A 55,470-nucleotide genomic window follows, 5' to 3' on the forward strand; every position below is an offset into this window, starting at 1 on the left:
CACCCAAAGAGACATGATCGCTCAACCGCTCCGGACCCACCGGGGTCACCCATCCACTACGCGCCATGCCGAAAGATTAACACACCCCTGCTAAGTGAACGGCATTGGGGCTAAACCCCTGGCGGGTGCCCGGCGCGGCCGCAGGGCAACTCTGCAAGGATGGAGCCATGGCAGCACACTACGACGTCCTGATTGTGGGCGGCGGCATCGCCGGCCTGTCCCTGGCGTCCGCGCTCGCGGGCAGCTGCAGTGTGGCGCTGGTGGAAGCGGAGCAGGAGCTGGCGTACCACACGTCCTCCCGCTCCGCCCGCCAGCTTATTCCGAGTTACGGCCCTGAGGTGGTGCAGGAACTCACGGTCCGGACCCTTGAGCTGATGGCGGCCCGGGACGCGCAACTGCCGGAACCTGTCCTGACGCCGCGGAGTTTTATGCTCATCGGCACAGAGGAGTCCGTCCGCGCCGAGGCCAGCGGCCACATGAATGCCATCACGCATGAACGGGCAATGGAGCTGTGCCCTGCGCTGGTTTCCGGGTCCTTCTCCGCCGCAGGCCTGGATACCGGATCCTTCGGCTGCAATGCCCCGCTGCTGCTGGAAGACCACCGCCTGCGGGCTGAGGCCGCAGGCGCCGACATCATCACCGGCGCCCGCGTACATTCCGCCCAGCGGCTGGGCTCGGGCTGGGAGATCGGGGCCGGGCAGGAAGCCTTCGAAGCCGGTGTGCTGGTCAACGCGGCTGGCGCTTGGGCTGATGAAATCGCCGTGATCAGCGGCGTGGAGAAGCTCGGGCTGCAGCCGTACCGGCGCACTGCGGCGATTGTCGACGTCGAACGTCCCTTGCCCGGGCACAGCCCCATGGTGGCGGCAGCGGACCACACGTTCTATTTCCGCCGGGAGGGCACCGAGGTGCTGATCTCGCCGTCGGAAACGGTACCCAGCGGACCCGAGGACGCCAGGCCGCGGCCCGGCGATATCGAGCGGCTGATCGTGGAGCTCAACCAGCTGACCACGTTGGGAATCCGCGGAGTCCGGACCGCGTGGACGGGTCTCCGGACCGAGGCAGCCGACGGCGTCCCGGTGGCCGGGTTCGACGCCGAAGCACCAGGGTTCTACTGGCTCGCCGGTCAGGGCGGGTACGGTTTCCAGACGTCATCGGCCATGGCGGAGCTCGCCGCCGCGCAGATCCTGGCCGGGCAGGGCGCCGGACACCTCGCAGGACAGGGCGCGGGGCACCGTCCCAGTGCGGCCCACCATCCGGCATCCCGGACAGCGGAGGCGCTGGCCGCCACGCGCTGGTCCATCCGGCGCTGAACAATGGAACCCATGAGCACCCTGATCACCAACATCGCCGAGCTGATGACCCAGGACCTGGACCACCGGGTCCTTAAGAATGCCGCCGTGGTGGTCGAGGGCGAACGGATCGCCTGGCTCGGTGCCGCAGCGGATGCGCCGGCGGCCGACGACGCCGTGGACGCCGGCGGCCGGGCCGTGTTGCCGGGCTGGGTGGATTCCCACACGCACCTGGTCTTCGCCGGTGACCGCACTGCGGAGTTCGAGGCACGGATGGCAGGGGAGTCCTACTCTGCCGGGGGTATCGCCGTAACCATGGACGCCACCCGGCGCGCGTCCGATTTCGACCTCACCCGGCTGGCGATGGCGCGCGTGTCCGAGGCCGTGTCGCAGGGCACCACCTACCTCGAAACCAAGACCGGGTACGGGCTGGACATTGAGCACGAGGCCCGGAGCGCCCGGATCGCCTCCACCGTCGCGGACGAAGTCACCTACCTCGGCGCCCACCTTGTCCCCGCGGGCACCGACGCGGACGCCTACACCGATCTCGTCTGCGGGCCCATGCTTGAAGCCGTCCGGCCGTACGTCCGGTGGGCGGACGTGTTCTGCGAGGAAGGCGCCTTCACCGCGGAGCAGTCCCGCCGTGTGCTGAAGGCGTGCCGCGCCGCCGGATTGGGGATCCGCGTCCACGGCAACCAGCTCGGCGAAGGCCCCGGCGTGCAGCTCGCGGTGGAACTCGGGGCAGCCAGCGTGGACCACGTGAACTATCTGTCGGCCCGTGACGTGGCGGCGCTGGCGGAAAGCTGGTCCGGCTGGAACCCGGGAACCGGCACGGGGGTCCGCGGCACTGTCGCAACCTGCCTGCCCGCGTGCGATCTCTCCACCCGGCAGCCGCTGGCCCCGGGGCGTGAACTGTTGGACGCCGGTGTGCAGGTGGCGCTGGCCTCCAACTGCAACCCGGGTACGTCCTACACCAGCTCCATGGCGTTCAACATGGCTACTGCCGTGCTGCAGATGCGCTTGAGCGTCCACGAAGCGGTGCGTGCCGCAACCTATGGAGGCGCGCTGGCGCTGCACCGGGAGGCAGGGCACGACGCCGACGGCGAACGGGCGGTGGGTTCGCTCGCCGTCGGGCACCGGGCAGACCTGCACATGCTCAACGCCCCCTCGGCCACGCATCTCGCTTACCGCCCGGGCATGCCGCTGACGTACGCTGTGTGGCGGGCCGGTGTGCGGGCGCGGTAGCCAGGCTCCCATTTCATGACGCAAAATGATCATTACGGACTGTTATGATCAGATAACGTCATAATCTGGTGACTGTTTGACGCTGAAAGGCCCCCCATGACCCGCACCGACCGCTTGACGGCCATCCTGGACATCCTCGCCAAAACGGGCCAGGTGGAGGTGGAAGAAATCGTGGGCACGCTGGGCGTATCGCCGGCCACGGCACGGCGTGACCTGGACAGCCTGGCCAAGCGACGGCTGCTGACCCGCACCCGGGGCGGAGCCACCACCGGCGCCCTATCGTACGACCTCCCCGGCCGATACAACCGTGACGACCACGCCGAAGCCAAGGAACAGATCGCCCAGGCGGCTTCGGCACTCATTTCACCCGGAGCGGTGATCGGGCTCTGCGGCGGCACCACCAGCACCGCCCTCGCGCAGATCCTGGCAACGCGGGAGGACCTGAACGCTCCCGCAAACCAGCCCACCCTGACGGTGGTCACCAACGCCATCAATATCGCTGCGCAGTTGGCTGTCCGCCCCAACATCAAGGTCATGGTGACCGGCGGCATACTGAACCCCCGCTCCTACGAACTGGTGGGCCCGTACACCGACATCATCATGCAGAAGGTGGTTATGGACATCGCCTTCATTGGTGTGAACGGCATCGACCCCGAAATGGGCCCAACCAACACGGGGGAGGGCGAAGCGTCCGTGAATGCCCTGCTGGCCAGCCGGGCCCGGGTTTCCTATGTCCTGGCTGACTCCTCCAAAGTTGGGGTCAGAGCGTTCGCCACCATGGACGGCTACGCGTTTAACCGCCTGATCACAGACTCCGGTATCTCCGCCGAGGACAAGGCGGCGTTCGAAGCCAACGGCACCGAAGTGATCGTTGCCCCGCACTGAGCGGCCAGCAACAACCCCTAGAAAATCATCGGCGGCGAATCCAGGACAGTCTCGTCCACCCGGCGGTCCACCCACTGGCTGAACGGAATATCGAGTTCGTACTTGCCCAGATCGGTGCGCAGAAGGGTCCGCACCGCGGCATTGTCCGGGTTATTGAGTGATTCGAAATACTCCACCGACCAGTGGAACCAGCGCATACAGAACAGGCGCATAGTGAGCCCGTGGGTCACCAGCAACGTGTTGGGGGCGTAGTCCGGTTTGGACCAGTGGCGGTACAGAGTCTCCATAAACGAGGAGATCCGGTCGTAGACGTCGGAGCCGGATTCGCCTTCCCTGAACCGGTAGAAGAAATGGCCGTAAGCGTTGCGGAGTTCCTTCTGGTCCTCGATGTCGCCGGTGATCTGGAAATTGGCCCAGTCCTGCTCACGGAGACGCGGTTCTTCGATCACCCGTTCCGTGAGGTTGCCAAGGTTGAGGGCCTCAAGGGTTTGGTGCGCCCGAAGGTACGGGGAAACGTAGACGCAGACCTGGCGGCCGTCCAGCTCGCGGCGGATCCGTTCGCCGGCCGCCGTGGCCTGCGCCAGGCCCTGGGGAGTCAGCGGAATCCGGTAGTCCGGGACCCTGTTGTAGATGGACGTATCGACGTTGGCCGCGGACTGGCCGTGCCGGATCATAAAGATTTTCCCTGGCGCGCTCATAAGCCCCAAGCATAGGTGCCCCCGCAACGGACGCTCTCTCACTTTTGGTGAGTTTTTGGCGGACGCTCTCTCACTTTTGGTGAGCCCCGGCGAGCTGGCCACCCTAATCAGCGAAGAACCAGAAACTACAGGCAAGATGGAACCATGTTGGTTCCCTCCCGCCGTAGGCTGCGGATCGAAGTCTGGATTGTGCTGGGCCTTTCCTTGGGGCAGTCCGCCGTCTACTCGGTGGTGCAGCTGCTGGACAAGATGACCCGGGCCCCACTGGCCGAAGGCACGTCCACGCTGAACCGGTCACAGAGCCCGCGCGAATACTTCGACCTGACGTACCAGCTGCTGGACATCGTTTTTGCCCTTGTGCCCGTGCTGCTGGTCATCTACTTCCTCACGGACCAGCGGCAGTCCGGCGCTGGCGTGAGCAGCCACGGCAGTTCGGCATTCCGGAAGCTGGGCTTCAACTTCGCCAGGCCGGGCCGCGATCTGCTGCAGGGCTTTGGCCTCGCGGCGCTGATCGGAATTCCTTCACTGGGTCTTTATGCCGCGGGACGTGCCCTGGGGATCACCACCGCCATCATCCCCAGCGCACTCGACTCGTACTGGTGGACCGTTCCCGTCCTGATCCTGTCCGCGCTGCGGCACGCCGTGGTGGAGGAGGTCATCGTGGTGGGCTATCTCCTGGACCGCTTCGGCAAGTTCGGCTGGAGCATGCCCCTGGCCATCTTCACGAGCTCGATGCTCCGCGGCAGCTACCACCTGTACCAAGGCTTCGGGCCGTTCATCGGCAACGCAGTGATGGGTGTGGTGTTCGCCTGGCTTTACACCAGGACCAAACGGGTTATGCCGCTGGTCATCGCGCATGCGCTGCTGGACTTCGTGGCCTTCGTTGGCTTCAGCCTCTTTGGCCGGGCTGTGGGCCTGGGGTAGGTCAGCCGTGGTTCCCGTGCGTCACAGGCGCAGTGAAGCAGGCCCGGCCTTAAAGGGATTCGGCCGCCATCGGTGGGTGGCATCATTGGCACCCGCTGATGGCGGCCGAAGCTATTGAACGTGCAATCAGATGGTGACTGCGCCCGTAGCGGTTTCGAAGGTCACGGACAGGATGCCAGGGGTTCCATGCGGAGCCACCCAGTCAACGGCCACATCCTCCAGCGGCTTCTCGACGGGTTCACCCAGCCATTCCGTCACGCGTGCGGCGGAACCGGCTATGGTCAGGCAGCTCATCTTGACGTTGCTCTCATAGGCGTTGGACGGGTGCAGGGCGGGGTCGCCCTCCCACTTGAGCATGTACGGGACCTGCGGGTCCGCGATCAGGCCCAGGATGCCGATCTGCTTCCAGACCAGCTCACGGCCGTCCGGGAACTTGCGGTTGCCGTTCACGGCAGCACGGCCCAGGCGGTCTTCGAACGGAGCGAGGTCGTCCACTTCGACGCACCAGCCCATCCAGCCGCCGCCGGCCTCGGACCGCGCCCGGACAGCCTGCCCGAAGGGAGCCTTGTCCGATGCCGGGTGGTTCAGGACCTCCACAACTTCCAGGTATTTGTGGCCGGCGAGGGGAATAATCATGTTCCGGGTTCCAAACCGGGGGTGCACTCCACCCTTCACGGCTTCAACGCCGAGGGCGGACGAAATACGTTCGGTGGTGGCAACGAGGCCATCTTGTTCACAGGCGTAAGAGACGTGATCCATGCGCATGCCATCATCTTGGCACTTTGTGATCCGGCTCTCAGCTAAGGGTAGCCTTACCGGATTCCTGTTGCGTCACGAGTGGACATTCCGCCCTGAATGTAGGAGAAGAAGCCGCCGACTGACCACGTTCGTCACAATCCTGTTCCCGTCCGGGAAGTCTTCCTACACTGAACGCAACCGAGCAGTGCCACACCACGTCAAGGAGCATTGAATGTCGAACGGATGGTCTTTCGAAACCCGCCAGATCCACGCTGGCCAGGAACCGGACAGCGCCACCGGCGCCCGGGCGCTCCCCATTTACCAGACGACGTCGTTCGTCTTCCCGAGCGCTGAAAGCGCCGCCAACCGGTTTGCCCTCGCAGAGCTCGCGCCGATCTACACCCGCATCGGCAACCCCACGCAGGACGCTGTTGAACAGCGGATTGCCAGCCTGGAGGGCGGACTCGCTGCGCTGCTGCTGAGTTCGGGACAGGCCGCTGAAACCTTTGCCATCCTGAACATTGCCGAGGCCGGTGACCACGTCGTAGCCAGCCCCAGCCTGTACGGCGGGACGTATAACCTCCTGGCGCACACCCTCAAGAAGTTCGGCATCTCCGTCACGTTTGTGGCTGACCCGGACAACCTGGACCATTGGCGCGATGCTGTCCAGCCCAATACCAAGCTCTTCTTCGCCGAAGTGGTCTCCAACCCCCGCCAGGACGTGCTGGACATCGAGGGTGTGTCCCGGACCGCCCACGACGCCGGCGTGCCCCTCGTTGTGGATAACACCCTCTCCACGCCGTACCTCATCCGCCCGCTCGAATGGGGCGCGGACATTGTGGTCCACTCCGCCACCAAGTATCTCGGCGGGCACGGATCTGCCATTGCCGGGGTGATTGTGGACTCGGGTAACTTCGACTTCGGCGCGGACCCGGAACGGTTCCCGGGCTTCAACACCCCGGACCCCACCTACAACGGGCTGGTCTACGCCCGTGACCTTGGGGCCGGCGGAGCCCTCGGCGCCAACCTGTCCTACATCCTCAAGGCCCGCGTCCAGCTGCTGCGCGACCTCGGCTCGGCAGTGTCACCCTTCAACGCCTTCCTCATCGCCCAGGGCCTGGAGACGCTGAGCCTGCGGGTGGAACGGCACGTGGCCAATGCCGTCAACGTCGCGGAGTGGCTTGAGGCAAGGGACGACGTCGAATCCGTCGCCTATGCCGGGCTGCCCTCCAGCCCGTGGTACGAGCGCGGCCGCAAATACGGCCCCAAAGGCACCGGTGCGGTGGTCGCGTTCAACCTGGCCGGCGGCGCAGAGGCCGGGAAGCGCTTCGTGGATGCCCTGGAGCTGCACTCCCATGTGGCCAACATCGGGGACGTCCGTTCACTGGTGATCCACCCGGCATCAACCACGCACAGCCAGCTCTCGCCCGAGCAGCAGGCCATCGCCGGGGTCACTCCGGGACTGGTCCGCCTGTCCGTGGGCATCGAACACATCGATGACATCCTCGCCGACCTTGAAGCCGGCTTCCGGGCGGCCAAGGGCGCGGCGGAGCCTAACAAAGACGCGGCAGGCCAGGGGAAGTAAGGCCCCCGCAAAGTCACAACCAGTCACACGCTTAGCAATGGACCGGGGCTGTTCGTACACTCGAAGCAGGTCATGAGTGCCAGCGACAGCCCCGGCTTGCTGGCCGGCAACCCTCTTTCGCGGCGGGGTGCCCCGGGTGAGGACCTGGCCTGCCGGTCAATTGACGGTGGGCAAGCGCGTAGAAAAGGTCCTTGCCATGACGATTACGATTTCCCGAACTGCAGCCCCCGGTAACGGTGTGGTCCGTTACGCCAGCATTGGTGGCCTCGAGCTCGAGGCCGGCGGGTACCTCCCGGATGTCACCCTCGGCTATGAAACGTGGGGCACCCTCAACGCGGACGGCTCCAACGCCGTCCTGATTGAGCATGCCCTGACCGGCAGCACGCACGTGACACGGGGCGATAGTGACGAGCCCGGCTGGTGGGAACAGCTGGCCGGACCCGGGGCGCCGGTGGACACGGACCGGTTCTTTGTGGTCTCCATCAACATTGTGGGCGGCTGCTACGGCTCCACCGGGCCGTCCTCGGTTGCCCCGGACGGCACGCCGTGGGGGTCCCGTTTTCCTCTGGTGACACTGCGGGATACAACAGCGGCTGAGGCCAGGCTGGCTGACCAGCTGGGCATCCCGAGCTGGTATGCCGTGCTGGGCGGCTCCATGGGCGGCGCACGGGCCCTGGAATGGGCGGTCACCTACCCGGAACGTGTACAGCGTTGCGCCGTCATCTCGATCGGTGCCGCCAGCACGGCCGAACAGATCGCGTTCGCCCAGGCGCAGACGCTCGCCATCCGCCAGGACACCAATTTCAACGACGGCGACTACTACGGCGGTCCGCTGCCGGAGGACGGCCTGGCCCTGGCCCGGCGCATTGCGCACATCACCTACCGCTCCGCAGAGGAATTCGATGGCCGCTTCGGCCGGTCGGCCCAGCACCCGGAATCGCCGTTCCAGGCGGCGGCGCTGGGGGAGCGGGGCCGCTACCAGGTGGAAAGCTACCTGGACCACCAGGGCCAAAAACTGGTGCGGCGCTTTGATGCCAACAGCTACATCGCCATCACCGACGCCCTGATGAGCCACGATGTCTGCCGCGGGCGGGGCTCGCTGAATGAGGCCTTGGGCCGTGCCACCGCCAGGTTCTTCGTGGCCGCCGTGGATAGTGACCGGCTGTACTTCCCGTCGCAGTCCCGTGAGCTGGCTGACGCGCTCCCGGGCGACGTGGACGTCCACGTTATTGCGGCTCCGATCGGCCACGACGGTTTCCTGACCGAGATCGGCCAGCTCGGCGCCCAGCTCCGGCGGCATCTCGCCGACTGAGCCGGACAGGGCCGGGACAGAGCCGGAACCCAGCCCGGATAGAGCCGGACAGGGCACATGTGCATAAATGCAGATAGGTTCTGCGCTTTTCGTCGTTGAGCATGACCCGTCGCCAGTCCATACTCGTGGGACCCGGCGCGTCGTGGTGAACGTCATGCATGGCCGCCAACGTCTGGTCCCCAGTGGTGTCGATGGAGACGCCGAAGGAGTTCACGCATGAGCACGGATAACTCCGCCGCAAGGCGAGCAGTGGAAACCGATGTCAAGACCTCAGGCCTGAAAAAAGTCGTCACGGCTTCCATGGCCGGCACCGTGGTTGAGTGGTACGAGTTTTTTCTCTACGCCTCCGCAGCCACCCTGGTCTTTGGCAAAATGTTCTTCCCCAATTCCGGAACGGAACTGGATGGCATCATTGCAGCGTTTGTCACGTATGCGGTGGGATTCGTCGCCAGACCCATCGGCGGGATTGTCTTCGGACACTTCGGTGACAAGTTCGGCCGGAAGCAGCTCCTGCAGCTGAGCATCATCCTGGTGGGCGTCTCCACTTTCCTGATGGGCTGCCTGCCCAGCTTCGCGCAGATCGGCTACTGGGCGCCGGCGTTGCTCGTGCTCCTGCGCTTCGTGCAGGGCTTCGCTGTCGGCGGTGAATGGGGAGGCGCGGTTCTTCTCGTGGCCGAACACAGCCCGAACAAGTCGCGCGGATTCTGGTCAAGCTGGCCACAGTCTGCCGTCCCGATGGGCAACCTCCTTGCCACGGGCGTGTTGTTCACCTTGTCCTCCACCCTCTCTTCCGCTGACTTCCTCGGCTGGGGCTGGCGGGTGGCGTTCTGGCTCTCTGCCGTGATCGTGGTGATCGGCTACTACATCCGCACCAAGGTCCAGGACGCACCGATATTCCTGGAGGCGCGTAAGGAAGTCACTGTCGAGAAGAAGGGCTACGGCGTCGGGGAAGTCTTCCGCCGCTACCCCCGGGGCGTCTTTACGGCCATGGGCCTGCGGTTCGCGGAGAACATCCTCTATTACCTCGTGGTCACGTTCTCCATCACCTACCTCAAAGTTGTGGTCGAGACGGACACCTCCCGGATCCTGCTGCTCCTGCTGGTGGCGCACTTCATCCACTTATGCGCTGTCCCGCTCGTCGGCAAGATGTCCGATGCTTTTGGCCGCCGGCCTGTGTACATCGCCGGTGCGGTCCTCGGTGGAACCTGGGGCTTCTTCGCTTTCCCGATGATGGACACCGCCAACGACCTCGTCATCCTGGCCGCGATCACCATCGGCCTGCTTTTTCACGCACTGATGTACGCGGGACAGCCGTCAATCATGGCGGAGATGTTCCCCACCCGGATGCGGTATTCGGGCGTTTCGCTCGGCTACCAGGTGACGTCGATTGTGGCAGGTTCGCTGGCACCGATCATCGCCAGCTCGCTCCTGGCCAGCTTCGGATCCTCCACTCCGGTGGCTCTCTACCTGCTGGCTGCCTGCATCGTGACAGCGGTCTCCGTGTTCTTCCTTAAGGAAACCCGCGGCATCTCATTGCACGACGTCGACGCCGCTGACGCCCAGGGCACCGCCGATCTCCTGGCGGCCGCCAGGAAGTAGGCCCGCCAGGACGCGGCAACACCAGCGCATAGCTGCTGCCCGGACCCGCGCATGCAGGTCCGGGCAGCAGCACGCCAGCCCCTTTACCCCGAAGGTCAGGAACTTCCATGCGAGCAGCAGTTCTTTACTCCACCGTCCCGCCCGGCACCAGCTACACCGACGCAAAGCCCCTGGTGGTGCAGGAGCTGGACCGTCCCGAACCCCGTGCCGGTGAACTGGGCGTCACCATCAAGTACTCCAGCCTCTGCCACTCCGACCTGTCCGTCGTGGACGGCTCCCGCGTCCGGCCCCTCCCCATGGCACTGGGGCATGAGGCAGTAGGCCGCGTCGACGCCGTGGGCGAGGGCGTTAAGGACATCAAAGCGGGGGACCACGTGGTGCTTGTTTTTGTGCCGAGCTGTGGGAAGTGCCGGGCCTGCTCCGCCGGCCGGCCCGCGCTCTGCCACCGCGCCGCCGAAGTCAACAGCTCCGGCGACCTGCTGCACGGCGATGCCTTGCTCCGCACCCCGGAGGGCGGGCGGATCAACCACCATCTGGGCGTCTCGGCCTTCGCCGACTATGCCGTGGTGGCGCGCGAGTCCGTGGTGGCTATTGACGACGACGTCCCGGACACTGTGGCGGCCATGTTCGGGTGCGCGGTGCTCACTGGAATGGGCGCCGTGCTTAACACGGCTGCGGTGACGGCCGGGCAGTCCGTGGCAGTCTTCGGGCTGGGAGCCGTGGGGCTGTCCGCGGTGATGGCTGCGGCCGTCGCCGGCGCGTCGGCCGTGATCGCCATTGACCCGAATACGGGCAAGCACCAACTGGCCCGCGGCTGTGGCGCCACAGCCGCAGGCACCCCCGAGGAGGCCGCCTCACTGATTGCCCGGGCCACGGGGGACGGTGTGGACGTTGCCATCGAAGCCGTGGGCTCAGCCCGGGTGATTGCCTCGTGCCTGGAGCTCGTGACACGAGGGGGTGCGGTGGTATCCGTGGGCCTGCCGCACCCATCCGCGAAGCTGACCGTCCCGGCCCTGCAGTTCGCCGGGGCGGGCAAGCGCCTGCTGGGTTCCTATATGGGCGACGCCGTGCCGGAACGCGATATTCCGCTTTTCCTCAATTACTGGAGGCAGGGAAAGCTGCCGGTGGAGCTGCTGCACACGGACACCAAACCGTTGACCGAAATCAATGAGGGCCTTGATGCCCTCGCCAACGGTCAGGTGGTCCGGCGGCTGTTCCAGGCGTAGCGGCCGGCGCCCGCCGGGGAATGGTGCCCTGTCAGCCTGCCAGCAGTTCCTGGCGTTCGTCCACTTCTTCCTTCAGCGCGGCGATGACTGCCTGGACCTGGCCCGACCGCAGTGATTCCGGGCGTGCCACGGCCCAGATGGGGAGCTGGCGTTGGAAGGCGTCGGGGAGCACAGGGACAAACTCGGGCTTTCCTGCCACCATAAAATTCGGCAGTAGGCCGATTCCCGCACCTCTGCGCACCGCCTCCACCTGGGCAAAGATGCTGGTGGCCTGGAAACTGGACTTCGGCATCGGCAGCTGCGAGGACCGGTGTCCCAGCTCTGCCACCTGGAGCGCCGACTCCACGTAAGACACAAAGCCGTGCTGCCCCACGCCGTCGAGCGTTTCGGGCAGCCCGCGCTCGGCGGCGTAGCCAGGGCTGGCGTAGAGCCGCAGGAAGTAATTAGTCAGGAAGATCGTCTGTGCATTGGTGACATCGGTCCGGCCCACCACCACCTCGAGGTCCACGCCGGACCGGTTCTGGCTAACCTTTCGTGTGGCGCTGAGCATTTCCACGTTCAGCAGCGGGTGCCGGTGCTGAAGCCGGACGAGGGCCGGCGTCACAAACTCGGCACCGAAGCCGTCTGATGTGCTGATCCGCACCAGCCCCGAGAGGCCGCCCCGGTCATCGCTGATGAGACCGGACAGCGAGCCCAGGGTTTCCTCGATGGCCTCGGCGGCGGCTACCGCGGAGGCCCCGAGCTCGGTCAGTTCCCAGCCGTGGGGGCTGCGTTCCAGTGTCCGGCCGCCCAGTTGTCTGTCCAGGGCGAGGATGCGCCGGGAAATGGTTGTGTGGGTTGTGCCTAATGTCTCGGCGACGGCGTTGAACCGGCCCAGGCGGGCCACCGTCAGCAAAATCAGCAGATCGTCAGGGCTCGGAAGCCGTCTCACGTGCGGTCCTTCTCTTTATGTGCATCAGTGCACATGGTGTCTGTACTTTTTCTCCTTGATTGCACTGTAGCAGGGTGTGATGGTGGACACAGAGCGTCCGGCCCCATCGGCTCGGACACCAAGCAAAGGAGCTTGCAATCATGGCAGTAATCGGTTGGATCGGTCTGGGAAACATGGGTGGCTCCATGTCGGCAAACCTTGCAAAGAGCGGGCACGACGTCCGTGGCTTTGACCTCAATCCGGCAGCGGTGGCAGCCGCTGAAGCCGGGGGAGTGAAGCCGGCCCAGAGCATAGCCGACGCCGTTAACGGTGCGGACGTGGTGTTCACCATGCTGCCCAAGGGTGAGCATGCCAAGGCCGTGTACCTCGGCGAGGACGGAGTCCTCGCACACGCTGACAGTCGCACCCTCCTGGTGGATTCCTCCACCATTGACATCGCCGCCGCGCAGGAACTGCACGACGCCGCAGCTGCCGCCGGCTTCCGCTTCGTGGACGCTCCCGTTTCAGGCGGCATGAGCGGCGCCCAAGCCGGAACTCTCACGTTTATGGTGGGCGGCGAAGAAGGCGCGGTGGCCGACGCCACCGGCTACATCGGCCCGATGGCCTCCAATATCATTCCCACGGGTGCGGCCACCACCGGCCAGGCAGCCAAGATCTGCAACAACCTGATGTTGTTCATCAACCTGGCCGCCACGGCAGAAGGGGCCGTCCTGGCGGACCGGCTGGGGCTGGACAAGCAGGTTTTCTGGGACATCGCCTCGGTCTCCTCGGGCGACAGCTGGGCCCTGCGCACCTGGTATCCCGTTCCCGGGGTTGTTTCCACCGCCGCTGCAGACAATGACTTCGCGCCCACCTTCACCACGGAGCTGGCCAACAAGGACATCGGCTTGGCCATCAGCGCCGCCGAGGACACCGGAACGCCGCTCGAAATCGGCAGGCACGTCCAGCAGTTGTTCCAGCGGCTCGTCGACGCCGGGCAGTCCGGCAAGGACTGCTCCATGATCATCAAACTCGTGGACGGGTCGCTGGACTCCACCGTTTAGTCAGCCGGCACGAATCCGCCAGACCTCGCCGAACTGCCCCAAGAATTGCACCGTGAATTGCCCCAGGAAAGAGATCACCATGCAAACCATTCCGCACTTCATCAACGGCGTCCGCATCAGCGATGCTGAGCGCTTCGGTCCCGTCTTCAACCCGGCAACGGGAGAGCAGGAAAAACAGGTTGCCTTCGCCTCCGCCGCCCGGGTGGAGGAAGCCATTGCCGCAGCCAAGGCTGCGCTTCCCGGCTGGCGGGCGACCAGCTTGGCCAAGCGCACCAACATTTTCTTCCGGGTGCGTGAGATCCTGATGCAGCGCAAACCCGAGCTAGCGGCCATTCTCACGAGCGAGCATGGCAAGGTACTCTCCGACGCAGAGGGAGAGATCTCGCGCGGCCTGGAGAACATCGAATTCGCCACCGGGCTGTCTCACATGCTCAAGGGCGAACGGTCCGAGCAGGTCTCCAACGGTGTGGACGTGCACTCCGTCCGGCAGCCCGTCGGCGTGGTGGCGTGTATTACGCCCTTCAACTTTCCGGCGATGGTGCCGCTTTGGATGATCGGCAGCGCGCTCGCCTGCGGCAATACGGTGCTGCTCAAGCCCAGTGAAAAAGACCCATCGTCGGCTGTGTTCATCGCAGAGGTCTTCGCCGAAGCAGGGTTGCCGGCGGGCGTCCTGAACGTGGTCCACGGCGATAAGGAGGCGGTGGACGTCCTGCTGGAACATCCGGACGTCAGGGCTGTCAGCTTCGTCGGTTCAACGCCCATCGCGCAGTCCATCTACAAACGCGCCGCCGATAACGGCAAGCGCGTCCAGGCCCTCGGCGGAGCGAAGAACCACATGGTGGTCCTGCCCGACGCCGATTTGGACATGGCAGCCGATGCGGCGATTTCCGCGGCCTACGGTTCGGCCGGTGAACGCTGCATGGCTGTAAGCGTGCTGGTGGCCGTGGGGAACATCGCCGATGACCTGGTTGCGGCAATCACCAGCCGGATGGCTACGCTCAAGATCGGCCCCGGCACAGACCCGTCCTCGCAGATGGGGCCGCTGATCACGGCAGAACACCGCGACAGAGTTGCCTCCTACGTGGCCGGCGCCGAAAACGAAGGCGCCACCGTCGTCGTCGACGGACGCACCCAGGACTTTGATTCGAACGGCTTCTTCATCGGCGTCAGCCTCGTGGATCACGTCAAACCGGGCATGAAGGTCTACGACGACGAAATCTTCGGCCCGGTCCTGTCCGTGGTCCGGGTAGCCAGCTACAGCGACGCCGTACAGCTGGTCAATGAGAACGAGTTTGGCAATGGTGTTGCCATCTTCACACGCGACGGCGGCGCCGCCCGGCAATTCGAGTTCGACGTCGAGGCCGGCATGGTGGGTGTCAACGTGCCGATCCCGGTGCCGGTGGGGACCTTCTCTTTCGGCGGCTGGAAGAATTCCCTGTTCGGCGACACGCACATGTACGGACCGGACAGCATCCGCTTCTACACGCGGGGCAAGGTGGTGACGACGCGATGGCCGGATCCTGCCACGTCCGTCATCGACCTCGGCTTCCCGCAGGTGGACTAGGAAGTAGCTGGACGAGGCAACTGCCCGGAAGCTAGCCGTTCATGATGTCGGAGCGGCGCTTCATGTATTCCTCCATGGCCAGCTCGCCGTTGCTGTACTGCTGGTCAAGTTCGGCAAGCTTCCGGGCACGGTAGCCCTGCGGGCCCGACGGCGGCAGGGGAATGGCGGGGGCGGCAGGCTGCTGCGGTGCTTCCGAGCGTGGCTCCGGCACCGGCTGCCCGTACGGCGGGAACTGCTGGTCTGCAGATGGAATCGGCTGCATGGGCGGCAACGGCTGGCTCGGCGGCAGGGGCTGCGGGCTCATGACCTGGCGGAAGCCGCCACTCATGTAATCCTGCTGCGTGTAGCCGTCACGGGGCTGTTTGTTCTGCGGTCCGGGGTACTGCCCGCCGCCTGGAAACTGCTCGGGGTAGCGTCCGGAAAAGCTCTGCTCCTGGTTCCGTTTGTTGACGGACTTCCGGTACATCCGCATCGCCATCGGTATCACGAACGACAGAATGATGATCCAGAAAAACATGCTGTTCACGGTGTAGCGCCTCTCATATGTGTCCTTCCAGCTTAACCCCGGAGCCCACACGCGCGGCCGGGATCCCCAGGAAGGCCCCATACCGGTCCACGGCGTCTTGCACGGCGTCGTCTACCGCTCTGTCCGCGGCACTGTCCGGTCGGGAGCCCGTGGCCGGGTCCGCGGCAGAGAACAGACGGATATCCAGCTCACAGCGGCCGGCGGACATGGTGTGCCGCCAGGAGCCGGCCATCCGCCCGTCCAGCAGCACCACATGCATGGGCGCCCCGGCAACCGGGAACGCCGGCGTACTGCCACCCAGATAGTGCCGGGTGGCTGAATAGCCCATCACGTATTCGTCGTAGCCCTGGATCAGGTCGATCCGAGGTCCGGCCGCAGGCGTGGCATGGCCGCCCTCGGTGCCGGCGTCGAAATAATGTACGACGCCGTCAATCACCGAAGTAGCCAGCGTCCCCGGGGCTGCCGCCAGGGACTGTTGGAGGCCGAGCCGCACGTCGGCCATGGTGAGCCCGGACCAGTCGGCACAATCCTTGATCCTGGCCGGACCGCGGCTGGTGAAATAGCGCCGGGCCAGCTCGCTGAGGGCTTCGTCCCGGGTCAGCGGCGCGGCCCGGCCGGCGGGCACGCGCTCGTCGAAGAGGGCATAGGTCTGCCTGAGCGCACCGCCAGGACTGCGGACCGGCGACCCGCTGGCCAGAATCCTGCTGATCTCGGCGTGCATGATCAGGTAGGCGAGCCCGAAGCCAGTCGCAGCGAACCCGGCGTCCTGAAGCCGCGCGGCCAGCTGTTCCCGGGTCAGGTGCCGGCCGCCCTGGACGGCTTCGGCCAGGACCTGCCCGCTCCGGGCTGCGGCGGCGGCATCAATCCCGCTCCGCCGGTACATGCCCGCGTTGCCCTGGTGAAGCCGCGGTGCGGACAAGGCCGTCAGCCAGCGAAGATCGTCCCGGTGCACAAAATGCCAGGTGGGCCGCAAGATATGGGTGCGGAGGATGCGACCGTCGGACACCGCCTGCTCCACGTCCAGTGCTGTGGCCACCTCAGCAGCGGCTGCAACACGATGAGATGCCGCCCCGGAGGCAGCTCCGGAAAAGCCGGTCCGTTGCGCCAGGCTCCAGCGGGCATAGGGAAACTCCTGCGCCTGGACAGCCAGCAGGTGCCGGACGATGTCCGCCGGGGAGGCCAGGCCGGGCCCGCGCAGCCGTTGGGCGTGAAGCCGGCGCCGGACCACTTCATCCGGATCCATGGCCGCCTGTGTCACTGTGCGCCCGCGCCACACCGTACCGGGCCACCGCTAGCGCCGGGCGTCGGTGGTGCCCAGCGGCCCCTCGCCGGAACCCAACGGAACGCCCGGGCCGAACACAGGGCCCGGCGTCGGACGTTTTGCGGTGATTCCGTCGCCGGAGGAACGGTTGCGCAGCCGCCGCACCACCCAGGGGACAAAGTACTCGCGCGCCCACACCAGGTCTTCGGAGCGGGCTGTACGCCAGGTGCGGACCGGCACGGGCTTGGGCCGGAGCGGCTCGAGCGTGTGGTTCACGTTAAGCGATTCCAGCACCATGGCGGCGATGGTGTGGTGTCCCAACGGCGAAAAATGCAGGCGGTCCTCGCCCCACATCTGCGGATCGTTCAGCTGCTTGAGCGACCACATGTCGGCGATGATGGCATCATGGCGGGCCGCCACGGTGCGCAGGTTCTCGTTGTAGATCGCCACCTTGCTGCGGATCCGTCCCAGGACCGAGGAACCGGTATCCGGACCGTTGAACAGCACCACCGTGGCGCCGCCCATGGCCAGGATCTGGACCACTGAATCAAGTTTTTCGGCGAGGGCATCGGGGTCGCCGCCGGGCCTGATGAGATCGTTGCCGCCGGCGGAAAGGGTGACCAGGTCCGGTTTAAGCGACAGGCACGGGGCAAGCTGCTGGTCCACGATCTGCTGCAGGAGCCGGCCGCGGACGGCCAGGTTGGCGTAGGCGAAGTCCGCCTGGCTCCGGCCCAGTTCCTCGGCCACACGGTCTGCCCAGCCGCGGAAGCCGCCGGGGCTGGTTGGGTCCGGGTCGCCGATGCCCTCCGTGAACGAATCTCCCATCGCTACGTAGCGGCTCCAGGGGTGGGCTGCCGTGGCCGTGGGCGGACTCTGCATGGCTTTTGCGTCATTCACGGTCCTATCCTGCCTCCTCCCTCACAAGCTACGCCACCGTATGTAGTTACCGCAGGGTAACTGTAAGAATGGAAACCATGACTGACGCCCAAGTATTTCCCGCCCCTGTTGTTCTGTGGTCCCGGCCGGAGGACCAGCGCTCCGGAAAGCCGCTGCTGGTGCTGCTGCACGGCTACGGCGCCAACGAACAGGACCTCCTGAGCCTGGCGGACATGCTTCCCGAAAATTTTGTTGTTGCCTCACTCCGGGCGCCGCTGGCCACGGGCCCCGGGTTTATGTGGTTCCCCCTGACGGCCTCCATCGTATACACGCTCGACGCCGTCAAGGCTGCAGCCGGTTACGTGCAGGACTGGATTGACACCGTCAAAGCCGACCACCCGTCGGTGACCCTGCTCGGCTTTTCCATGGGAATGGCCATGGCCACCACGCTGCTCCGGCAGCGCCCCGCTGACTATGCCGCCGTCGTCGGGCTTTCCGGTTTTGTGGTCAACGCGGACGGGGACCCCACCTTCAAGGACGGCGACCTGGACGGTACAGTGCCGCTCTTCTGGGGCCGGGACCAGCAGGACCCCGTGATCACCGCCGACAAGATCGACTACACCATGGGCTGGATGCGTGGGCACGTCAAGCTCACCAAGGTGCTCTACACGGGCATGTGGCACGGCATCAACCAGCAGGAAATCGGGCACGTCTCCGAGTTCCTGACCCATGAGGTGCTGAACAAATAAACGTACGACGGCGGCCGGCGGCACAGTGCCGCCGGCCGCTTACGCTGTCCTCGCCGACTCAGGCTGAATCAGGCCTGCTAAATCAGGCCCCCGGGGCCACGACCTTCACGGTCTGCCCGTTCACGGTGACGGTGTCGCCGTTGTGCAACTGGCGTCCGCGGCGGTCGTCGATCGCGCCGTTGACCTTGACGAGTCCGTTCTTGATCAGCTCAGCGGCTTCCACGCCGTCCTCCACCAGGCTGGCGAGCTTCAGGAGCTGGCCAAGACGGATCATGCTGTCGCGGATGGGGATCTCTTGAATGTCCTGGTTGCTCATACAAGTAATAATGCCTGACGTAAGGTGAATCCAATGACCCACACCCCACGGCTGCCGCGGTTCGCGGGGCTCCCGCTGGCCGTCGGCGCGGGACTGGCCATTCCCGTCCAGGGCCGGATCAACGGCGCCCTCGGCGTCCGGCTCAACGACGGCATCGCCGCGGCCGTAGTGGGTTTCAGTACCGGTCTGGTGGTGATGGTCCTGATCTCCCTGATCCTGCCCAGCGGCCGCGCCGGTCTTGCCAGGATCCTGCCGGCGGTCCGGACCCGGGCTTTCCCGCCCGTGTACGTGCTGGCCGGCGGAATCGGTGCCCTTTTTGTCTTCGCGCAGTCCTTCACCGTGGGCATCCTGGGCGTGGCACTGTTTACCGTCGCCGCCGTGACGGGGCAGACACTGAGCGGGCTGCTGGTGGACCGGCTGGGCATCGGACCTGCCGGCAAGCGGGCCGTGACTCCCATGCGGGTCATCGGGTGCGTGCTGACGGTTGCCGCCGTCGCATGGGCGGTTTCGCCGCGGCTGGCCGGCTCGCCGGGCTCCCCGGGCGCTCCTGCGGACGGAGCAGGTGGGCTGGAGACCTTGGTTCTTCCGTTGATCCTCCCTGTCCTGGCCGGGTTCCTGATGAGTTTCCAACAGGCCATGAACGGGACGGCCACGGTCCACTACGGTTCGCCCATCGCCGCCACGCTGGTAAACTTCGTGGCCGGCTCGGTGTTCCTGTGGGCTGCTTTGGCCATCAAGGTGGCTGTTTTTGGGCCGGGCAATCCGCTGCCGGCCGAGTGGTGGTACTATCTGGGCGGGCCCATGGGGTGCGTGTTCATCGGCCTGGGTGCGCTGCTGGTCCGCAGCCTGGGAGTGCTGGTGACCGGGCTCGGCATGATCGCCGGACAGCTCCTGGGCTCCCTGGGGCTGGACCTTCTGGTGCCGGCCCCGGGAAGCATCGTGGCCCCGGCCACCATCCTGGGCACACTGCTGACGCTGGCCGCCATCATCCTGGCCACCCTGCCGTGGCCGCGGGGCGCCTTCCGGAGGCAGGCAGCTTCCGGAGGCAGTGGCCGGTAGGCTAGGACACGCAGTTCTCTGCATCTTGTTCCTTCGCCCGCCCCGCCCGCACCCAGCGGTGATGCACCCACGTGCAGCGGGGCCAGATACCCGCGGACCGCACCCAGCGGCCCTGTAGAAATTGGAGTCCACCATGGCAGCAAAATCCGTACTCGACCAGGTCATTTCCCTTTCCAAACGAAGGGGTTTTGTGTTCCAGGCCGGTGAAATCTACGGAGGCTCCCGTTCTGCCTGGGACTACGGACCCCTCGGTGCTGAGCTGAAGGAAAACATCAAGCGCCAGTGGTGGCAGTCCATGGTCCGTGGCCGCGAGGACGTGGTGGGCCTGGATTCCTCGGTCATCCTGCCCCGCCAGGTGTGGGAAGCTTCCGGCCACGTTGACGTCTTCTCGGACCCGCTCGTAGAGTGTCTTTCCTGCCACAAGCGCTACCGTGCGGACCACCTCGAGGAAGAGTACGAGGAAAAGAAGGGCCGCCCCGCCGAGAACGGCCTGAAGGACATTGCCTGCGTCAACTGCGGCACCCGCGGCGAATGGACTGAACCCCAGGAATTCTCCGGCCTGCTCAAGACCTTCCTCGGCCCGGTGGCCAGCGAGGAAGGCATGCACTACCTGCGCCCGGAAACTGCCCAGGGCATTTTTGTGAACTTCAGCAACGTACTGACCACGTCCCGCAAGAAGCCGCCGTTCGGCATCGGCCAGATCGGCAAGTCCTTCCGCAACGAGATCACACCCGGCAACTTCATCTTCCGCACCCGTGAATTCGAGCAGATGGAAATGGAGTTCTTCGTTGAGCCCGGCACGGACGAAGAGTGGCACCAGTACTGGATGAAAGAGCGCATGTCCTGGTACACCGGCCTGGGCATCCGGGAAGAGAACCTGCGCTTCTTCGAGCACCCGCTGGAAAAGCTGAGCCACTACTCCAAGGGCACCACGGACATCGAATACCGCTTCGGCTTCCAGGGCTCGGAATGGGGCGAGCTCGAAGGCATCGCCAACCGAACGGACTTCGACCTCTCCACGCACTCCAAGGCTTCCGGCCAGGACCTGAGCTACTTCAACCAGGCCACCAACGAGCGCTACACACCGTACGTGATCGAGCCGGCCGCGGGCCTGACCCGATCCTTCATGGCGTTCCTGGTGGACGCGTACACCGAAGACGAGGCACCCAACGCCAAGGGCGGCGTCGACGTCCGTACCGTCCTCCGCCTGGACCCGCGCCTGGCTCCCGTCAAGGCCGCGGTGCTGCCGCTGAGCCGCAACGAGGACCTCTCGCCGAAGGCCAAGGACCTGGGCGCGCAGCTGCGCAAGAACTGGAACATCGACTTCGACGACGCCGGCGCGATCGGCCGCCGCTACCGCCGCCAGGACGAGATCGGCACCCCGTTCTGCATCACCGTGGACTTCGACACCCTCGAGGACCAGGCCGTGACCATCCGCGAACGCGACACCATGAGCCAGGAACGCGTCTCGCTGGACAAGGTGGAAGGCTACCTGGCCGCCCGCCTGATCGGCGCCTGAGAATGGCCATCGAATACCGCGAATGGCTTGAGGGCGATGACCTGACGCTGCTGGAAATCTGGGGCGGCCCGGAGACCGAACAGGCCCGGCAGTTCCGCGGTGCCCTGGCCGTCTCCTCGGCCGGCACGGACGGCACCCCGTGGCGTCGCTGCATCGTGGCCGAGGACGTCATTGACGGCATTGGCATTCCGGTGGCGGCGGGCGTGGTCTATGAAGCCTCGCTGCACCCGGAACGGCTGTGGACCTACATCGAGGTGGCGCGCGATCACCGCCGTGCCGGCATCGGTGCCACGCTCCTGACCATGCTGCGCCGCGAAGCCGAGCAGGCGCCGTCGGGCGTTACCAGGCTGCGCGCGAAGGTGCAGCCGGGCACTGCCGGGGCCGCGTTCGCAGAGGCGTTCGGGCTCGCGCCCATCCAGCGTTCCCGGCTGGTGGTGGTGGAGCCGGGCGCCTTGAAGCTGCCGGTGTTCCCCGCGAAGAACGACGGCGGCGGGCCGGCCAACGACGAAAACGCCGGTTCCGACGTTGTGATGGACCTCGCCACCGGCTCCGTCGAGCTGACCGACGTCGTGGGGCGGTACTACACGTCCATCCACGGCTGGGATTCGCCGGGCGTGCTGTCGGTGGGGCAGGTGCATAAACTGTTCCTGGATGACCTCACCGGCGCCCACGGTGCGATTGTGCTGCGCGCCGAGCCGGGATCCGCCTTTGGCGCCGGGGTTTCCCCCAGCAGGAAGGGCCGGATCCGCGCGTTTGCAGTCAGCTATGCGGAGGCGGCACAGGACCCGACGGCGGACGCGTCGGCCCTGGGCGCGAAGGCCACGGATGTGTTTGTGGGCCACGAACCTGCGCTGGAAGCGGACGACGCCGCAGCCGCGGTCCGTGACCTGCTCTCGCTCCTGGCGTACCAGCATCCGGTCATGCTGGAACTGGACGATTCGATGGCAGCGCTGCGCGCCGCCGTCGAGCCCTTGCTGGAATCCGGCAAGGCGCGCCAGGCCGGCGCCGAAACGCTGGTCGTCTCGGACTGACCCACCACCCCCAACTAGGTAGCGCTAACAGTCGTTTTGGACCCCCAATACGACACTTAGCGCTACCCAGTTTGGGAGGTCAGCGGCGTTTGGGCGGCCACGGGATGAAGCCGCTGGTCGCCTCGACATATTCCCGGTAGCCGGGCCGGCCGGACATCGCCTTTTCCGTCAGGGGCTTCCCGGTCTTCCCGGCCAGCGTCCACACCATCAGTGCCGGCGACAGGATGGTCAGGACCCCCGGCCAGGAGTCTGCGGCGATGAGGAACAGCCCCGTCCAGATGGCCGCATCGCCGAAATAGTTGGGATGCCGGGTGTACCGCCACAAACCGGTATCCAGCACCGTGCCGCGGCGGGACGGATCCTTTTTGAACTGGGCCAGCTGCCAGTCGCCCACGGTCTCGAACACAAATCCCGTCACCCACAGCAGGATGCCGAGCACGGCCACCCATCCCACAGGCCCGGTGGCGAACATCCCCACCTGCAGCGTCAGGGACACAAAGAACATCACCACGCCCTGCGGCAGGTAGACACGGCGGAGCGCATAGGTGTTCCTGGATCCGGGTGCGGGGTCCAGCAGGGCCTTGTAGCGAGGGTCTTCGTGGCCGTCGCGCGCCCGCCAGCCAATATGGACTCCGAGCCGCAACCCCCAGACGGCCGTCAGGAGAAGCAACAGGAACCGGCGGGTGTCATCGCCCGATCCGGCTGACAGGAACCAGGACACCACGGCCACCGCGACGAAGCCGGGGCCCCACGCGACGTCCATCACCGAGTGCCGGCCCTGCCGGACGGCCACAGCAAACGTCAGCGCCAGGACCGCCAGGACTGCCAGTGCTGTCCAGGGCAGCGACGCCGCGAACTCCGGCCAGGGAAACGGGCTCATAGGGCCACCTCGGCGGAGGACCCGGGCACCAGCTCAGCCAGCGTGCGCGCCGCCTGGTGTGTGAATCCGGTGCGCTCGGCGAAAGCCTTCATCACGAAACCGGTGGCCAACACGTGCCATAGCCGGCCTCGGCGGAACATAAAATGCCCGGCTCCGCGCAGCGAAACATACTGCATGGAGGCTGCTGCCCCAGTGGCGCGGCGCGCGAACGTCAAGGACTGGGACGGGCTGGTCATATGGTCTCCAGTGCCGTGGACAATCAGGACCTTGCGTCCGGTGAGCGGTGTGGCGGGCGTCTCCGGGCTGAGCCACGGAGCCAGCGCCACCACGGCGTCCACCTGCGGATCGTCCGCGGCACACACGGCGGTGAGGCCGCCCATGGAGTGCCCCACCAGATACACGGGAACTCCAGGGTGCTGCGCATTGATTTGCTGGAGGGCCCAGCGCGCATCCTGAAGCGCGGACCTGTCCGGCCCGTTCCAGCCACGCACGCTGTTCCGCAGCGACCACACCGCCAGTCCGTGGTCTTTCCCGGCACGGTGCAGGTGACGGGCGAAGGTGACCATGCGCAGCGGGCTCAAGTGGCGCGCCGCCACCGGCTCATAGCTGTGTGCCTTGCCCCCGTGCAGGACCAGTGCCACGCCCCGGGTTGTTCCAGTGGCCGCCAGCACACGGAGTGCCGCCTCCCGCCTCGCTGCAGGCTCGTTGGTGTGGAATTCAGTCCTGCGGTCCGTCACGCGTGGTCCCTCCCGGTTCCTGCCATTTACCAACCCTAAGGCGCCGGACGTAGAGTTCAAGGTATGAGGTTCAACTGCTGATGGGCTCCGGTCACACCCACGTTTCAACAGATCATTCGGAGCCGACGGCCCAGGCGATTGCTGCCCGTCGGAAGGCAAACCGCATCCTGGCTTCCGTTCTGGTGCCGCTGACGCTTCTGACCCTCGCGGGCATGGCCATGCTGTGGCCGTCCGGGTCCCAGGAGGGGATCTCCCTCGCCAGCCCTTATTCGGCGGCGCCCGGCGTTACGTTTGATACCGGCAAGATCCAGAGCGTCGTCGAAGAAAGCTGCATGGAGGGCTCCACGGCCGCAGGCCCGTCCTCAGACGGCACCGGCCAGCCCGCCCCCGCCGGCTCCGAATGCATGTTCGCTTTTACCGAACCGGACCAGGGCGGCAGCCCCGTCAAGGTGATGATCAACCCGGAAGTGGCACAATCCCACGGCGTGAAGCCGGGGGACCAGATCAGGTACCTGAATCTTTCCAACGCCCCAGGCGCCGCGGCGTCGCAGGGGTCTCCGGCCTACATCTTTGTTGACTTCGTCCGGACCCTGCCCATCGTGATCCTGGCTCTCCTCTACGCCCTCGTGGTCATCGCGGTGGCGCGCTGGCGGGGACTCCGGGCACTCCTGGGGCTGGTGGGCGCGTACTTCGTCCTTGCCGGCTTTATGCTGCCCGGGCTGGTGGAGGGCAAGCCTCCGCTGCTGCTGGCGCTGGTGGGGTCAACGGTGATCATGATCGGGGTCCTGTATTTCGCGCACGGCTTCTCCGCGCGGACGTCCACGGCGCTGCTGGGCACCATGTTTGGCCTGGCCATCACGGCGCTGCTGGCGGCGTGGGCCACCGACGCCGCCAACCTCGCCGGAGTGGGCAGCCACGACGCCACCACCCTGATCAATACCTCGGCCAACATCTCCATTTCCGGGGTGATCCTGTGCGGCCTGATCATCTCCGGGCTTGGTGTCCTGAACGACGTCACCATCACGCAGTCATCCGCCGTCTGGGAACTCTACGAGCTGGCCCCCGGCGCCAGCGCCCGCAAGCTCTTCACCTCCGCCATGCGGATCGGCCGGGACCATATCGCCTCCACGGTCTACACCATCGCGTTCGCCTACGCCGGCGCCGCCCTGCCCATCCTGATCATTGTGATGCTGTATGACCGGCCGCTGGGGGACACCCTGACCAGCGCCGAGCTTTCCGAGGAAGTCATCCGGACACTCGTCGGCTCGATTGGCCTGGTCCTCGCCATCCCGGTGACCACCCTGATCGCGGTGCTGGTGGTCAAGGCAACCGGCGTCCGGACGGCGGGTCAGCCCGCCGTCGGCGTCGTGGACGAAGACCGCCGCCCCGACGGCACCTCCGACGGCACCTCGGGCGCGGCCGCCATCAACGCGGACGACGTCGGCGACACCGGTGCGCTCGCAGCGGCCGCCTTCGAGCGGCGGTCGCGGCAGTCCACGTTAGATTCCGCCGATCCTGCCACCACCCGGAGGGGGCGACGGGCAGACCGCGCCTGAACGGCAACTGGCCGCCAGGCGCTTCCAGACAGTTCAAAAGGGCGTGGCCCGTCGATTTGCCCGCCTTTGCGACAATGGACAGGTGACTGTTACTGCAACGCCTCCCGCCCCCAAGCTGGAACTCCCGCCCCTGAAGCTGGGCCCCATTACGGTGGACACCCCCGTGATCCTGGCTCCGATGGCGGGCATCACCAACTCCGCCTTCCGCAGGCTCTGCCGTGAATACGGCGGCGGCCTGTACGTCGCGGAGATGGTCACCTCGCGCGCCCTCGTTGAACGCACGCCCGAATCGCTGCGCATCATCTCGCACGACGACGACGAAAAAGTCCGCTCCGTCCAGCTGTACGGTGTGGACCCCGTTACGGTGGGCCAGGCAGTGCGCATGCTGGTCGAAGAGGACCGCGCGGACCATATTGACCTGAACTTCGGCTGCCCCGTTCCCAAGGTGACCCGGCGCGGCGGCGGGTCCGCCCTGCCCTGGAAGACCGATCTCTTCACCTCGATCGTCCAGACCGCGGTCAAGGAAGCGTCCAAGGGCAATGTCCCACTCACCATCAAGATGCGCAAGGGCATCGACGATGACCACCTGACGTACCTCGACGCCGGCCGGATCGCCCGCGATGCCGGGGTGGCCGCCGTCGCGCTTCACGGTCGCACCGCGGCGCAGTTCTACTCCGGCCAGGCCGACTGGGCGGCGATCGCCCGCCTGCGCGAAGCCCTGCCGGACATCCCCGTCCTGGGCAACGGCGACATCTGGTCCGCGGAGGACGCCGTCCGGATGGTCCGGGAAACCGGTGTGGACGGTGTGGTGGTGGGCCGCGGCTGCCAGGGACGCCCGTGGCTGTTCGGTGACCTCATGGCGGCCTTTGAGGGAAGCGACAAACGCTACACTCCGGACGTGCGCAAAGTGGCCGAGAGCGTCTACCGGCATGCCGAGCTGATGGTCGAAACTTTCGGCGATGAAGGCAAGGCCCTGCGCGAGATCCGCAAGCACATCGCCTGGTACTTCAAGGGCTACGTGGTGGGCGGCGAACTGCGGACCAGGCTGGCCCTGGTGACCAGCCTCGAAATCCTCCGCGAGACCCTGGACCAGCTGGACCTGGACTCGCCGTACCCCGGCGTTGACGCCGAGGGCCCGCGCGGCAGGGCAGGATCGCCCAAGAAGCCGGCGTTGCCCAAGGACTGGCTGGAATCCCGTGCCCTGAACGCCGCGCAGTCCCAGGACATCTCTGCCGCAGAGCTGGATGTTTCCGGTGGCTGAGACACGCACTACGGCACAGGCCCTGCCCGGCTACGAGGCCCACGATTCCGCCCGCTGGGTGGAGGAACCGCCGAAAAACAACTACCGCTCCGATTTTGAGCGGGACCGCGCCCGGGTACTGCACTCCTCGGCCCTGCGCCGCCTCGGGGCGAAAACGCAGGTGGTGGCACCGGATACGGATGACTTCGTCCGCACCCGCCTGACCCACAGCCTCGAAGTTGCCCAGGTGGGCCGGGAGCTGGGCCGCGCCCTGGGCTGTGACCCGGATGTGGTGGACACCGCCTGCCTGAGCCATGACCTGGGGCACCCGCCGTTCGGACACAACGGCGAGTCCGCCCTGAACGAGGTGGCCCATGCCATCGGCGGCTTCGAAGGCAATGCCCAGACCCTCCGGCTCCTGACCCGGCTGGAGCCCAAGGTCCTGGCCACCGACGGGCGCCCGGCCGGCCTGAACCTCACAAGGGCCAGCCTGGACGCGGCGGCGAAATACCCCTGGTCCGCGCTGAACGCGCCGGTGATCCACGGCCAGCGCACCAGCAAGTTCGGCGCCTACGAGGACGATCTGCCCATCTTCAACTGGATCAGGGAGGGTGCGCCGGAACGCCGCTCGTGCCTGGAGGCGCAGGTTATGGACCTGGCCGACGACATTTCCTATTCCGTGCATGACGTCGAGGACGCGATCGTGGCCGGGCACTTCCAGCTGCGCTGGATGGACAACCCGGACCACCGTGCCCGTGTGGTGGGCTACGCCAAGCAGTGGTACCTTCCGCACAACGACCCCGCCGCGATCGACGCTGCCCTGGCCCGGTTGGAAGCCACCGACGTATGGGTCCGCGAAGCCGATGGCAGCCGCAAATCCATGGCCGCGCTGAAGAACATGACCAGCCAGCTGATCGGCCGGTTCTGCCAGAGCGCCCTGGAGACCACCCGCGCCGTTTACGGGCCGGAAAACCTCACCCGGTACAGCGCCGAGCTGATGGTCCCGGACGAGACGGTTATGGAGATCGCGGTGATGAAGGGCCTGGCCACCACGTTTGTGATGACCACCGAACACCGCCAGCCCATCTACGAGCGCCAGCGCGAAGTGCTGCACGCGCTGGTCACCGCTGTGAATGCCACGGGGGACCGGCACTTGGAGCCGATGTTCGCGGCCGACTGGCGGGACGCGCCCGACGACGGCGCACGGCTCAGGGTGGTCATCGACCAGGTGGCGTCGCTGACAGACGGATCGGCGCTGGCAATGTACGAACGGCTTGTGGGGAGCCTGCCGTCGCTGTGGTGACAAACGCCATACGCCGCGGATGGCGCCCGCGCCCCGGGGCTAGGATGGCTCTGTGGCTGGCCTGATCAAACGTGAAGACATAGACGAAGTACGCCAGCGCACGGACATCAAGGAAGTGGTTGACGGCTACGTCACGCTCAAGGGTGCCGGGCTGGGAACCTACAAGGGCCTGTGCCCGTTCCACGACGAGCGGTCGCCGTCGTTCACCGTGCGCCCCCAGGTGGGCCGGTACCACTGCTTCGGGTGCGGTGAAGACGGGGACGTCATCGCCTTTGTGCAGAAACAGGACCACACCTCATTCCACGAGGCAGTGGAAAAGCTGGCTGCGCGCATCGGGTACGAACTGCGCTACGAAGACGGCGGTACCGGCCCCAACCGTGAGGAAGTGGGCAAGCGCCAGCGCCTCCTGGATGCCCACAAAATCGCCGATGAGTTCTTCCGCGCCCAGCTGTTGACGCCCGGCGCCGCCGAAGGCCGCAACTTCCTGTTCGGCCGCGGCTTTGACCGCGCCGCCTCGGAGCAGTTCGGCGTGGGCTACGCACCGCAGGGCTGGGACGCGCTGCTGAAGCACCTCCGCGGCCGTGGCTTCACGGACCAGGAGCTCAAGCTGACCGGGATGTTCTCCGAGGGCAACCGGGGCATCTATGACCGGTTCCGCGGCAGGCTCATCTGGCCCATCCGCGACATCGCCGGCGACACCATCGGATTCGGCGCCCGCAAGCTGTATGAGGACGATCAGGGCCCCAAATACCTCAATACCCCCGAAACCACGCTCTACAAGAAGTCCCAGGTGCTTTACGGGATTGACCTCGCCAAGCGCAGTATCGCCAAAGACCGCCAGATTGTGGTGGTGGAGGGATACACGGACGTGATGGCCTGCCACCTGGCGGGAATCCCGACGGCGGTGGCCACCTGCGGCACGGCGTTCGGCACCGAGCACATCAAGATCGCCCGGCGGCTACTGTCCGACGACGGCACCGGGGGAGAGGTCATCTTCACCTTTGACGGCGACGCCGCCGGGCAGAAGGCTGCCCTGCGTGCCTTCGAGGAAGACCAGCGCTTTACCGCCCAGACCTATGTGGCGGTGGAGCCCACCGGCGCCGACCCCTGCGACCTGCGCCAAAACCGCGGGGACGCCGCCGTGCGGGACCTGATCGCCACGCGCCGGCCGTTGTTCGAGTTTGCCATCAAGGCCACGCTCAGGCGACACAACCTGGACACCGTGGAAGGCCGCGTGGCCGCGCTGCGGGAATCGGCTCCGGTGGTGGCGCAGATCCGCGATGCAGGCATCAGGCCCGCCTATGCCCGCGAACTCGCCGGCTGGCTCGGCATGTCAGTCGAGGACGTCAGCCGGGCTGTGGGCGTCGCCATGAAGCGAACCGCTGCGGGCGGGCCGTCGGTTCCCGGGACGCCTGCCGGTGCCCCGGGTCAGAGGGGGTCCGCCCCGGCGGGACCTGCCCAGGCGGGCGGACCCGGCGTGGCTGCCGGACCGACGTCGGGCGCTGTCCCTTCCTACCAGCGGCCCGACCCCCGGGACCCCGTGGCCTCAATGGAGCGGCAGGCGCTGGAGGTGGCGCTGCAGGAGTCCGCCCTCCTGGGCGGCGGCATCTGGGAGCGCTTCGCGGCCGCACGGTTCGTTACCCCGGCGTTCCAGGCCGTCCACGACGCCATGCGTGCCTCGGGTCCCGGACTGATCGGCGAACCCCTGCGCTGGGTGGAGCAGGTGATGCACGAAGTCCCGGAACCCCTGCGACCGATGGTGTCCGAACTTGCCGTGGTACCGCTGCCCGCGAGCACCGCTGAAGCGGTCCAGAAGTACTGCAAGGACATTCTGTCGCGGCTGTTCGAGCTCCAGATCACGCGGGTGAAGGCGGACAAAATGGGCCAGCTGCAGCGGCTGGATCCGTCAGCGGATCCTGAGGCGTTCCAGCGGCTCAACCGGGAACTGATGATGCTCGAAATGGAACGCCGGGCCCTGCGCTCCGACGCCTGAAACGCGCCGATTTCACTCCCTGCGGGGACTTTGCTAGGCTGGTACCCGCTTCATTCCTCCTTAGCTCAATTGGCAGAGCATTCGACTGTTAATCGAAGGGTTGCTGGTTCAAGTCCAGCAGGAGGAGCGCACAATCCCCGTTCCGGGTCTCCGGAACGGGGATTTTATATACCCGGGGAGGGTATTTCGGGGTGCACCGCCGCCGATTTCCCATTCCCGGGAAACCTTTGCTATGGTCATACCTGCTTCATTCCTCCTTAGCTCAATTGGCAGAGCATTCGACTGTTAATCGAAGGGTTGCTGGTTCAAGTCCAGCAGGAGGAGCAAACAAACAAAAGATCCCCGTCCTCTCTTGAGGGCGGGGATCTTTTGCTTTCAGACAAAGTCCATTTCCACCTGCAGGAAGCGTTCAGCTTCGGCAATGGCCGCGTGGAAGGCGTCCTGCTCGGTGGGGTACTTGCGGGGCTCCCGCGGATGCCACTCATGGGGCGCTGAGTGCACCCGGGCGAAGCCGGAGGCCGGCGGCGCGTAGAAGATGCCGAAGCGCTGCACAGGCCACTCAGGCGAGGTCTCCGGGGCCACCAGGAGGGCGGCGTTGAAGGCGGCGTTGTACCACTGCGCGATGGGCCGCCGTCGGTCGTCCGTGAAGAGTCCGGCGGCGTAGAGGGCCGCGGACTGCTGGCCGGTTTGCGCGCACAGACGGTCCCACCACATGGGCAAGATGCCTGAGTCGCAGCGTTGCCATGTGGCCGGAGGCGGGGAGGAGAACTGCCAGCTGGGCACGGATTCATTTTATCGTGGGAAAGCTTCCCGGCGGCAGGGGGCCCCTCCGTGGGCGGCCGGAATTTTTACCGCCAGGTCCCTGCAGCTACGGGCGGTTCCAGGGGCCGGGATTCACCCGGTACAGCAGGGCGGCGCCTGCCAGCGCGCCGAGGATGATGCCGATGGCGCCACTGCCGAACACGCGCCCAAGGAAGTAACCGGCGACGCCGCCCAGCACCGCCCCGAGGAACAGTCCCCGGGGGTTGCGGTGCGGCCGGCGTTTCACGCGCTTCATCAATGGATCGACGGGTTCAGTGGATCGACGGCACGGTGCGCGGCCTGACGATCAGCCAGAGGCCCGCGATCGCCAACAGGATGCACGCGGCCTGCACGGCGCCCATGGGGGTGGAGCTGGTGATGCCCAGCCAGCCCACCACCGGGGAAACCAGGCCGGCCATCAGGAAGGTCGCCGCGCCCAGGAGCGAGGCAGCGGTCCCGGCCTGGGCGCCGTGGCTGGACAGCGCCAGCACCTGCACGCAGGGGAACGTGAAGCCTGCGCCCATGATGTAGAACCAGAGCGGAACCATCACGCCCCAGAGCCCCAGGCCCGCCCGGTCAAAGACCACGATCAGCAGGGCCATAAGGAACATCCAGGCCGTGGAACAGGCCAGGATCCACTGCGGCGGGACAGTCCGGATGAGCCTGGAGCTGATCTGGACGCCGGCCACAATGCCCAAGGAATTGATGCCGAACAGCAGGCCGTATTCCTGTGGCGAGAACCCGAAAATGTCCTGGAAGAGGAACGGCGACGCGGACAGATACGTGAAGAGGCCGGCAAAGTTCATGCCGCCCACAATCAGCAGGCCCACGAAGATCCGGTCCGTAAAAAGTACCTTGTAGCGCTGGCCGGCGGTCATGCCTGTCAGGCCGCGCTTCTCCGGTGGCAATGTTTCGCGGACCACAAAGAGAGCAGCGATGATGACCAGGGTGCCGTAGCCGGCCAGGAACACGAAGATTCCGGGCCAGGGCATTACCAGGAGCAGCTGTGATCCGATCACCGGGGCCAGGATCGGCGCCAGCCCGTTCACCAGTGCCATGCGCGAGAACATCCGGACCATGGCATAGCCGGAGAACAGGTCCCGCACCATTGCCATGGCCACCACGCCGCCGCCTGCAGCACCCACGCCCATGAGGACGCGGAAGAGGCCCAGCGTGGAGATGTCGGTGGACAGGGCGGCTCCCACGGAGGAGGCGATGTGCAGCGCGGTGGCCAGGATCAGCGGGAGCCGCCGGCCGAACTTGTCGCTGAACGGGCCCACCACCAGCTGGCCGAGGGCAAAGCCCACGGTGGTGCCGGCCAGGGTCAGCTGGACCTGGGCCTCGGTGACCCCCAGGCTCGCTTCCAGTGCCGGGAACGCAGGCAGGTACAGGTCGATTGTGAAGGGACCCAACGCGGTGAGGGCACCGAGGAGGAGGATGTACATCAGTTTCCGGCGGCGGGTCAGCGAATCGCCCGGATTCGAGTGAATGGTCACGGAGATCAATCCTAGGCCCGGAAGTTCCATCTTTCCGAGGTTGCAGGCGCGCCGTGCGGCCGACCCGGAAGTTTGCCCTGAACCTGAATGATAGTTTTGGGGGCGGGACCGTGCTGCCGCGGGCTCCCACAGCACACGGTAGCCGAATCGACCAGGCAGCAGACTACGCAACAAGTTAGGCGGGAACCGATGAGCGGACGTCACACCGGGCGCACCAGCCAGGGATTGCGGATCACCGCGCTGCCCCGGACGCTGAAACTACTCTTTCGTCTGGCCCCCCGCCAGCTCAGCGACGAAATCGCCTTCGCTAAGATCGAGCTCAAGCGCAAGGGCATCCAGGTGGGCGTCGCCGCCGCCTTCTTGGCCATCGCGCTTATTTTTGTGGCGTTCCTTGTGGTTGGCCTGATCGTGGCCGCCATTATGGGCCTGGCCACCATCATGCCGGCGTGGCTGGCCGCGCTGCTCGTTTGCGCCGTGTTTCTGGTCATCGCCCTCATCGGTGCCCTGATCGGCCTCCGCAAATTCAAGCAGGCCATGCCCCTGGTCCCGGCCGAGACTATCCGCGGGATCAAGCACGATCTCGGCATCGCCAAGGAAGGCTCGCGCTTCAACGCTGCGCTGCTGGATCCGGCCAGCCCGGAGGCCAAGGCCGCCAAGGCTGCCAAGGACGAAGCTGCCGCGAAGGCCAAGGCCGAAAAGGAAGCCAAAGCCGCGGCGCACAAGCAGGAGTTCCCGCACGCGTCCGAGCCCGAGCTTCACCGCCGCCTGGAACAGCGCCGTCGCCACCTGGCACAGGTCCGCGACGAACTCGATACCGAACTCGACATCAAGCCACAGGCCATGTTCCTGCTGGGCGCTGCCCAGGTAAAACTGGGGCAGGGCAAGGCCGCAGTTGAACACGGCGCGGCCGCGGCCAGCGAAAAGTTCGCTGCCTTCTCCGGGTCCCCGGACGGCACCGGCCTCCGCTGGAAGCCGCTTGCCGCCCTTGCAGCCTCAGCAACAATCTTTGTGGTACTCCTGCGCAGGCTGCTGCGGAACCCCTAACAACACACACGTCACACTGGGCTAAGGAAGGGGGGACGGATTGAGGTTCATCGGCGCTGGCGCGCGACCCGGCCGCCCCCAGATTGACCACGACCGCGTCTTCACCATCCCCAACGCCCTGACGGTGCTGCGCTTTATGGGCGTGCCGCTTTTTGTCTGGCTGGTCCTGGCCCAGAAGGAGTATGGGATCGCCGTTGTGGTTCTGGTGGTCATGGCGGGAACCGACTGGATTGATGGCTACGTGGCCCGCCGCTTCGACCAGGCGTCCAAGCTGGGCCGGGTCATGGACCCACTGGCTGACCGGCTGGCCCTGATCGCGGTGGCGGTCACCCTGGTGATTGCCGGCGTCGTCCATTGGCTGTACCTGGCCGCACTCCTGGTGCCGGACGCGGTGCTCCTGGTGCTGACCCTCTCCTACTTCCGGGGCCATCCGGACCTGCCGGTGAGCCGCGTGGGCAAAATCCGCACCGGACTACTGCTTCTGGGCACACCACTGCTGGTCCTCTCGCGATTGGACACCCCGTTTGCCGGGCCGCTGTACGTTGCGGCCTGGATCGTGCTGGGACTCGGGCTAGCGGGCCACTGGATTGCCGCGTACAACTATTTCTGGGCAATTCTGCGGAAGGGCCGCAAGCAGTCCCATCCCGACGGCGGCACCGCCTGATGGTGGGGGTGGCGGTTCTGCTGGCGGTACTGGGGGCGTTCTGCCTTGCCCTGGGAGCGCAGAAGCAGGGGAGCGCCGTCAAAGCCGACACCGGCGGGCTGGCGCTGAGTTCAAACGGCTTCCTCCGACTGCTCCGTAATCCGCGGTGGATGCTGGGACTACTCCTGCTGTGCGTCGGCATGGGAATGAACGCGGTGGCGCTGGTCTCCGCGCCGCTGACGGTGGTGCAGCCGATCGGCGCAATTGCGCTGGTTATTACCACCGTGGTGAACGCCCGCGACCAGGACATCACCATCAACCGGGCCACCATGGTGTCCATTGCCGCCTGTGTGACCGGCTCCGCGCTTTTTGTCCTCCTCGCCGTCAACGTGACGCAGGAGAACCACCACGTGAGCCAGGAGGACGAACTCACCATTGTGCTGCTGCTGGCACTGGCCGTCGGCGTGTTCGGTACCCTGGCGGTCATGTTCCGGCACCGGATGAGCGCGTTTGTCTACATCCTCGGCGCCGGCGTGCTGTTCGGCTTCGTCGCGGTACTGACACGTATCATCGGCAAGCACCTGCTGGATCCGAACGGGCTGGCACTGCTTAATGTCCAGTGGTATTCGGTGGTGGCCATCGCGGCGGCCGGCGGCCTGGGTTCCTGGTTTGTGCAGAGCGCCTACTCGGGTGGCCCGCCGGACCTGGTCATCGCCGGGCTGACGGTCATCGACCCGATTGTGGGGATCGCCATCGGAATCGTGATCCTGGGCGAGCTGCGCCCGGACGTCCACGCCGTGATGGCGATTGCCATGGCTACGGCTGCTTCACTTGCTATCGTGGGGGTGATCGCCCTTTCCAGGCACCATCCCGAGGTCACCAAGCGCAGGAAAGATGCGCGGAAGGCGACGGGCAGGGCGGCCCACTAGTCTGTTTCCCCGACCAACCCACTTTTAGTACCAGCCGATTTTCACTAAGAGGCCCCGCGCTACCGTGCCGGCGGCCGACCGGTGCAGCCAGCGACAGCTGCCCGCACCGTGACCTTCAGGAGCTCTCCACGTGACAATGCCCTCTGACCAGCCTCTCCTGACCGTCCTGATTGCCGCGGATACGTATCCGCCCCACATCAACGGGGCTGCCCAGTTCAGCTATCGGCTCGCGAAGGGCATGACAGGCCGCGGCCATAACGTGCATGTGCTGGCCTGCCGAGCGGACAATGGCGCGAGCTTCACGGAGTTCCGCTCGGAGGCCACCGTGCACCGCCTCCGGTCGCATGGAGTGTTCACGCACGAATACTTCCGCATCTGCTTCCCCTGGGAAATCAAGAAGGAGATCAGCCTCCTTTTCGATCGCGTGAACCCTGATGTGGTTCACATCCAGAGCCACTACATGATCGGCGAGCACGTCCTCTACGAAGCGGCGAAGCGGGGCATCAGGATCGTGGCCACCAACCACTTCATGCCGGAAAACCTGAACCCGTTCCTGCCGTTCCCGCAGTGGTTCAAGGACATCATCGGCAAGATCTCCTGGAAGGACATGGGCAAGGTCATGGGCCAGGCTGACGTCGTCACCACGCCCACACCCCTGGCGGCCAAGGCCATGCACCAGCACGCCTTCCTGCACAAGGTACTGCCCCTCTCCAACGGTATTGACTCTGCAGCCTATGAGCTGCAGCCCGGCGAAGTGATCGAACCGCATGCGAACCCAACGGTGGTGTTTGTGGGGCGCCTGGCCGACGAAAAGCACGTGGACGTGCTCATCAATGCTGTGTCCAAGACACCCGCGGAGCTCAACGTCCACCTGGAAATTGTGGGCGGCGGCGAAGTCCGCTCCGCCCTTGAAGCGCAGGCGGAACGGCTCGGACTGGGGGAGCGGGTGAAATTCCTGGGACTGGCCAGCGATGAAGACCTCCGGGAGGCGTACATCAAGGCGGATCTGTTCTGCATGCCGGGGACCGCTGAGCTTCAGTCCCTGGTGACCCTTGAAGCCATGTCTGCCTCCACGCCCGTCCTGCTCGCGGATGCCATGGCCCTGCCGCACCTGGTGCGCGACGGCGAGAACGGCTACCTGTTCACGCCCAACGACAGCGACGACCTCGCAGCCAAGATCACACGGATTCTCCAGTTGCCAGCCGGGGAACGGGCAGCAATGGGCCAGGCCAGCCGGCGGATGGTGGAGCCGCACAGCATCGAGGGCACGCTGCAGACCTTCGAGGACCTCTACCGGGGTGCAAGCTACGACGACAAAGCGGTCTGACTGCGGTCTCACCGTGGCCCGCTCCCGCCTGTTCGGGGCGTGGCGTCCTGGCTGCCTGGTCTTGATGCCCGCCACTGTTTGCTAGAGTGTTTTTGCCCTGCCGAAGCCGAAGTCCTCCGCGGACCAGGCCGGCAGGGGCAGGGGGCTATAGCTCAGCTGGTTAGAGCGCGGGACTCATAATCCTAAGGTCCTCGGTTCAAGTCCGAGTAGCCCTACCCAAGCACCAGCCCACCGGGAACCGCGGCCGACGAAAGAATCGTCGGCTGCGGTTTCTTTTGTTTTCCCGCAATCTGCGGTAAGTTACTGACCAGTAACTTACCGCTTCCGCTGAGTCCGGCCCGCCCTGCCCTGGCTGGCCCGTCCGCGCTGCTGATCTTTGCGAGGGAACCAATGTCCAAAGCCTCTGTTGACATCAACAACCTTCCGTACGCCGACGGCGACTTCTTCGCCTTCGAGCAGCTTCTCACCGGTAAGGAACAGGACCGGCTGGCGGAGATCCGGGGTTTCCTGGCCCGCGAAGTCCGGCCGATTGCCGTGGACTGCTGGAACCGCGGCGAGTTCCCCATGGAACTCATTCCCAAGCTGGCCGAAATCGACCTGGTGAGCCCCGTACGGCGCCAGGGCTACTCGAACCTGTTTGCCGGCCTGGTCCATGCCGAGGCCACGCGCGCCGATACCTCCATCGCCACCTTCATGGGGGTACACGACGGACTCTTCACCGGCTCCATCGAAGCCCTTGCCTCGCAGGAACAGCAGGAGGCGTGGCTCCCGGACATCTATTCGCTGAAGAAGATCGGCGCGTTCGGGCTCACCGAACCCCTGGGCGGTTCCGACGTCGCAGGCGGCACGCGCACCACTGCACAGCGCGACGGCGACACCTGGATCCTCAACGGCGCCAAGCGCTGGATCGGCAACGCGACATTCTCGGATTGGGTGGTCATCTACGCCCGGGACCTCGCCGATAACCAGGTCAAGGGCTTCCTCGTGGATACGGCGCTGCCCGGATTCAGCGCCACCAAGATTGAAAACAAGATCTCCCTCCGGACCGTCCAGAACGCAGACATCGTCCTGGAGAACGTGGTGGTTCCGGACTTCTTCAAGCTGGCAGGTGCCAACAGCTTCCGCGACACCAACAAGGTCCTGAAGGTCACGCGGCTGTCCGTTGGCTGGCAGGCAGTCGGCCAGCAGCTGGCGGCGTTTGACGTGGCCCGCCGCTACGCCGTGGAACGCCACCAGTTCGGCCGTCCGCTCGCGTCGTTCCAGCTCGTCCAAAGCCAGCTGGTGCAGATCCTCGGGAACGCCGTCAGCTCCATGGGCATGATGGTCCGGCTTTCCCAGCTGGAGGACGCCGGCCAGGCCAAGGACGAACAGTCCGCCCTGGCCAAGGCGTTTACCACTGCCCGGATGCGCGAGAGTGTGGCGATCGGCCGCAGCCTCCTGGGCGGCAACGGCATCGTGACGGACTTCGAGATGGCCAAGATCTTTGCAGACGCTGAAGCCATTTACTCCTATGAGGGAACCCATGAGATCAACACCCTCGTGACCGGCCGCGCCATCACCGGGATCTCCGCCATCGTCTAGAAGCGTCAGCTGTCAGCTGTCATCCGTCGTCCCGCGTCAGCCGTCGTCCAGCCTCAGGGGCAACAGGATGGACGGCCGGAGGTCCGTGACGAATTCGAGCGGATTGACGTATACGTCCCCCCGCCTGACGCCCCAATGGACGCAGGCAAGGGCACCGCAGTGCCCGGGTTGCAGCGTTCCGATGGTTTCGCCCTTCGCCACCAGGGTTCCGGCCGTAAGAGGGCTTTCGACCGGCTCAAAACTGCTACGGAGACCGCCCCCGTGATCGATCGTGATCACGGGGCGGTCCACCACCACTCCCACAAAACTGACCGTCCCGGACTCCGGCGAGGTGACCGGGACGCCGTCGTGCGTTGCCTCAAGGTCCACACCCCGGCGCCCGCTCATCCACGGCTTGTCCGGTGGGTCAAAGGCCCGCAGCACCGCCGGCCTGGGGGAGAGCGGCCACTCCCAGGAGGCGCGCGGCGCTGTGTCCACCGGAGCCGCCGCGGCCGGGAGCAGAAGCACTGCCGCGAGGACAAGTATTGCTTTCATGAACCCCAGCATTCCGTGCCGGATCCCTCAGGGGGAGTGCCCACTTTGGCCATGTGGAAAACGCCCGCCGAAGGCCCCGGGGTTGTCCCGCGGATATTGGCTCCTGTTGTACACTTGATGGAGCAGTTTGCTGTGCCCTCTACGCTTGCGTCAGCACGCCTCATTCAGGAGTGCGGGGGAGCAGCAGCTGACTACGCGTATCCAGCCCTCCAAATCTGAAGCTCCGGCTTTGCATGAGGAGGATTGTGTCTCTTGCGGTCAGGGCCTCGCGGTCCTGATGAGAGTCGCAATGGATGCCAGGAGCACGGCCCGCCTTGGGCCACGCTAAATAACCGTCAACTATTGGCAGGGTAAGAGAGCCTGAAAAGGCTCTCTCATGAATGACCTGCCGGAAGGAGCGCCGGCATGCCCGTCGTAACTATGCGCCAGCTGCTTGACAGCGGCGTCCACTTTGGACACCAGACCCGCCGTTGGAACCCGAAGATGAAGCGGTTCATCTTCACGGAGCGCAACGGCATCTACATCATTGACCTTCAGCAGTCGCTGTCCTACATCGACCGCGCCTACGAGTTCGTAAAGGCCACCGTTGCACACGGCGGCACCGTACTCTTTGTCGGCACCAAGAAGCAGGCCCAGGAATCCATTGCTGAGCAGGCTACCCGCGTTGGACAGCCCTACGTGAACCAGCGCTGGCTCGGCGGTATGCTGACCAACTTCCAGACCGTTTCCAAGCGCATCCAGCGCATGAAGGAACTGGAAGAGATTGACTTCGACGACGTCGCCGGTTCCGCGTACACCAAGAAGGAACTGCTGCTCCTTCGCCGTGAACTCACCAAGCTGGAAACCAACCTCGGCGGTATCCGCAACCTGACCAAGGCACCTTCCGTGCTCTGGATCGTGGACACCAAGAAGGAACACCTGGCCGTTGACGAGGCCAAGAAGCTGAACATCCCGGTTGTGGCCATCCTGGACACCAACTGCGATCCTGACGAAGTCGACTTCCCGATCCCGGGCAACGACGACGCCATCCGCTCCGTGAACCTGCTGACCCGCGTTGTCGCCGACGCCGTCGCCGAGGGCCTCATCGCCCGCCACAACCGCGCCACGGGCACCACGGAAGCTCCGGAAGAGCCGCTGGCTGAGTGGGAGCGCGAACTCCTCGAAGGCAGCAAGACTGAAGAAGCGCCTGCCGCTGAGGCTGCTCCGGCTGCTGAAGAAGCTGCTCCCGCTGCTGAAGAAGCTGCCGCTCCGGCAGCCGAAGAAGCAGCCCCGGTTGCCGAGGAAGCTCCGGTCGCCGCCGAGGCTCCCGCCGCCGACGCTGACAAGTAAAACAAGTAAATCCGGATTCTCCGGCGCTGCCCGCAGTGCCGGAGCACCTGACAGGATGGCGGCTCACACGGTGAGCCGCTGTCCTGTCGGTCCGTACACCACATACATTTTCTAGACAGAGGGGTTCCCATGGCGAACTACACTGCCGCCGATATCAAGGCTCTGCGCGAGCGCACCGGCGCCGGCATGATGGATGTCAAGAAGGCTCTTGACGAAGCCAACGGTGACGCCGAAAAGGCCATCGAGATCATCCGCATCAAGGGCCTCAAGGGCGCTACCAAGCGCGAAGGCCGCTCCACCGCTGAAGGCCTGGTGGCCGCCAAGGTCAGCAACGGCGTCGGCGTCATGATCGAGGTCAACTGCGAGACCGACTTCGTCGCCAAGGCTGACAAGTTCATCCAGCTGGCTGACAAGGTCCTGGCCGTGGCTGTCGAGTCCGGCGCTGCCGACCTCGACACTCTCCTGGCCATCGAGGTTGACGGCAAGCCGCTGTCCGAGGTTGTCGTCGAAGAGGGCGCAATCCTCGGCGAGAAGGTTGTTGTCCGCAAGCTCTCCCGCATTGTGGGCGGCACCGTTGACGCTTACCTGCACAAGACGTCCAAGGATCTCCCGGCCCAGGTCGGCGTCCTGTTCGCTGTTGACGGTGACGGCGAAGCCGCTGCCACCGCCGCACACGACGTTGCAGTGCACATCGCAGCGATGTCCCCGAACTACCTGACCCGCGAAGACGTTCCGTCCGACCTGGTCGAGTCCGAGCGTCGCATCGCCGAAGAGACCGCCAAGGCTGAAGGCAAGCCTGAGGCTGCAATGAGCAAGATTGTGGAAGGCCGCGTCACGGGCTTCTACAAGGGTGAGGTTCTGGTTGACCAGGCTTTCGCCAAGGACGCCAAGAAGTCTGTGGCGCAGGTCCTCGAAGAGGCCGGCGTCAAGGGCACGTCCTTCTCGCGTTTCCGCGTCGGCTCCTAGTCGAATCCGCATAGGGGTGGCCACTTCGGTGGCCGCCCCTTTTGCATGCACCGGCTAAACGTCCGATGAGACCTTTGGCCACCCGGCACGATAACCTTTTTCAGAGTTCACCAACGGGAAGGCACCCATGGAAGCCGTCAATTCTTCAAGCCAGCCAGAGAAAAGCAGGCGCCGCGTCCTCCTGAAGTTGTCCGGAGAGGTCTTCGGCGGCGGCAAGCTGGGTGTTGATCCTGACACCGTCCGCGGCGTTGCCAAGCAGATCGCTGCCGCAGTTCCCGACGTCGAAGTCGCAATCGTCGTCGGCGGAGGCAACTTCTTCCGCGGGGCTGAACTGTCCCAGAGCGGCATGGACCGCTCGCGCGCGGACTACATGGGCATGCTCGGCACCGTCATGAACTGCCTGGCGCTGCAGGACTTCCTGGAGCAGGCCGGCGTGGAAACCCGCGTGCAGAGCGCCATCACCATGGGCCAGGTCGCCGAGGCCTACATTCCCCGCCGTGCCATCCGCCACATGGAAAAGGGCCGCGTGGTCATCTTCGGCGCCGGTGCCGGCCTGCCGTACTTCTCCACCGACACCGTGGCCGCCCAGCGCGCCCTTGAGGTCCACGCGGACGTCGTCCTGATGGCCAAGAGCGGCGTGGACGCCGTCTACACCGCGGATCCGAAGAAGGACCCCACTGCCGAGAAGCTGGACACCCTGAGCTACGACGAGGCTCTGCGCCGCGACATCAGGGTCATGGACCAGACCGCGATGACCATGTGCAAAGACAACAACCTGTCCATGGTGGTTTTCGGGATGGAAGGCGAAGGGAACGTCACCCGTGCCATCCTGGGCGAAAAGCTCGGTACCCTGGTGACCCCGTAGCTGCAGCTAGGATGATCTGAGCACCGTTCCATGCCCGCGGCCGGGCAGCAATGGAACATGGAAACACTGAACCAAGATTGTGCAGGGAGCCGGTATCCGGACTGCACTGATTTCTGAGGAGAGACCGTGATCGAAGAAACCTTGCTCGAAGCCGAAGAGAAGATGGACAAGGCAGTAGAGGTAGCCAAGGAAGACTTCGCCTCGATCCGCACCGGACGGGCAAACCCGGGCCTTTACAACAAGGTCCTGGTGGACTACTACGGTTCGCCCACGCCGCTGCAGCAGCTCGCTTCCTTTGCCATTCCCGACGCGCGCACCATCCTCATCACGCCGTTCGACAAAACCGCGCTGCGGGACATCGAGCGGGCCCTGAGCGACTCCGAGGTGGGCGCCAACCCCTCCAATGACGGCAACGTCATCAGGATCACCATCCCGGACCTGACCCAGGAACGCCGCAAGGAATACGTCAAGATCGTCAAGACCAAGGGCGAGGACGCGAAGATCTCCATCCGCAACATCCGGCGGAAGGCCAAGGAAACGTTGGACAAGCTCGTCAAGGACGGCGAAGCCGGCGAGGACGAAGGCAGCCGCGCCGAAAAGGAACTGGATGCCCTGACCAAATCGCATGTGGACGGCATCGACGAGCTGCTCAAGCGCAAGGAAACAGAGCTGCTCGAAGTCTGATGAGCCAGGCAGATCAGGCCCCCGTACCAAGGGCGCGCACCAGGGGGAAGCAGTTGCGGAGCAATCCGACGCCCAAGGCCGGCCGGAATCTTCCGGCAGCCATTGTGGTGGGCCTGGCCATGCTGATCGGCGTGCTGGGCGGGCTGGTCTTCCTCCCGCTCGGATTCGTCGCTGTCACTACAGGGTTCGCGGTCTTCGGCGTCTGGGAGATCTTCCGCGCCCTGGAGGCGAACGGGACCAGGATGCCTATCGTCCCGGTCATGGTGGGTACAGTCGCCATGCCGTTCGCGGCCTATTTTGGCGGTCTTGAGAGCCTGCTGTTCGCCATGCTCCTGAGTTGCGTTGCAGTTCTCCTGTGGCGTTCGGTGGAGAGCCCCGCAGGATCTGCGAACAGCATCTTTGCCGGCGTGTTCACGTTGGGGTGGGTGCCGTTCTTCATCAGCTTCGCTGCCTTGCCGCTGCACGCGGTCGGAGTCGCGACTCCGGTGGGTCTCTGGCCGGGCGGGACAGTGCCGCCCGGGGCGTGGCAGGTCGCCGTTATGCTCCTGCTGGTCGTCTCGAACGACACGTTCGGCTATCTTGTAGGCGCGTCGCTGGGCAAACACCCCATGGCCCCAAAAATCAGCCCCAAGAAATCCTGGGAGGGCTTCGCCGGCTCCATCGCCGGGGCCATGCTGATCGGAGTCATGGCCAGCATTTTCCTGTTGGACAAACCCTGGTGGGTGGGCGTGATCCTCGCCGTTGGCCTCGTAGCGGCGTCCACCGCAGGAGACCTGGCCGAGTCCATGGTCAAACGGGAACTGGGAATCAAGGACATGAGCAGCATCCTGCCCGGACATGGGGGCGTGATGGACCGCCTGGACTCCATAGTTTTCGCCTCGCCCGTCGCATTTGTGCTGTTCACATTGGTTGCGGGCGCCTGACGCGACCTTAACGGACGATCTCCGCCGGACCACCGGCAGCGCCAATAGACTGGTGCGTAACCTGACCCAGCTGAAGAGCAACAAAGGAACAACAGTGGCATTGGACTTTCAACGGAAAATTCCCGCGTCGTTTGAGCGCGTGCGGGGCAACGAATTCGGGTACAACGCCAAACAGGTGGACCAGTTCCTCCAGCGGGCCAGGGTGGCACTCGAGACGCCGAAGGCCGCCATCCACGCCGTCACCAGCGCCGACGTCCGGGGCGTCTCCTTTGACCCGGTCAAGGGCGGCTACGCTGCCGCTGTCGTCGACGCAGCGCTGGACCGGCTCGAAGACGCCTTCGCCCGCCGCGAACGGGACGAACTGATCGCCGCCAAGGGCGAGGACGCCTGGCTGCGGGAGATCGGCAGCCTCTCCGGCATCCTCCGGGGCCGCCTGCACCGGCCCGACGGTGAGCGCTTCCGGCGCCCGTCAAAAAAGAAGGCCCGCAGTTACAACATCCTGGACGTGGACAATCTTTGCTACGACCTGATCGGCTACCTCGAAGAGGACAAGCCGCTCAGCGTCGACAACGTCCGCCGTGTGGTCTTCCGCCCGGCCGTGGGCAAGGACGGCTACGAGGAGACCCAGGTTGATGCTTTCCTGGACCGCGTGGTGGAACTGATGGCGGCCATCGATTGACTGCCCGTTAGCTGATCTCGGCGGAATCAGTCAGCTTCCCCCGGTGCGGGGACAGGCGAGCGCGAAACAGGCGTGAAGCGGCGCCACATCTCCACGTATGACCTGTAGCCGTAGACCGATGACCCGGCGAAAAAGGCGAGCCCGAATACCACCCCTATGGCGGCTGCCAGGGTGGTGCCGGCACCGGTGACGGACGCGAGAAGGGCGATCAAAATGGTCATCAGCGCCGCGTTCGCGGTGCTGATGAAGATCATGCTGCTGCCCGCGACATGGCTCCACGCGCTGCGCTTCCCGAAGAAGAAGTACGTCTGCAAGGAACCCGGAAGGTCGTCGTGAGTGGAGGCCATGAGGTACGGGGCGATACCGGGATCAAGCGCCACATAGGCCGCCCGCAGCCGGTTCATTGCAATCACGTACATGAGGTCCTCGTGGGCAACATTCATGACCCGGACCTGGGTGAGGAAGCCGATGACCACGTCCACCAGGAGCACCACGCCTGCCAGCAGAAGGAACATGTCAGAGAACCTGGTGGCCTGGCCCACCAGCGCAAGGCTCACCAGGCTGGCGGAGGTGAACATGAGGAACATGCTGATGCGGGTCAGCACTTCCCCCCTGCGCGGTGCTGCGGGAGGCAAGCAGGCTCCAATGTTCGGTGGCGAACAGCTGCGCCCGCACCGACAACGGGACACCGTCCGCCTCACTGGGTGTGCTTCCGTCCTGCGTGGACATGCCGTAATTGTCCTCCCTCCAGCAGCCTCGCGCGAGAGCCGAGGACCGCTCGTGCGGCGGAGGCTCAGCGTTCTGTCACCAACGGCCGTTCCGGCGTGTGGAGCCGGGTCATAACCCGTGACATGGTCCGCGGAATCCGGCTTTTTGTCGCCCGTGAGACAAACACTGTCACGGCGAAGGCGGCGGGAACGGTCCACGCCGCCGGCTGGGCCAGCCAGAACGGCGTGCCGGTAGCGCCCAGGACCGTGCCCGAGACCATGGCGCCACCGCAGAGGACGCCGCCCGTCACCATTCCGGCGATGGCGCCCGCATCGGTGAGCCCCCGCCACCAGATGCCCAGCAGGAGCACCGGGCACACGGTGGAAGCGGTAAAGGCGAATACCAGGCCCACACTGCCGGCCAACGCCTGGGAATCAGTCATCACGGCAAATCCCAGCGGGACCACAGCGGAGACGACGGCGGCGAGCCGGAATCCCCGCACGCCGCCGCCCAGGACGTCCTGGCTGATCACACCGGCCAGGGAGACCACCAGTCCGGAGGTGGTGGACAGGAACGCGGCAAAGGCCCCGGCCACCACCAATGCCGAGAGCAGGTCGCCGGCAGTTCCGCCGACCAGCTGCCCGGGCAGCAGGAGAACCACCGCGTCCGCCTGCCCTGAACGGGCGAGTTCGGGCGCGAACATCCGCCCTACCAGCCCGTAGGCGGTGGGGAACAGGTAAAACACCGAGAGCAGCCCGAGCACGATCAGGGTGGTGCGCCGTGCCGAGTGTCCGTCCGGATTCGTGTAGAAGCGGACCAGGACGTGGGGGAGTCCCAGCGTGCCGAACAACAGCGCCACCAGCAGCGAGATGTTCTGGTACGGCCCGGCGGGAGCCAGGCCGGTGGGATTCACGACGGCGGGGGCCACGGCGGCAGTCCCGTCACCGGCGAGCGTGAACACGATGAACAGGACGGGCACGGCAATGGCGGTGAGCTTCAGCCAGAACTGGAAAGCCTGCACAAAGGTAATGGAGCGCATGCCGCCGGCCACAACGGTCAGGCACACCACAAAGACCACGGCCACGGCGCCCACCCAGGACGGCAGCCCCGTGGTGATCCGGATGGTCAACGCCGCGCCGTGGAGTTGCGGCACAATGTAAAGCCAGCCCACCACAACCACCACCACGCTGGTCACGCGGCGGACCGCCCGGGAATCCAGCCTGGCCTCGGTAAAGTCCGGGATCGTGTAAGCACCGGACCGGCGCAGTGGTGCCGCGACAAACAACAGCAGCATCAGGTATCCGGCTGTGTAGCCCACGGGAAACCACAGCGCGTCAGTACCGGACAGCAGGATCAGTCCGGCCACCCCCAGGAAACTCGCCGCCGACAGGTACTCGCCGCCGATGGCCGAGGCGTTCCACCACGGCCTGACGGTCCGGGAAGCCACATAGAAATCGCCGGTGGTCCGGGAAATTCGCAGACCGTAGAAACCAATGGCAGCTGTTGCAAGCGAAACAACAACCAGGGCCATTACACCCACTGCGGGATTCATGACTTTTTCACTTGTCCCCGGCCAGGTCGCGGTAGCGGGCCTCGTTGCGGGCAGCGGTCCGGAAAAACAGCCAGGCGCTGAGGCCAATGACCGGGTAGATGCCGGCTCCCAGCAGGATCCAGTCGAACGGGACACCCGCAATCCGGGTCTCGGCCAAGCCCGGCACGGCTGCCAGCAGCAGGGGGAACGCACACAAGATCAGCATGAACCCGATGGCCACTACCAGGGCCAGCCGCAGCTGGGAACGGATCAGGGACCGGACGAAGACCTGTCCCACCTCCGATTCCTCCGCCGCCTCGCGCGACTCCCCGTCGGGCCGGGGTGCCGAGCGCGGAGCGGTGACGCGGACCCGTGTCATGCTTGCGGCCGGATGCGGGTGGCTTCCAGCTTTTCCCTGACATTGGGAAGGTGGCGGCGGCTGATGGGAAGGCCGGCGCCGGCCACCGAAACGCTCGGTTTGTCCGCCGCGAGCTTCATGGACTGCACATGCTTCAGCGCCACCAGGTAGGACCGGTGCGTCCGGATAAACCCGGCCTCGGCCCACTGTTGCTCAAGGTCTGCCAGCGGAACCCGGATGAGATAGCTGGCATCCGCGGTGTGCAGCCGGGCGTAGTCGCCCTGCGCCTGGACATACGTGACGTCGTCGCGCCTGATCATCCTGGTGGTGCCGCCCTGGTCAACGGTGATCATCTCAGGCGCAGTGCCGCCGCCGTCGCGCAGCAGCTCGCTGATCCGGCCCACCGACCGGGACAGCCGCTCGGCCCGCACGGGCTTGAGCAGGTAGTCCACGGCGGCCAGTTCGAAGGCTTCCAGGGCGCAGTCCTCGTCCGCGGTGACAAACACCACCGCCGGAGGTTTGCTGCTGCGCCTGATGGCGCGTGCAACATCAAGGCCGGATACGGCGGGCATGTGAATATCCAGGAAAACGGCGTCAATCGATTCGGTGTTCAGTGCCCGCAATGCCTCCGCACCGGAAGTCGCCCGGTGGATGACCCCGATCCGGTCATCCTTGCCCAGCAGATAGGCCAATTCCTCCACGGCGGGTAACTCGTCGTCGGCGACGAGGACATTAATCATGGTCCTACATTATCCCGCCGGGGACGGCCGGGCTCAGGCGTCGTGGCCCGGCTGGGACTTGGGCACGCGCATGGTGATCAGCGTTCCCTCGCCCGGCGCCGTCTCGATCACCAAGCCGTGCTGGTCCCCGTAAACCTGCCGGAGCCGGGCGTCCACGTTGCGCAGCCCCACATGGTCGCCGTCGTGGTGCCCGGCCAGCATCGACTGGAGTTCGGCAGGATCCATCCCCACGCCGTCGTCCTCTATGGTCACTTCCGCATAGGCACCCGAATCATTGGCCGTGATGGTGATGTGGCCCGCTCCTTCCTTGGCCTCCAGGCCGTGCCTGACGGCGTTCTCCACCAGCGGCTGGAGGCTCAGGAACGGGATGACGGTGCTCAGCACTTCCGGCGCGATCCGCAGGCTGACCTGGACGCGCTCGCCGAAACGGGCACGCTCGAGCAGCAGGTACCGGTCAATGCAGCGCAGTTCCTCCGCCAGCGTGGTGAAGTCACCGTGGCGCCGGAACGAGTACCTCGTAAAATCGGCGAATTCCACCACGAGTTCGCGCGCCCGCTCCGGATCCGTGTTGATAAACGACGCGATGGCGTTCAGCGAGTTGTAGATGAAATGCGGGCTGATCTGGGCACGCAGCGCCCGCACTTCAGCCTCCATCAGCAGCGTCCGCGAGGCGTCCAGCTCAGCCAGCTCCACCTGGACGGCCACCCAGTCCGCCACTTCGCTGGTGGCACGTACCAGGCCGGCACCCGCCGCCGGGGCGAACGCCGCCACAACGCCCACCACCCGTGACCCGGCGCGCACCGGCGCGATGACAGCCGCGAGGCTTCCGGAGGCAACGTCCGCACCCAGGTCCCGCGCCTGGAGCACAGTGGTCCGGCCCCCCGTCAGGACATCTGCCGCCAGGTCCATCAACCGGGGTTTCAATTCCTCGGCGGCACCGTCCCAGGCGAGCACGCCGGCCGTATCGGTGATCGCCAGCGCATCACAGCCCAGCAAGTTCCTTAGCTGCCGGCTCGCCTTGGCGGCGCCTGCCGGATTGAGGCCCGTACGCAGGTGCTGCCCGGCGCTCGATGCTGCGTGGAGGGTCCTGTACGTGGCGCGCTCGGCGTCGGTGCCCAGTTCACGGAAGGATCTGAGCAGCTTGATGCCAACGCCGACGACGACGGCGATCGCCAGCGTGATCACCGCAACGGCGGCGGCAGTCAGGAGGGGAGAGTCCGGCATGGTGCCCAGCGTAGCGGCGGGTGCCGTTAGTCGCAGCATCGTGACCGTTGAGCGACCGTTCCGGCCATGGCTCTGAAATGGACGCCCACGCACCGCAGAGTGATTGTAGTCACATTGACTGCATCCTGCACGCAGGCCGCGGCCCGTGTGAACCAGGCAAGTCTCAATGAGGAGGAACGATGGGTAACGATGCCCACACTCCGGACGCAGCGGCGTCCGTGGACTTCGAGCAGGTCCAGTCGACAGAGCGGTTCCAGGAACTGCGCAAACGTCACCGCAGCTTTGTGTTCCCCATGGCCGTGGCATTCCTGCTGTGGTACTTCGCGTATGTCCTGCTGGCTGACTACGCCGTTGGGTTTATGTCCACCAAAGTGTGGGGCAACATCAACGTCGGCCTGATCCTGGGCCTGCTCCAGTTCGTTTCCACGTTCGCCATCACCGGCTGGTACGTGAGCTACTCCAACCGGAGGCTGGACCCCATCGCGGCGGAGATCCGCAACGAAATCGAAGGCCATGAGTTCGACAAAGACGGCAACCGAGTGACTGGAGTCACCAAATGATCGGAATTGCCACCGCGGTGGATGTGGCCGCGCTCAAGGACACTACGTTGCTGAACATGGGCATCTTCGGCCTTTTTGTTGCCGTGACCATGGTGATTGTGCTGCGCGCCAGCCGTAACAACAAAACCGCTGCCGACTACTACGCGGCCGGACGCTCCTTCACCGGCCCGCAGAACGGCACCGCCATCGCCGGCGACTACCTCTCTGCCGCTTCCTTCCTGGGGATCACCGGCGCCATCGCCATTAATGGCTACGACGGATTTATGTACTCCATCGGCTTCCTGGTTGCCTGGCTCGTGGCCCTGCTGCTAGTCGCTGAGCTGCTCCGCAACACCGGCAAGTTCACCATGGCAGATGTCCTCTCCTTCCGGCTCAAACAGCGCCCTGTGCGCATCGCCGCGGCCATCTCGACCCTCGCGGTCTGCTTTTTCTACCTCCTGGCCCAGATGGCCGGCGCCGGCAGCCTGATCTCCCTGCTCCTGGGCATCAGCGACTGGGGCGGACAAGCACTGGTGATCATCGTCGTCGGCGCCCTGATGATCATGTACGTACTGATCGGCGGCATGAAGGGCACCACCTGGGTCCAGATCATCAAGGCCATGCTGCTGATTGCCGGTGCTGCCGTGATGACCTTCTGGGTGCTTGCCATCTACGGGTTCAACCTCTCCGACCTGCTGGGCGGCGCCGTGGAAACCTCGGGCAACCCGAGCATGCTCAACCCCGGCCTGCAGTACGGCAAAACCGAAACGTCCAAGCTCGACTTCATGTCCCTGGGCCTTGCCCTGGTCCTGGGTACTGCCGCGCTGCCCCACGTGCTGATGCGCTTCTACACGGTCCCGACCGCCAAGGAAGCCCGTAAATCCGTTGTCTGGTCCATCGGGCTGATCGGACTCTTCTACCTGTTCACCCTGGTCCTGGGTTACGGCGCTGCAGCGCTGGTGGGAGCCGAAACGATCAAGGCTGCCCCGGGCGGCGTCAATTCGGCGGCCCCGCTGCTGGCCTTCTATCTCGGCGGACCGCTGCTCCTGGGCTTTATTTCCGCGGTGGCCTTCGCCACCATCCTGGCAGTGGTGGCCGGCCTGACCATCACCGCCGCAGCGTCCTTCGCCCACGACATCTACGCCAGCGTTATCTCCAAGGGCAAGGCCGACGCCGAGACAGAGGTCAAGGTGGCGCGGCGCACCGTGGTGGTCATCGGAGTGATGGCCATCCTTGGCGGCATCTTCGCCAACGGCCAGAACGTGGCTTTCCTGGTGGCGCTTGCCTTCGCCGTCGCGGCGTCGGCGAACCTCCCGACGATCGTCTACTCGTTGTTCTGGCGCCGGTTCACCACCCAGGGTGCGGTCTGGAGCATGTACGGCGGCCTGGGCTCGGCCATCATCCTGATCGCCTTCTCGCCTGTGGTTTCCGGCCTGAAGACCTCCATGATCCCGGGTGCCAACTTCGCCTTCTTCCCCCTGAGCAACCCTGGCATTGTGTCCATCCCGCTGGCATTCCTGCTCGGGTGGCTCGGGACGGTGCTGGACAAGAAGCGCGAGGATACTGCCAAGCAGGCCGAAATGGAAGTACGTTCCCTGACCGGTGTGGGCGCGGAGAAAGCCGTAGACCACTGATCGATGACTGAGTACTGAACAAGCCGACAGTCCGGAGCAAACGGCGACGCCGGAACAATCTGACAGTCAGAGAGCCCCTGTGCCTTAAGGCATGGGGGCTCTCTGATGTTCAGGCTGGCGGTGACGTTTAATCTGGGTGCTCTGTGGCGTTCAGGCTGGCGGTGGCGTCATCGCTGATGGTGGCCAGGCGGCACGGCCGGACTGCCGTGCTGACCATGGGGCACCGCAAACTGGCCCGCTGTGGAAGCGGCGAGTCCCGGCGTCGCGATTCCCGCCACCAGCACGGCGCCGGCGAAGGCGGTGAGCAGCATGCTGGCCGGGCGGTCAGCGGCGGGCGCCATGCCGTCGTCGTCCTTTCCCCGGCGTCGGCGCCGCTTCAACCAGGCCGCCGACGCCACAATCATGAGCGTCAACAGGAGCGCCGCGAGGTGGCTGAGGTGAAGGCTGGACGTGTCGCGGCTGAAGGCAAGGGCCGCCACGTGCGCCCCGGATGCCGTCAACAGGAACGCCACGGTCCACCCGGACCCAATTATCCGTCAGCGGTGCAACGCCAGGACGGTCCACAGGATCAGGGCAGCTCCCCAGCCGCCGGAGAGGACCGCCGGGGCTGGCTGCCAGACGGAGCCGGACACTCCCGGCTCCGTAGGAGGCTCGAACAAACGGCGAGGTTCACTGAACCGGCCCCGAATCCTGCGAAGCCGCCGAAGAGCCGGACGGCCGGGACAGCCCATCCCTCCACTGGCTGGGCAGCCATGGCCGGCTACGCCCGGACGGGCGGCCGCCGCAGCGAACGACTTGGTCCAATGGTTTTGCGAAGCAATCGTCGGTTTTCCTTTGAACGCCGCGCCTGAAGCCCTTAGGCCGCCCGTCCTGCCGATGCAGTGAGGGTGGGTCCCCCCTGTGGAACAAGGATGCTGAACCGACAGTCGGGTTGCAGGGGATCGATGTGCAGTGGCAGGTGATGGTCCCGTGAGCATGCCTTCAGCTGATCGAGTGCGTCAGGGTCAACGGAGGCGCTTGCCACGTCAATCTCCAGCTGCAGGCCTTCACGGAGGGAATTCGCCCGCTTGAGGACGGAATAGAGGGCATGGATGCTTTTGGTCGTGACATGTCCTCTGGCCAAAACCTGTGCACGAGCCTCATCGAGGTCAACGCGAACAAGAATGCTGAGTTTTTCTGTCACGGCTGGCTGCCCTTCATTTGGTGGGGCCGCGACGCTGCGGCCCCACTAAGAGTAGGCACATAATGTGACGCGCGCAACACATTGAATTGCTCGGGCACCTTCGATGCAGGGAGCTGGGAGGTGGGCCCCGCAGAATCAGCCACGTTCAGGCACCGGCTGGTGTACAGGCCGTAGAGTTCATTGCTGGTCGGTGCGGGGAGTGCCGGCCTTTGCAGGTTCATCCATACTTATGGGAATCCGTTGGGGCGGGATCCGAACACCGTCCGCAGGTCAGACGTGCAGAGCCCGTACACCTATTCGAGTGCTCTGGGCACCTCGGACTGTCCGACGGGGACCTTACATTTAGATGTCTCCTCCGGCGTCATGACCTGGTCCGTGGCCTCTACCGGATTCATGGATACGTGCGTGGGGACGTCGTGCCGACGGTGGAGGTGCTGCTGGCACACAAGCACACCGAGGATAGGCCGCGGTGTGCAGAGATTATCGCTCAGGTTCTGCGCACGGGCGGGTACTTCTGCATCTATCACCGCATCATTGATGCCCGCGGACGGTTCCGCAGGGTCCTCACGACCGGGGATGGGATCCTCAACGCGGACGGCAGCGTGACAGCGATCGCCAAGCTCGGAATCGCCGCGATGCGTTTCGAGGAGTTAGACGATGCGCACGGCGTCCCGCCGTGCGCAGACCACAGACCGGAGCAATCAGCTCAAGCGACCCGATGGTCCGATCGTCATCGCAGGCACGTAGCGACTCATGTCGGAGGATTTCAGATGAGGCAACGAATCACCTTTCCCGGAGGTATTGCAATGAGGCAACAGGGGAAAACTTATGCACGCATTTTGACGCGATTCCTCCGGGGAGGGCTGACGGGCCGGGCCTCGGCAGGTCCGCGCTCGGTTCCCGGGACTGTAGCCGGCCCTGAGCGACGCTGAACTGCTGTGCCCGGCTTGCAGCCAGCACCTCCTCGGATTTTCTTGGGAAAGCAGATGGATTGGCTACGCATACAAGCTCCTCACCGGAATGTTCCCGAACCTGCCGGGCCCATCAGGTGAAGGTCTCACCGCAGTGTTTGGGCTATTTCGCCAGGAACTGGATAAGGGCTTGGTTCCATTCGTCGGGGTGGCTGACGTTGCACCCGTGGGGGGCTCCGGTGATGACGCGCAGTTCGCTGCCGGGAAGGGCGGCGTGGGTGCGCTGACCGGATCCTTCGAAGGGTACGGTAGCGTCGCCATCTCCGTGGAGCACGAGGACGGGCACGGTTACTTTGGGCAGGTCCTCCCGGAAGTCGGTACCGCCGAAAGCGGCCAAGCACGCGAGGGCTGCCCTCTTGTCCGCCTGCTTACACAGCGCGACGGCGTCCCGGCGCTGCTGTTCGCTGACCTTGAGTTCTCCGTTGACGGAAAAGAACTCGCGGGTAAATCCGTCATAGAACTCGTCCTCGTCCCGGGTCAGGTCAGCAGTCATCTTCGCGGCCGCGGCCTTGGTCAAGGGACCTTCAGGGTTGTCATCACCCTGCATCATGTACGGCGGGACCGCGGAGGCGAACACCACGCTGCGCAGCCGTTCGGCCCCGTAGCGGCTGAAGTAGCGGGCGACTTCTCCGCCGCCCATGGAAAACCCGACCAGGGTGACGTCGTTCAGGTCAAGCTGCTCCAGCAGGGCGTGCAGGTCCTCGGTCAGGGTGTCGTACTTGTATCCGGACACTGGTTTGTCGCTGCGCCCGAAGCCGCGCCGGTCATAGGTAATGACCCGGTATCCTGCTCCCTGCAGGGCCGGGGCCTGGGCCTGGAACGCTTCCCCGGACAGCGGCCACCCGTGAATCAGGACCACCGGGCGGCCCGGACCACCGGTGTCATCCACGTGCAGATTGGTGTTTTTGAACAGTCCGTGATGTGCAGTGACTTCGGTCATGACTCACCCTTCGATATTTGTACCGCGTCGGATGGAGTCAGCCTACACAGATCTTAAGCATGCTGTCTTTCAAATCAGGCAATTTTAGCCCGGCACGGCAGCAGCACCAACGGCCACCGAACGGGAACCATCAGCTCCGGCCACCACGCGGGAACCGGCACCTTCACCGCCCCGACCGAACCCGGGACCTACCCGTACCACTGCAACTTCCACGGCAACATGCGTGGCACCCTCACCGTGAAATGACACGTCACAGGCTTCATGGACGCCATGGGATAAGCCCATCCCTGCGACTGCGTTCGAAATATGTAAGGATTCCACCCGCGACGGCGGCTGCGCTGGTTGGCATGATGGGGTCATGGCCTACCCCTCGGAACCCTTCGCCCGCATCGGTATTATTGGCGGCACCGGCCTGTACCGGCTGCCCGGCGCCGCCGTGCTGGAGACGCTGGACGCCGCGACGCCGTTCGGCCCGCCCTCCAGTCCCGTCACCATTGCCCGGCTGGCCGCACCGGACGGCACAGGCGGCTCGGACGGTCCGGTCGTCGCGTTCCTGAGCCGGCACGGCCGAGGGCACAGCATTGCCCCGCAACAGATCAACCACCGTGCCAACCTCTGGGCCCTCAAGAGCATGGGCGTGGAGGCTGTCATCTCCTGCGCGGCCGTGGGCGGACTCGTTCCCAGCCACGGAACCTGCACCTTTGCCGTACCTGACCAGTTTCTGGACACAACCTGGGGCCGGGCGGATACCTTCTACGATGGCTCGCTGGCTACCGGAGTGCAGCATCTGCCCGCCGCCGAGCCCTACAGCGCCCCGCTGCGCGCGGCACTCATCGCCGCCCTGGAGCTGCAGGGCGAAGATTTCGCACCGGCAGCCACCATGGCAGTCATCAACGGGCCACGGTTTTCCACCAAGGCCGAGTCCGCAGCCCTGATCCAGGCCGGAGCGCATGTGGTCAGCATGACCCAATACCCCGAGCCTGTGCTCGCGGCGGAGCTGAACATGCACTTCGCCGCGCTGGCATTCATCACGGACGCCGACACCGGCCACGACGGTTCCGAGCCCGTGACCGCGGAGCTGGTACTCGGCCGCCTGGCGGCAGCGCAGCCGCGCCTGCTGGCCGTGCTGTCCGCCGCCGTGCAGAGGGTGTCCGCGGCGCTGGCCGGGATGGAGCCGGCGCACGACGGCGGATTCCCGCCGCTGGCCCTCATACCCGCCGACGCCGTGGCTACTGTGATGGGCGGCGCCGTGATGGACCCCGCCGGCCCAGCCCGACCCGGCACTGTCCACAACGCCGGACGGAACGCCCCGTGAGGATTCTGGTCACTGGCGGAGCCGGTTTCATTGGCGGGCACATCGTCGATGCCGCCCTGGCCCGCGGCTGGGAGGTCCGGATCTTGGATGCTCTGGATCCGGCGGTGCATCCGGACCGGCCGCCAGCAAATCCCGGCGCGCCCTTGCTGGTGGGCGACGTTGGCGATGCATCCACCGTGGCTGCGGCGCTGGAGGGGATCGACATCGTGGTCCACCAGAGCGCCAAGGTGGGCCTCGGCGTGGACTTCTCCGATGCACCGGACTACATCCGCAACAATGACCTGGCCACGGCCGTGCTCCTGGCAGGCATGGCCTCGGCCGGCACGGACAAGCTGGTGTTGGCCTCCTCCATGGTGGTCTATGGCGAGGGTGCCTACACAGACTCCGCCGGCCGGCCGGTGCGGCCCGGCCCGCGCCGGGTGGAGGATCTGGAACACGGAA

54 protein-coding genes, 3 tRNA genes, 1 pseudogene and 1 riboswitch (1 of these 59 only partly in view) are annotated in these 55,470 nt (G+C 65.5%); of the genes and pseudogenes, 38 read left to right on the top strand and 20 right to left on the bottom strand.

Features of this window, described 5'->3' with window-relative positions; all coding sequences use genetic code 11:
* Positions 1–167: 167 nt before the first annotated feature.
* The 3 genes from AC50YA_RS17480 to AC50YA_RS17490 all read left to right on the top strand — a co-directional run bounded on the left by AC50YA_RS17480 (position 168) and on the right by AC50YA_RS17490 (position 3,419).
* Positions 168–1,310, top strand: a complete 1,143-nt coding sequence (locus tag AC50YA_RS17480; RefSeq protein ID WP_494983501.1) for an NAD(P)/FAD-dependent oxidoreductase — start codon at positions 168–170, stop codon at positions 1,308–1,310.
* A gap of 12 nt (positions 1,311–1,322) precedes the next feature.
* Positions 1,323–2,534: an imidazolonepropionase gene (gene hutI / locus AC50YA_RS17485; RefSeq protein ID WP_494983502.1), complete on the top strand. Its 1,212-nt coding sequence runs from the start codon at positions 1,323–1,325 to the stop codon at positions 2,532–2,534.
* Positions 2,535–2,630: 96 nt separating this feature from the next.
* A complete protein-coding gene (locus AC50YA_RS17490) occupies positions 2,631–3,419 on the top strand; it encodes a DeoR/GlpR family DNA-binding transcription regulator (protein ID WP_494983503.1) in 789 nt (262 codons plus the stop codon).
* Between the two features lie 17 nt (positions 3,420–3,436).
* On the opposite strand, the gene AC50YA_RS17495 is transcribed toward AC50YA_RS17490, so the two are convergent.
* Entirely contained in the window at positions 3,437–4,117 is a 681-nt protein-coding gene (locus AC50YA_RS17495) for a histidine phosphatase family protein (RefSeq protein WP_494983504.1), read from the bottom strand.
* 144 nt (positions 4,118–4,261) lie between these two features.
* Between AC50YA_RS17495 and AC50YA_RS17500 the strand changes: the two genes are divergently transcribed.
* Positions 4,262–5,041: a CPBP family intramembrane glutamic endopeptidase gene (locus tag AC50YA_RS17500; protein WP_494983505.1), complete on the top strand. Its 780-nt coding sequence runs from the start codon at positions 4,262–4,264 to the stop codon at positions 5,039–5,041.
* Between the two features lie 126 nt (positions 5,042–5,167).
* Here the strand turns inward: AC50YA_RS17500 and AC50YA_RS17505 are convergent, their stop codons facing one another.
* Complete coding sequence (locus AC50YA_RS17505; protein WP_185263043.1) at positions 5,168–5,806, bottom strand: VOC family protein; 639 nt, start codon at positions 5,804–5,806, stop codon at positions 5,168–5,170.
* Between the two features lie 205 nt (positions 5,807–6,011).
* On the opposite strand from AC50YA_RS17505, the gene AC50YA_RS17510 reads away from it, so the two are divergent.
* The 4 genes from AC50YA_RS17510 to AC50YA_RS17525 all read left to right on the top strand — a co-directional run bounded on the left by AC50YA_RS17510 (position 6,012) and on the right by AC50YA_RS17525 (position 11,501).
* Positions 6,012–7,364 carry a bifunctional o-acetylhomoserine/o-acetylserine sulfhydrylase gene (locus AC50YA_RS17510; protein ID WP_494983506.1) on the top strand — a complete coding sequence of 451 codons (1,353 nt, stop codon included), beginning with the start codon at positions 6,012–6,014 and terminating at the stop codon, positions 7,362–7,364.
* Positions 7,365–7,432: 68 nt separating this feature from the next.
* Positions 7,433–7,547: riboswitch (SAM riboswitch) on the top strand.
* A 13-nt stretch (positions 7,548–7,560) separates the two neighbouring features.
* On the top strand, positions 7,561–8,676 hold the full coding sequence (gene metX / locus AC50YA_RS17515) for a homoserine O-acetyltransferase MetX (protein WP_494983507.1): 1,116 nt from the start codon (positions 7,561–7,563) through the stop codon (positions 8,674–8,676).
* 216 nt (positions 8,677–8,892) lie between these two features.
* Positions 8,893–10,275 carry an MFS transporter gene (locus AC50YA_RS17520; protein ID WP_494983508.1) on the top strand — a complete coding sequence of 461 codons (1,383 nt, stop codon included), beginning with the start codon at positions 8,893–8,895 and terminating at the stop codon, positions 10,273–10,275.
* Between the two features lie 107 nt (positions 10,276–10,382).
* Complete coding sequence (locus AC50YA_RS17525) at positions 10,383–11,501, top strand: zinc-dependent alcohol dehydrogenase family protein (RefSeq protein WP_494983509.1); 1,119 nt, start codon at positions 10,383–10,385, stop codon at positions 11,499–11,501.
* Positions 11,502–11,532: 31 nt separating this feature from the next.
* On the opposite strand, the gene AC50YA_RS17530 is transcribed toward AC50YA_RS17525, so the two are convergent.
* Positions 11,533–12,432 carry a LysR family transcriptional regulator gene (locus AC50YA_RS17530; protein WP_494983510.1) on the bottom strand — a complete coding sequence of 300 codons (900 nt, stop codon included), beginning with the start codon at positions 12,430–12,432 and terminating at the stop codon, positions 11,533–11,535.
* Between the two features lie 140 nt (positions 12,433–12,572).
* Between AC50YA_RS17530 and mmsB the strand changes: the two genes are divergently transcribed.
* On the top strand, positions 12,573–13,475 hold the full coding sequence (gene mmsB, locus AC50YA_RS17535) for a 3-hydroxyisobutyrate dehydrogenase (protein WP_494983511.1): 903 nt from the start codon (positions 12,573–12,575) through the stop codon (positions 13,473–13,475).
* A gap of 79 nt (positions 13,476–13,554) precedes the next feature.
* Positions 13,555–15,039, top strand: coding sequence for a CoA-acylating methylmalonate-semialdehyde dehydrogenase (locus AC50YA_RS17540; protein WP_494983512.1), 1,485 nt, complete (start codon positions 13,555–13,557; stop codon positions 15,037–15,039).
* Between the two features lie 31 nt (positions 15,040–15,070).
* Here AC50YA_RS17540 and AC50YA_RS17545 read toward each other — a convergent pair whose 3' ends face one another.
* From AC50YA_RS17545 to AC50YA_RS17555, 3 genes are read right to left on the bottom strand one after another with little or no spacing between them, the layout of a single operon-like run.
* Positions 15,071–15,556 carry a hypothetical protein gene (locus AC50YA_RS17545; protein WP_494983566.1) on the bottom strand — a complete coding sequence of 162 codons (486 nt, stop codon included), beginning with the start codon at positions 15,554–15,556 and terminating at the stop codon, positions 15,071–15,073.
* 22 nt (positions 15,557–15,578) lie between these two features.
* Positions 15,579–16,808, bottom strand: a complete 1,230-nt coding sequence (locus AC50YA_RS17550) for a winged helix DNA-binding domain-containing protein (RefSeq protein WP_494983513.1) — start codon at positions 16,806–16,808, stop codon at positions 15,579–15,581.
* A 48-nt stretch (positions 16,809–16,856) separates the two neighbouring features.
* Positions 16,857–17,705 carry an SGNH/GDSL hydrolase family protein gene (locus AC50YA_RS17555; RefSeq protein WP_494983567.1) on the bottom strand — a complete coding sequence of 283 codons (849 nt, stop codon included), beginning with the start codon at positions 17,703–17,705 and terminating at the stop codon, positions 16,857–16,859.
* Positions 17,706–17,800: 95 nt separating this feature from the next.
* On the opposite strand from AC50YA_RS17555, the gene AC50YA_RS17560 reads away from it, so the two are divergent.
* On the top strand, positions 17,801–18,451 hold the full coding sequence (locus tag AC50YA_RS17560) for an alpha/beta hydrolase (RefSeq protein ID WP_494983514.1): 651 nt from the start codon (positions 17,801–17,803) through the stop codon (positions 18,449–18,451).
* An 82-nt stretch (positions 18,452–18,533) separates the two neighbouring features.
* On the opposite strand, the gene AC50YA_RS17565 is transcribed toward AC50YA_RS17560, so the two are convergent.
* A complete protein-coding gene (locus AC50YA_RS17565) occupies positions 18,534–18,767 on the bottom strand; it encodes an RNA-binding S4 domain-containing protein (RefSeq protein WP_494983515.1) in 234 nt (77 codons plus the stop codon).
* Between the two features lie 33 nt (positions 18,768–18,800).
* Here AC50YA_RS17565 and AC50YA_RS17570 point away from each other — a divergent pair, with 33 nt between their 5' ends.
* The 3 genes from AC50YA_RS17570 to AC50YA_RS17580 all read left to right on the top strand — a co-directional run bounded on the left by AC50YA_RS17570 (position 18,801) and on the right by AC50YA_RS17580 (position 22,376).
* Positions 18,801–19,826, top strand: a complete 1,026-nt coding sequence (locus AC50YA_RS17570) for a DMT family transporter (protein WP_494983516.1) — start codon at positions 18,801–18,803, stop codon at positions 19,824–19,826.
* Between the two features lie 133 nt (positions 19,827–19,959).
* Positions 19,960–21,345 carry a glycine--tRNA ligase gene (locus AC50YA_RS17575; protein WP_160678738.1) on the top strand — a complete coding sequence of 462 codons (1,386 nt, stop codon included), beginning with the start codon at positions 19,960–19,962 and terminating at the stop codon, positions 21,343–21,345.
* A gap of 2 nt (positions 21,346–21,347) precedes the next feature.
* Entirely contained in the window at positions 21,348–22,376 is a 1,029-nt protein-coding gene (locus AC50YA_RS17580) for a GNAT family N-acetyltransferase (RefSeq protein WP_494983517.1), read from the top strand.
* 79 nt (positions 22,377–22,455) lie between these two features.
* Here AC50YA_RS17580 and AC50YA_RS17585 read toward each other — a convergent pair whose 3' ends face one another.
* Complete coding sequence (locus AC50YA_RS17585; RefSeq protein WP_494983518.1) at positions 22,456–23,256, bottom strand: DUF1295 domain-containing protein; 801 nt, start codon at positions 23,254–23,256, stop codon at positions 22,456–22,458.
* Positions 23,253–23,993 carry an alpha/beta hydrolase gene (locus tag AC50YA_RS17590; protein ID WP_494983519.1) on the bottom strand — a complete coding sequence of 247 codons (741 nt, stop codon included), beginning with the start codon at positions 23,991–23,993 and terminating at the stop codon, positions 23,253–23,255. The genes AC50YA_RS17585 and AC50YA_RS17590 overlap by 4 nt, the downstream gene beginning before the upstream one ends.
* Before the next feature lie 80 nt (positions 23,994–24,073).
* Here AC50YA_RS17590 and AC50YA_RS17595 point away from each other — a divergent pair, with 80 nt between their 5' ends.
* The 6 genes from AC50YA_RS17595 (at position 24,074) to AC50YA_RS17620 (ending at position 30,409) form a co-directional block, all read left to right on the top strand.
* Positions 24,074–25,549 (top strand): YibE/F family protein, encoded by a 1,476-nt coding sequence (locus tag AC50YA_RS17595; protein ID WP_494983520.1) that lies wholly within the window; start codon positions 24,074–24,076, stop codon positions 25,547–25,549.
* An 82-nt stretch (positions 25,550–25,631) separates the two neighbouring features.
* Complete coding sequence (dusB, locus tag AC50YA_RS17600; protein WP_494983521.1) at positions 25,632–26,810, top strand: tRNA dihydrouridine synthase DusB; 1,179 nt, start codon at positions 25,632–25,634, stop codon at positions 26,808–26,810.
* Complete coding sequence (locus AC50YA_RS17605) at positions 26,794–28,092, top strand: deoxyguanosinetriphosphate triphosphohydrolase (protein WP_494983522.1); 1,299 nt, start codon at positions 26,794–26,796, stop codon at positions 28,090–28,092. Before dusB ends, AC50YA_RS17605 begins: the two co-directional genes overlap by 17 nt.
* A 52-nt stretch (positions 28,093–28,144) precedes the next feature.
* A complete protein-coding gene (dnaG, locus tag AC50YA_RS17610) occupies positions 28,145–30,085 on the top strand; it encodes a DNA primase (protein ID WP_494983523.1) in 1,941 nt (646 codons plus the stop codon).
* A gap of 54 nt (positions 30,086–30,139) precedes the next feature.
* Positions 30,140–30,212: transfer RNA gene (locus AC50YA_RS17615), tRNA-Asn, on the top strand.
* Positions 30,213–30,336: 124 nt separating this feature from the next.
* Positions 30,337–30,409: transfer RNA gene (locus tag AC50YA_RS17620), tRNA-Asn, on the top strand.
* A gap of 51 nt (positions 30,410–30,460) precedes the next feature.
* Here AC50YA_RS17620 and AC50YA_RS17625 read toward each other — a convergent pair.
* From AC50YA_RS17625 to AC50YA_RS17635, 3 genes are all read right to left on the bottom strand, one after another.
* The gene (locus AC50YA_RS17625; protein WP_160669514.1) at positions 30,461–30,868 is read right to left on the bottom strand and encodes a hypothetical protein; all 408 of its coding nucleotides are present in this window, start codon (positions 30,866–30,868) and stop codon (positions 30,461–30,463) included.
* An 85-nt stretch (positions 30,869–30,953) separates the two neighbouring features.
* Positions 30,954–31,133 carry a hypothetical protein gene (locus tag AC50YA_RS17630; RefSeq protein ID WP_494983568.1) on the bottom strand — a complete coding sequence of 60 codons (180 nt, stop codon included), beginning with the start codon at positions 31,131–31,133 and terminating at the stop codon, positions 30,954–30,956.
* Between the two features lie 25 nt (positions 31,134–31,158).
* The gene (locus AC50YA_RS17635; RefSeq protein ID WP_494983524.1) at positions 31,159–32,412 is read right to left on the bottom strand and encodes a multidrug effflux MFS transporter; all 1,254 of its coding nucleotides are present in this window, start codon (positions 32,410–32,412) and stop codon (positions 31,159–31,161) included.
* Between the two features lie 159 nt (positions 32,413–32,571).
* Between AC50YA_RS17635 and AC50YA_RS17640 the strand changes: the two genes are divergently transcribed.
* The 6 genes from AC50YA_RS17640 to AC50YA_RS17665 all read left to right on the top strand — a co-directional run bounded on the left by AC50YA_RS17640 (position 32,572) and on the right by AC50YA_RS17665 (position 37,906).
* A complete protein-coding gene (locus AC50YA_RS17640; RefSeq protein WP_494983525.1) occupies positions 32,572–33,426 on the top strand; it encodes a phage holin family protein in 855 nt (284 codons plus the stop codon).
* A 40-nt stretch (positions 33,427–33,466) separates the two neighbouring features.
* Positions 33,467–34,090, top strand: a complete 624-nt coding sequence (locus AC50YA_RS17645) for a CDP-alcohol phosphatidyltransferase family protein (RefSeq protein ID WP_494983526.1) — start codon at positions 33,467–33,469, stop codon at positions 34,088–34,090.
* On the top strand, positions 34,090–34,998 hold the full coding sequence (locus tag AC50YA_RS17650) for a DMT family transporter (RefSeq protein ID WP_494983527.1): 909 nt from the start codon (positions 34,090–34,092) through the stop codon (positions 34,996–34,998). The genes AC50YA_RS17645 and AC50YA_RS17650 overlap by 1 nt, the downstream gene beginning before the upstream one ends.
* Positions 34,999–35,128: 130 nt before the next feature.
* A complete protein-coding gene (locus tag AC50YA_RS17655; RefSeq protein ID WP_494983528.1) occupies positions 35,129–36,325 on the top strand; it encodes a glycosyltransferase in 1,197 nt (398 codons plus the stop codon).
* Between the two features lie 141 nt (positions 36,326–36,466).
* A tRNA-Ile gene (locus tag AC50YA_RS17660) sits at positions 36,467–36,540 on the top strand.
* Between the two features lie 175 nt (positions 36,541–36,715).
* Positions 36,716–37,906, top strand: coding sequence for an acyl-CoA dehydrogenase family protein (locus AC50YA_RS17665; protein WP_494983529.1), 1,191 nt, complete (start codon positions 36,716–36,718; stop codon positions 37,904–37,906).
* A 36-nt stretch (positions 37,907–37,942) separates the two neighbouring features.
* Here the strand turns inward: AC50YA_RS17665 and AC50YA_RS17670 are convergent, their stop codons facing one another.
* Positions 37,943–38,440, bottom strand: a complete 498-nt coding sequence (locus tag AC50YA_RS17670) for a peptidoglycan DD-metalloendopeptidase family protein (RefSeq protein WP_494983530.1) — start codon at positions 38,438–38,440, stop codon at positions 37,943–37,945.
* Between the two features lie 405 nt (positions 38,441–38,845).
* Between AC50YA_RS17670 and rpsB the strand changes: the two genes are divergently transcribed.
* From rpsB to AC50YA_RS17700, 6 genes are all read left to right on the top strand, one after another.
* Entirely contained in the window at positions 38,846–39,769 is a 924-nt protein-coding gene (gene rpsB / locus AC50YA_RS17675) for a 30S ribosomal protein S2 (RefSeq protein ID WP_494983531.1), read from the top strand.
* Between the two features lie 129 nt (positions 39,770–39,898).
* On the top strand, positions 39,899–40,735 hold the full coding sequence (gene tsf / locus AC50YA_RS17680; protein WP_494983532.1) for a translation elongation factor Ts: 837 nt from the start codon (positions 39,899–39,901) through the stop codon (positions 40,733–40,735).
* 127 nt (positions 40,736–40,862) lie between these two features.
* On the top strand, positions 40,863–41,600 hold the full coding sequence (pyrH, locus tag AC50YA_RS17685; RefSeq protein WP_494983533.1) for a UMP kinase: 738 nt from the start codon (positions 40,863–40,865) through the stop codon (positions 41,598–41,600).
* Between the two features lie 126 nt (positions 41,601–41,726).
* Positions 41,727–42,284 (top strand): ribosome recycling factor, encoded by a 558-nt coding sequence (frr, locus tag AC50YA_RS17690; RefSeq protein ID WP_160669523.1) that lies wholly within the window; start codon positions 41,727–41,729, stop codon positions 42,282–42,284.
* Positions 42,284–43,207 carry a phosphatidate cytidylyltransferase gene (locus AC50YA_RS17695; RefSeq protein WP_494983534.1) on the top strand — a complete coding sequence of 308 codons (924 nt, stop codon included), beginning with the start codon at positions 42,284–42,286 and terminating at the stop codon, positions 43,205–43,207. Before frr ends, AC50YA_RS17695 begins: the two co-directional genes overlap by 1 nt.
* Before the next feature lie 94 nt (positions 43,208–43,301).
* Positions 43,302–43,886: a DivIVA domain-containing protein gene (locus AC50YA_RS17700; RefSeq protein WP_489323054.1), complete on the top strand. Its 585-nt coding sequence runs from the start codon at positions 43,302–43,304 to the stop codon at positions 43,884–43,886.
* A gap of 26 nt (positions 43,887–43,912) precedes the next feature.
* Here AC50YA_RS17700 and AC50YA_RS17705 read toward each other — a convergent pair whose 3' ends face one another.
* From AC50YA_RS17705 to AC50YA_RS17725, 5 genes are all read right to left on the bottom strand, one after another.
* Positions 43,913–44,521, bottom strand: coding sequence for a hypothetical protein (locus AC50YA_RS17705; protein ID WP_494983535.1), 609 nt, complete (start codon positions 44,519–44,521; stop codon positions 43,913–43,915).
* Positions 44,522–44,679: 158 nt separating this feature from the next.
* Positions 44,680–46,146: a sodium/solute symporter gene (locus tag AC50YA_RS17710; protein WP_494983536.1), complete on the bottom strand. Its 1,467-nt coding sequence runs from the start codon at positions 46,144–46,146 to the stop codon at positions 44,680–44,682.
* Between the two features lie 7 nt (positions 46,147–46,153).
* Positions 46,154–46,504 carry a DUF485 domain-containing protein gene (locus tag AC50YA_RS17715; protein ID WP_494983537.1) on the bottom strand — a complete coding sequence of 117 codons (351 nt, stop codon included), beginning with the start codon at positions 46,502–46,504 and terminating at the stop codon, positions 46,154–46,156.
* Positions 46,501–47,223 carry a LytR/AlgR family response regulator transcription factor gene (locus AC50YA_RS17720; protein ID WP_494983538.1) on the bottom strand — a complete coding sequence of 241 codons (723 nt, stop codon included), beginning with the start codon at positions 47,221–47,223 and terminating at the stop codon, positions 46,501–46,503. Before AC50YA_RS17720 ends, AC50YA_RS17715 begins: the two co-directional genes overlap by 4 nt.
* A gap of 33 nt (positions 47,224–47,256) precedes the next feature.
* Positions 47,257–48,447, bottom strand: coding sequence for a sensor histidine kinase (locus AC50YA_RS17725; RefSeq protein WP_494983539.1), 1,191 nt, complete (start codon positions 48,445–48,447; stop codon positions 47,257–47,259).
* 179 nt (positions 48,448–48,626) lie between these two features.
* Between AC50YA_RS17725 and AC50YA_RS17730 the strand changes: the two genes are divergently transcribed.
* Both AC50YA_RS17730 and AC50YA_RS17735 read left to right on the top strand, forming a co-directional pair.
* Positions 48,627–49,007: a DUF485 domain-containing protein gene (locus tag AC50YA_RS17730; protein WP_494983540.1), complete on the top strand. Its 381-nt coding sequence runs from the start codon at positions 48,627–48,629 to the stop codon at positions 49,005–49,007.
* Positions 49,004–50,620, top strand: a complete 1,617-nt coding sequence (locus tag AC50YA_RS17735) for a monocarboxylic acid transporter (RefSeq protein ID WP_494983541.1) — start codon at positions 49,004–49,006, stop codon at positions 50,618–50,620. Before AC50YA_RS17730 ends, AC50YA_RS17735 begins: the two co-directional genes overlap by 4 nt.
* 167 nt (positions 50,621–50,787) lie before the next feature.
* Here AC50YA_RS17735 and AC50YA_RS17740 read toward each other — a convergent pair whose 3' ends face one another.
* A complete protein-coding gene (locus tag AC50YA_RS17740; RefSeq protein WP_494983542.1) occupies positions 50,788–51,132 on the bottom strand; it encodes a hypothetical protein in 345 nt (114 codons plus the stop codon).
* A gap of 1,102 nt (positions 51,133–52,234) precedes the next feature.
* On the opposite strand from AC50YA_RS17740, the gene AC50YA_RS17745 reads away from it, so the two are divergent.
* Both AC50YA_RS17745 and AC50YA_RS17750 read left to right on the top strand, forming a co-directional pair.
* Positions 52,235–52,735: a PAS domain-containing protein gene (locus tag AC50YA_RS17745; RefSeq protein ID WP_494983569.1), complete on the top strand. Its 501-nt coding sequence runs from the start codon at positions 52,235–52,237 to the stop codon at positions 52,733–52,735.
* Positions 52,716–52,859 (top strand): annotated as a pseudogene (locus tag AC50YA_RS17750) (IS982 family transposase); the annotation flags it as partial. The gene AC50YA_RS17745 and the pseudogene AC50YA_RS17750, both read left to right, overlap by 20 nt.
* 18 nt (positions 52,860–52,877) lie before the next feature.
* Here AC50YA_RS17750 and AC50YA_RS17755 read toward each other — a convergent pair.
* The gene (locus AC50YA_RS17755) at positions 52,878–53,714 is read right to left on the bottom strand and encodes an alpha/beta fold hydrolase (RefSeq protein WP_494983543.1); all 837 of its coding nucleotides are present in this window, start codon (positions 53,712–53,714) and stop codon (positions 52,878–52,880) included.
* 358 nt (positions 53,715–54,072) lie between these two features.
* On the opposite strand from AC50YA_RS17755, the gene AC50YA_RS17760 reads away from it, so the two are divergent.
* Both AC50YA_RS17760 and AC50YA_RS17765 read left to right on the top strand, forming a co-directional pair.
* Positions 54,073–55,029: an MTAP family purine nucleoside phosphorylase gene (locus tag AC50YA_RS17760; RefSeq protein ID WP_494983544.1), complete on the top strand. Its 957-nt coding sequence runs from the start codon at positions 54,073–54,075 to the stop codon at positions 55,027–55,029.
* Positions 55,026–55,470, top strand: the 5' end (the start) of a protein-coding gene (locus AC50YA_RS17765) for an NAD-dependent epimerase/dehydratase family protein (protein WP_494983545.1). The gene runs 623 nt beyond the window's last position; only the first 445 of its 1,068 coding nucleotides appear in the window; its start codon is at positions 55,026–55,028; its stop codon lies beyond the right edge, outside the window. The genes AC50YA_RS17760 and AC50YA_RS17765 overlap by 4 nt, the downstream gene beginning before the upstream one ends.

This window comes from Pseudarthrobacter sp. RHLT3-21 (genome assembly GCF_059383495.1).

Bases quoted from the DNA above. Each gene is read 5' to 3' on its own strand.
- AC50YA_RS17480 (WP_494983501.1), top strand. From the start codon at position 168: ATGGCAGCACACTACGACGTCCTGATTGTGGGCGGCGGCATCGCCGGC.
- hutI (WP_494983502.1), top strand. From the start codon at position 1,323: ATGAGCACCCTGATCACCAACATCGCCGAGCTGATGACCCAGGACCTG.
- AC50YA_RS17490 (WP_494983503.1), top strand. From the start codon at position 2,631: ATGACCCGCACCGACCGCTTGACGGCCATCCTGGACATCCTCGCCAAA.
- AC50YA_RS17495 (WP_494983504.1), bottom strand. From the start codon at position 4,117: ATGAGCGCGCCAGGGAAAATCTTTATGATCCGGCACGGCCAGTCCGCG.
- AC50YA_RS17500 (WP_494983505.1), top strand. From the start codon at position 4,262: ATGTTGGTTCCCTCCCGCCGTAGGCTGCGGATCGAAGTCTGGATTGTG.
- AC50YA_RS17505 (WP_185263043.1), bottom strand. From the start codon at position 5,806: ATGCGCATGGATCACGTCTCTTACGCCTGTGAACAAGATGGCCTCGTT.
- AC50YA_RS17510 (WP_494983506.1), top strand. From the start codon at position 6,012: ATGTCGAACGGATGGTCTTTCGAAACCCGCCAGATCCACGCTGGCCAG.
- metX (WP_494983507.1), top strand. From the start codon at position 7,561: ATGACGATTACGATTTCCCGAACTGCAGCCCCCGGTAACGGTGTGGTC.
- AC50YA_RS17520 (WP_494983508.1), top strand. From the start codon at position 8,893: ATGAGCACGGATAACTCCGCCGCAAGGCGAGCAGTGGAAACCGATGTC.
- AC50YA_RS17525 (WP_494983509.1), top strand. From the start codon at position 10,383: ATGCGAGCAGCAGTTCTTTACTCCACCGTCCCGCCCGGCACCAGCTAC.
- mmsB (WP_494983511.1), top strand. From the start codon at position 12,573: ATGGCAGTAATCGGTTGGATCGGTCTGGGAAACATGGGTGGCTCCATG.
- AC50YA_RS17540 (WP_494983512.1), top strand. From the start codon at position 13,555: ATGCAAACCATTCCGCACTTCATCAACGGCGTCCGCATCAGCGATGCT.
- AC50YA_RS17545 (WP_494983566.1), bottom strand. From the start codon at position 15,556: ATGTTTTTCTGGATCATCATTCTGTCGTTCGTGATACCGATGGCGATG.
- AC50YA_RS17550 (WP_494983513.1), bottom strand. From the start codon at position 16,808: ATGGATCCGGATGAAGTGGTCCGGCGCCGGCTTCACGCCCAACGGCTG.
- AC50YA_RS17555 (WP_494983567.1), bottom strand. From the start codon at position 17,705: ATGCAGAGTCCGCCCACGGCCACGGCAGCCCACCCCTGGAGCCGCTAC.
- AC50YA_RS17560 (WP_494983514.1), top strand. From the start codon at position 17,801: ATGACTGACGCCCAAGTATTTCCCGCCCCTGTTGTTCTGTGGTCCCGG.
- AC50YA_RS17565 (WP_494983515.1), bottom strand. From the start codon at position 18,767: ATGAGCAACCAGGACATTCAAGAGATCCCCATCCGCGACAGCATGATC.
- AC50YA_RS17570 (WP_494983516.1), top strand. From the start codon at position 18,801: ATGACCCACACCCCACGGCTGCCGCGGTTCGCGGGGCTCCCGCTGGCC.
- AC50YA_RS17575 (WP_160678738.1), top strand. From the start codon at position 19,960: ATGGCAGCAAAATCCGTACTCGACCAGGTCATTTCCCTTTCCAAACGA.
- AC50YA_RS17580 (WP_494983517.1), top strand. From the start codon at position 21,348: ATGGCCATCGAATACCGCGAATGGCTTGAGGGCGATGACCTGACGCTG.
- AC50YA_RS17585 (WP_494983518.1), bottom strand. From the start codon at position 23,256: ATGAGCCCGTTTCCCTGGCCGGAGTTCGCGGCGTCGCTGCCCTGGACA.
- AC50YA_RS17595 (WP_494983520.1), top strand. From the start codon at position 24,074: ATGGGCTCCGGTCACACCCACGTTTCAACAGATCATTCGGAGCCGACG.
- AC50YA_RS17605 (WP_494983522.1), top strand. From the start codon at position 26,794: ATGTTTCCGGTGGCTGAGACACGCACTACGGCACAGGCCCTGCCCGGC.
- AC50YA_RS17635 (WP_494983524.1), bottom strand. From the start codon at position 32,412: ATGGAACTTCCGGGCCTAGGATTGATCTCCGTGACCATTCACTCGAAT.
- AC50YA_RS17640 (WP_494983525.1), top strand. From the start codon at position 32,572: ATGAGCGGACGTCACACCGGGCGCACCAGCCAGGGATTGCGGATCACC.
- AC50YA_RS17650 (WP_494983527.1), top strand. From the start codon at position 34,090: ATGGTGGGGGTGGCGGTTCTGCTGGCGGTACTGGGGGCGTTCTGCCTT.
- AC50YA_RS17665 (WP_494983529.1), top strand. From the start codon at position 36,716: ATGTCCAAAGCCTCTGTTGACATCAACAACCTTCCGTACGCCGACGGC.
- AC50YA_RS17670 (WP_494983530.1), bottom strand. From the start codon at position 38,440: ATGAAAGCAATACTTGTCCTCGCGGCAGTGCTTCTGCTCCCGGCCGCG.
- rpsB (WP_494983531.1), top strand. From the start codon at position 38,846: ATGCCCGTCGTAACTATGCGCCAGCTGCTTGACAGCGGCGTCCACTTT.
- tsf (WP_494983532.1), top strand. From the start codon at position 39,899: ATGGCGAACTACACTGCCGCCGATATCAAGGCTCTGCGCGAGCGCACC.
- pyrH (WP_494983533.1), top strand. From the start codon at position 40,863: ATGGAAGCCGTCAATTCTTCAAGCCAGCCAGAGAAAAGCAGGCGCCGC.
- AC50YA_RS17695 (WP_494983534.1), top strand. From the start codon at position 42,284: ATGAGCCAGGCAGATCAGGCCCCCGTACCAAGGGCGCGCACCAGGGGG.
- AC50YA_RS17710 (WP_494983536.1), bottom strand. From the start codon at position 46,146: ATGAATCCCGCAGTGGGTGTAATGGCCCTGGTTGTTGTTTCGCTTGCA.
- AC50YA_RS17715 (WP_494983537.1), bottom strand. From the start codon at position 46,504: ATGACACGGGTCCGCGTCACCGCTCCGCGCTCGGCACCCCGGCCCGAC.
- AC50YA_RS17720 (WP_494983538.1), bottom strand. From the start codon at position 47,223: ATGATTAATGTCCTCGTCGCCGACGACGAGTTACCCGCCGTGGAGGAA.
- AC50YA_RS17725 (WP_494983539.1), bottom strand. From the start codon at position 48,447: ATGCCGGACTCTCCCCTCCTGACTGCCGCCGCCGTTGCGGTGATCACG.
- AC50YA_RS17730 (WP_494983540.1), top strand. From the start codon at position 48,627: ATGGGTAACGATGCCCACACTCCGGACGCAGCGGCGTCCGTGGACTTC.
- AC50YA_RS17735 (WP_494983541.1), top strand. From the start codon at position 49,004: ATGATCGGAATTGCCACCGCGGTGGATGTGGCCGCGCTCAAGGACACT.
- AC50YA_RS17755 (WP_494983543.1), bottom strand. From the start codon at position 53,714: ATGACCGAAGTCACTGCACATCACGGACTGTTCAAAAACACCAATCTG.
- AC50YA_RS17760 (WP_494983544.1), top strand. From the start codon at position 54,073: ATGGCCTACCCCTCGGAACCCTTCGCCCGCATCGGTATTATTGGCGGC.